This window comes from Burkholderia sp. IT-111MI5 (assembly GCF_949752865.1).
Taxonomy (GTDB): domain Bacteria; phylum Pseudomonadota; class Gammaproteobacteria; order Burkholderiales; family Burkholderiaceae; genus Burkholderia; species Burkholderia pyrrocinia_C.
Genome location: NZ_CATKIF010000012.1, coordinates 57,672 through 112,671, shown reverse-complemented (window position 1 = coordinate 112,671; position 55,000 = coordinate 57,672). Strand labels below are relative to the sequence as shown.

At 66.9% G+C, this 55,000-nt stretch carries 56 protein-coding genes and 1 pseudogene (2 of these 57 only partly in view); 30 read left to right on the top strand and 27 right to left on the bottom strand.

Translation table 11 applies throughout. The features are described 5' to 3' along the window. The 4 genes in view from pcaF to paaK are tightly spaced (at most 45 nt apart) and all read left to right on the top strand, a layout consistent with a single transcriptional unit that may run on beyond the window. A protein-coding gene (gene pcaF, locus ACM6JT_RS15130) for a 3-oxoadipyl-CoA thiolase (protein WP_217590681.1) crosses the window boundary here: on the top strand, window positions 1-434 show its 3' end. Its footprint begins 769 nt before the window's first position; 434 of the gene's 1,203 nt are visible here — the last part of the coding sequence; the start codon falls outside the window, past its left edge; it ends in the stop codon at window positions 432-434. Between the two features lie 45 nt (window positions 435-479). Next, on the top strand, window positions 480-1,271 hold the full coding sequence (gene paaG, locus ACM6JT_RS15125; RefSeq protein WP_034183735.1) for a 2-(1,2-epoxy-1,2-dihydrophenyl)acetyl-CoA isomerase PaaG: 792 nt from the start codon (window positions 480-482) through the stop codon (window positions 1,269-1,271). A 1-nt stretch (window position 1,272) separates the two neighbouring features. Beyond that, entirely contained in the window at window positions 1,273-1,725 is a 453-nt protein-coding gene (gene paaI, locus ACM6JT_RS15120; protein ID WP_414856777.1) for a hydroxyphenylacetyl-CoA thioesterase PaaI, read from the top strand. A gap of 38 nt (window positions 1,726-1,763) precedes the next feature. Beyond that, on the top strand, window positions 1,764-3,062 hold the full coding sequence (gene paaK / locus ACM6JT_RS15115; protein ID WP_034183733.1) for a phenylacetate--CoA ligase PaaK: 1,299 nt from the start codon (window positions 1,764-1,766) through the stop codon (window positions 3,060-3,062). 249 nt (window positions 3,063-3,311) lie between these two features. Here the strand turns inward: paaK and ACM6JT_RS15110 are convergent, their stop codons facing one another. Continuing rightward, window positions 3,312-4,436 carry a murein transglycosylase A gene (locus ACM6JT_RS15110; RefSeq protein WP_235212544.1) on the bottom strand — a complete coding sequence of 375 codons (1,125 nt, stop codon included), beginning with the start codon at window positions 4,434-4,436 and terminating at the stop codon, window positions 3,312-3,314. A gap of 28 nt (window positions 4,437-4,464) precedes the next feature. On the opposite strand from ACM6JT_RS15110, the gene ACM6JT_RS15105 reads away from it, so the two are divergent. Continuing rightward, complete coding sequence (locus tag ACM6JT_RS15105; protein ID WP_014898203.1) at window positions 4,465-4,608, top strand: hypothetical protein; 144 nt, start codon at window positions 4,465-4,467, stop codon at window positions 4,606-4,608. Between the two features lie 14 nt (window positions 4,609-4,622). Here ACM6JT_RS15105 and apaG read toward each other — a convergent pair whose 3' ends face one another. Continuing rightward, window positions 4,623-4,997 (bottom strand): Co2+/Mg2+ efflux protein ApaG, encoded by a 375-nt coding sequence (gene apaG / locus ACM6JT_RS15100; RefSeq protein ID WP_034183732.1) that lies wholly within the window; start codon window positions 4,995-4,997, stop codon window positions 4,623-4,625. A gap of 183 nt (window positions 4,998-5,180) precedes the next feature. Between apaG and rpe the strand changes: the two genes are divergently transcribed. From rpe to ACM6JT_RS15060, 8 genes are all read left to right on the top strand, one after another. Then, the gene (gene rpe, locus ACM6JT_RS15095; protein ID WP_011883156.1) at window positions 5,181-5,867 is read left to right on the top strand and encodes a ribulose-phosphate 3-epimerase; all 687 of its coding nucleotides are present in this window, start codon (window positions 5,181-5,183) and stop codon (window positions 5,865-5,867) included. A gap of 4 nt (window positions 5,868-5,871) precedes the next feature. Continuing rightward, a complete protein-coding gene (locus ACM6JT_RS15090; RefSeq protein ID WP_105392260.1) occupies window positions 5,872-6,636 on the top strand; it encodes a phosphoglycolate phosphatase in 765 nt (254 codons plus the stop codon). A gap of 357 nt (window positions 6,637-6,993) precedes the next feature. Then, on the top strand, window positions 6,994-8,487 hold the full coding sequence (gene trpE, locus ACM6JT_RS15085; RefSeq protein WP_034183729.1) for an anthranilate synthase component I: 1,494 nt from the start codon (window positions 6,994-6,996) through the stop codon (window positions 8,485-8,487). A gap of 13 nt (window positions 8,488-8,500) precedes the next feature. After that, window positions 8,501-9,091 (top strand): aminodeoxychorismate/anthranilate synthase component II, encoded by a 591-nt coding sequence (locus ACM6JT_RS15080; RefSeq protein WP_131946573.1) that lies wholly within the window; start codon window positions 8,501-8,503, stop codon window positions 9,089-9,091. 13 nt (window positions 9,092-9,104) lie between these two features. After that, entirely contained in the window at window positions 9,105-10,136 is a 1,032-nt protein-coding gene (gene trpD / locus ACM6JT_RS15075) for an anthranilate phosphoribosyltransferase (protein WP_414856781.1), read from the top strand. Window positions 10,137-10,165: 29 nt separating this feature from the next. Next, window positions 10,166-10,951: an indole-3-glycerol phosphate synthase TrpC gene (trpC, locus tag ACM6JT_RS15070; protein WP_034183727.1), complete on the top strand. Its 786-nt coding sequence runs from the start codon at window positions 10,166-10,168 to the stop codon at window positions 10,949-10,951. Next, a complete protein-coding gene (locus ACM6JT_RS15065) occupies window positions 10,951-11,577 on the top strand; it encodes a CYTH domain-containing protein (RefSeq protein WP_175750182.1) in 627 nt (208 codons plus the stop codon). The genes trpC and ACM6JT_RS15065 overlap by 1 nt, the downstream gene beginning before the upstream one ends. A 13-nt stretch (window positions 11,578-11,590) precedes the next feature. Then, window positions 11,591-12,496 (top strand): uracil-DNA glycosylase, encoded by a 906-nt coding sequence (locus ACM6JT_RS15060; RefSeq protein ID WP_131946576.1) that lies wholly within the window; start codon window positions 11,591-11,593, stop codon window positions 12,494-12,496. 109 nt (window positions 12,497-12,605) lie between these two features. Here the strand turns inward: ACM6JT_RS15060 and ACM6JT_RS15055 are convergent, their stop codons facing one another. The 4 genes from ACM6JT_RS15055 to ACM6JT_RS15040 form a co-directional block, all read right to left on the bottom strand. Continuing rightward, window positions 12,606-13,202, bottom strand: a complete 597-nt coding sequence (locus ACM6JT_RS15055) for an FMN-dependent NADH-azoreductase (RefSeq protein WP_414856776.1) — start codon at window positions 13,200-13,202, stop codon at window positions 12,606-12,608. Between the two features lie 147 nt (window positions 13,203-13,349). Continuing rightward, on the bottom strand, window positions 13,350-15,149 hold the full coding sequence (locus tag ACM6JT_RS15050; RefSeq protein WP_414856775.1) for a M61 family metallopeptidase: 1,800 nt from the start codon (window positions 15,147-15,149) through the stop codon (window positions 13,350-13,352). A 103-nt stretch (window positions 15,150-15,252) separates the two neighbouring features. After that, the gene (locus tag ACM6JT_RS15045) at window positions 15,253-15,981 is read right to left on the bottom strand and encodes a DsbC family protein (protein WP_034183722.1); all 729 of its coding nucleotides are present in this window, start codon (window positions 15,979-15,981) and stop codon (window positions 15,253-15,255) included. Between the two features lie 90 nt (window positions 15,982-16,071). Next, window positions 16,072-17,250, bottom strand: coding sequence for a UbiH/UbiF family hydroxylase (locus tag ACM6JT_RS15040; protein WP_414856774.1), 1,179 nt, complete (start codon window positions 17,248-17,250; stop codon window positions 16,072-16,074). A gap of 245 nt (window positions 17,251-17,495) precedes the next feature. On the opposite strand from ACM6JT_RS15040, the gene ychF reads away from it, so the two are divergent. Continuing rightward, entirely contained in the window at window positions 17,496-18,590 is a 1,095-nt protein-coding gene (gene ychF / locus ACM6JT_RS15035) for a redox-regulated ATPase YchF (RefSeq protein WP_034183720.1), read from the top strand. A gap of 73 nt (window positions 18,591-18,663) precedes the next feature. Here ychF and ACM6JT_RS15030 read toward each other — a convergent pair whose 3' ends face one another. From ACM6JT_RS15030 to ACM6JT_RS15010, 5 genes are all read right to left on the bottom strand, one after another. Beyond that, the gene (locus ACM6JT_RS15030) at window positions 18,664-19,725 is read right to left on the bottom strand and encodes a radical SAM protein (protein ID WP_414856773.1); all 1,062 of its coding nucleotides are present in this window, start codon (window positions 19,723-19,725) and stop codon (window positions 18,664-18,666) included. A gap of 39 nt (window positions 19,726-19,764) precedes the next feature. Further along, window positions 19,765-20,634, bottom strand: coding sequence for an alpha/beta fold hydrolase (locus ACM6JT_RS15025; RefSeq protein WP_414856772.1), 870 nt, complete (start codon window positions 20,632-20,634; stop codon window positions 19,765-19,767). A gap of 375 nt (window positions 20,635-21,009) precedes the next feature. After that, on the bottom strand, window positions 21,010-22,401 hold the full coding sequence (gabP, locus tag ACM6JT_RS15020) for a GABA permease (RefSeq protein ID WP_414856771.1): 1,392 nt from the start codon (window positions 22,399-22,401) through the stop codon (window positions 21,010-21,012). Window positions 22,402-22,819: 418 nt separating this feature from the next. Next, window positions 22,820-23,164, bottom strand: coding sequence for an MmcQ/YjbR family DNA-binding protein (locus tag ACM6JT_RS15015; protein ID WP_414856770.1), 345 nt, complete (start codon window positions 23,162-23,164; stop codon window positions 22,820-22,822). Between the two features lie 81 nt (window positions 23,165-23,245). After that, on the bottom strand, window positions 23,246-24,520 hold the full coding sequence (locus ACM6JT_RS15010; protein ID WP_414856769.1) for an MFS transporter: 1,275 nt from the start codon (window positions 24,518-24,520) through the stop codon (window positions 23,246-23,248). A gap of 193 nt (window positions 24,521-24,713) precedes the next feature. On the opposite strand from ACM6JT_RS15010, the gene gcvA reads away from it, so the two are divergent. The 3 genes from gcvA (at window position 24,714) to ettA (ending at window position 27,894) form a co-directional block, all read left to right on the top strand. Next, on the top strand, window positions 24,714-25,631 hold the full coding sequence (gene gcvA, locus ACM6JT_RS15005) for a transcriptional regulator GcvA (RefSeq protein ID WP_414856768.1): 918 nt from the start codon (window positions 24,714-24,716) through the stop codon (window positions 25,629-25,631). 102 nt (window positions 25,632-25,733) lie between these two features. After that, entirely contained in the window at window positions 25,734-26,042 is a 309-nt protein-coding gene (locus tag ACM6JT_RS15000) for a DUF3761 domain-containing protein (RefSeq protein ID WP_414856767.1), read from the top strand. A gap of 184 nt (window positions 26,043-26,226) precedes the next feature. Continuing rightward, window positions 26,227-27,894, top strand: coding sequence for an energy-dependent translational throttle protein EttA (gene ettA, locus ACM6JT_RS14995; protein ID WP_414856766.1), 1,668 nt, complete (start codon window positions 26,227-26,229; stop codon window positions 27,892-27,894). A gap of 136 nt (window positions 27,895-28,030) precedes the next feature. Here the strand turns inward: ettA and ACM6JT_RS14990 are convergent, their stop codons facing one another. From ACM6JT_RS14990 to ACM6JT_RS14975, 4 genes are read right to left on the bottom strand one after another with little or no spacing between them, the layout of a single operon-like run. Then, on the bottom strand, window positions 28,031-28,654 hold the full coding sequence (locus tag ACM6JT_RS14990) for an HAD family hydrolase (RefSeq protein WP_175750189.1): 624 nt from the start codon (window positions 28,652-28,654) through the stop codon (window positions 28,031-28,033). Continuing rightward, window positions 28,651-29,202 (bottom strand): cysteine hydrolase family protein, encoded by a 552-nt coding sequence (locus tag ACM6JT_RS14985; RefSeq protein ID WP_414856765.1) that lies wholly within the window; start codon window positions 29,200-29,202, stop codon window positions 28,651-28,653. Before ACM6JT_RS14985 ends, ACM6JT_RS14990 begins: the two co-directional genes overlap by 4 nt. 55 nt (window positions 29,203-29,257) lie before the next feature. Beyond that, a complete protein-coding gene (locus ACM6JT_RS14980) occupies window positions 29,258-31,072 on the bottom strand; it encodes an aminopeptidase P family protein (protein WP_175750190.1) in 1,815 nt (604 codons plus the stop codon). Window positions 31,073-31,090: 18 nt separating this feature from the next. Next, complete coding sequence (locus tag ACM6JT_RS14975) at window positions 31,091-31,345, bottom strand: hypothetical protein (protein WP_034183709.1); 255 nt, start codon at window positions 31,343-31,345, stop codon at window positions 31,091-31,093. Between the two features lie 171 nt (window positions 31,346-31,516). Here ACM6JT_RS14975 and ACM6JT_RS14970 point away from each other — a divergent pair, with 171 nt between their 5' ends. From ACM6JT_RS14970 to ACM6JT_RS14940, 7 genes are all read left to right on the top strand, one after another. Then, window positions 31,517-32,278, top strand: a complete 762-nt coding sequence (locus ACM6JT_RS14970) for a response regulator transcription factor (RefSeq protein ID WP_034183708.1) — start codon at window positions 31,517-31,519, stop codon at window positions 32,276-32,278. A 26-nt stretch (window positions 32,279-32,304) separates the two neighbouring features. After that, window positions 32,305-33,603: a glutamyl-tRNA reductase gene (gene hemA / locus ACM6JT_RS14965; RefSeq protein WP_034183707.1), complete on the top strand. Its 1,299-nt coding sequence runs from the start codon at window positions 32,305-32,307 to the stop codon at window positions 33,601-33,603. An 81-nt stretch (window positions 33,604-33,684) separates the two neighbouring features. Further along, window positions 33,685-34,767 carry a peptide chain release factor 1 gene (prfA, locus tag ACM6JT_RS14960; protein ID WP_034183706.1) on the top strand — a complete coding sequence of 361 codons (1,083 nt, stop codon included), beginning with the start codon at window positions 33,685-33,687 and terminating at the stop codon, window positions 34,765-34,767. A gap of 7 nt (window positions 34,768-34,774) precedes the next feature. After that, on the top strand, window positions 34,775-35,617 hold the full coding sequence (gene prmC, locus ACM6JT_RS14955) for a peptide chain release factor N(5)-glutamine methyltransferase (RefSeq protein ID WP_131947080.1): 843 nt from the start codon (window positions 34,775-34,777) through the stop codon (window positions 35,615-35,617). Window positions 35,618-35,684: 67 nt separating this feature from the next. Further along, complete coding sequence (gene grxD / locus ACM6JT_RS14950; protein ID WP_006753626.1) at window positions 35,685-35,996, top strand: Grx4 family monothiol glutaredoxin; 312 nt, start codon at window positions 35,685-35,687, stop codon at window positions 35,994-35,996. 26 nt (window positions 35,997-36,022) lie between these two features. After that, window positions 36,023-36,619, top strand: a complete 597-nt coding sequence (locus ACM6JT_RS14945) for a UbiX family flavin prenyltransferase (RefSeq protein WP_034183704.1) — start codon at window positions 36,023-36,025, stop codon at window positions 36,617-36,619. A 210-nt stretch (window positions 36,620-36,829) separates the two neighbouring features. Beyond that, on the top strand, window positions 36,830-37,621 hold the full coding sequence (locus tag ACM6JT_RS14940) for a DODA-type extradiol aromatic ring-opening family dioxygenase (RefSeq protein WP_414856764.1): 792 nt from the start codon (window positions 36,830-36,832) through the stop codon (window positions 37,619-37,621). A 109-nt stretch (window positions 37,622-37,730) separates the two neighbouring features. Here ACM6JT_RS14940 and ACM6JT_RS14935 read toward each other — a convergent pair whose 3' ends face one another. After that, window positions 37,731-39,329 (bottom strand): APC family permease, encoded by a 1,599-nt coding sequence (locus ACM6JT_RS14935; RefSeq protein WP_414856763.1) that lies wholly within the window; start codon window positions 39,327-39,329, stop codon window positions 37,731-37,733. A 420-nt stretch (window positions 39,330-39,749) separates the two neighbouring features. On the opposite strand from ACM6JT_RS14935, the gene ACM6JT_RS14930 reads away from it, so the two are divergent. Next, a complete protein-coding gene (locus tag ACM6JT_RS14930) occupies window positions 39,750-39,953 on the top strand; it encodes a cold-shock protein (protein ID WP_034183701.1) in 204 nt (67 codons plus the stop codon). 95 nt (window positions 39,954-40,048) lie between these two features. Here the strand turns inward: ACM6JT_RS14930 and ACM6JT_RS14925 are convergent, their stop codons facing one another. From ACM6JT_RS14925 to ACM6JT_RS14915, 3 genes are all read right to left on the bottom strand, one after another. Next, window positions 40,049-41,299 carry an Hsp70 family protein gene (locus ACM6JT_RS14925; protein WP_034183700.1) on the bottom strand — a complete coding sequence of 417 codons (1,251 nt, stop codon included), beginning with the start codon at window positions 41,297-41,299 and terminating at the stop codon, window positions 40,049-40,051. Window positions 41,300-41,485: 186 nt separating this feature from the next. Continuing rightward, entirely contained in the window at window positions 41,486-42,091 is a 606-nt protein-coding gene (locus ACM6JT_RS14920) for a nitroreductase family protein (protein WP_034183699.1), read from the bottom strand. 156 nt (window positions 42,092-42,247) lie between these two features. After that, a complete protein-coding gene (locus ACM6JT_RS14915) occupies window positions 42,248-43,531 on the bottom strand; it encodes an MFS transporter (protein WP_414856780.1) in 1,284 nt (427 codons plus the stop codon). 220 nt (window positions 43,532-43,751) lie between these two features. On the opposite strand from ACM6JT_RS14915, the gene ACM6JT_RS14910 reads away from it, so the two are divergent. After that, the gene (locus ACM6JT_RS14910; RefSeq protein WP_414856762.1) at window positions 43,752-44,372 is read left to right on the top strand and encodes a TetR/AcrR family transcriptional regulator; all 621 of its coding nucleotides are present in this window, start codon (window positions 43,752-43,754) and stop codon (window positions 44,370-44,372) included. Between the two features lie 76 nt (window positions 44,373-44,448). Further along, on the top strand, window positions 44,449-45,021 hold the full coding sequence (locus tag ACM6JT_RS14905) for a DUF1415 domain-containing protein (protein ID WP_105392241.1): 573 nt from the start codon (window positions 44,449-44,451) through the stop codon (window positions 45,019-45,021). 49 nt (window positions 45,022-45,070) lie between these two features. Here the strand turns inward: ACM6JT_RS14905 and ACM6JT_RS14900 are convergent, their stop codons facing one another. The 5 genes from ACM6JT_RS14900 to ACM6JT_RS14880 form a co-directional block, all read right to left on the bottom strand. After that, window positions 45,071-45,961 carry a class I SAM-dependent methyltransferase gene (locus tag ACM6JT_RS14900; RefSeq protein WP_034183749.1) on the bottom strand — a complete coding sequence of 297 codons (891 nt, stop codon included), beginning with the start codon at window positions 45,959-45,961 and terminating at the stop codon, window positions 45,071-45,073. Between the two features lie 89 nt (window positions 45,962-46,050). After that, window positions 46,051-47,184 carry a methyltransferase gene (locus ACM6JT_RS14895; protein ID WP_034183696.1) on the bottom strand — a complete coding sequence of 378 codons (1,134 nt, stop codon included), beginning with the start codon at window positions 47,182-47,184 and terminating at the stop codon, window positions 46,051-46,053. A 125-nt stretch (window positions 47,185-47,309) separates the two neighbouring features. After that, complete coding sequence (locus tag ACM6JT_RS14890) at window positions 47,310-47,642, bottom strand: YegP family protein (RefSeq protein ID WP_034183695.1); 333 nt, start codon at window positions 47,640-47,642, stop codon at window positions 47,310-47,312. A gap of 170 nt (window positions 47,643-47,812) precedes the next feature. Beyond that, a complete protein-coding gene (locus ACM6JT_RS14885) occupies window positions 47,813-48,307 on the bottom strand; it encodes an LEA type 2 family protein (protein ID WP_034183694.1) in 495 nt (164 codons plus the stop codon). Window positions 48,308-48,723: 416 nt separating this feature from the next. Further along, window positions 48,724-48,933, bottom strand: coding sequence for a hypothetical protein (locus ACM6JT_RS14880; RefSeq protein WP_165948084.1), 210 nt, complete (start codon window positions 48,931-48,933; stop codon window positions 48,724-48,726). A gap of 17 nt (window positions 48,934-48,950) precedes the next feature. Here ACM6JT_RS14880 and ACM6JT_RS14875 point away from each other — a divergent pair, with 17 nt between their 5' ends. Next, window positions 48,951-51,119, top strand: a complete 2,169-nt coding sequence (locus ACM6JT_RS14875; RefSeq protein ID WP_414856761.1) for a M1 family metallopeptidase — start codon at window positions 48,951-48,953, stop codon at window positions 51,117-51,119. A gap of 134 nt (window positions 51,120-51,253) precedes the next feature. On the opposite strand, the gene ACM6JT_RS14870 is transcribed toward ACM6JT_RS14875, so the two are convergent. Further along, complete coding sequence (locus ACM6JT_RS14870; RefSeq protein WP_414856760.1) at window positions 51,254-52,174, bottom strand: LysR family transcriptional regulator; 921 nt, start codon at window positions 52,172-52,174, stop codon at window positions 51,254-51,256. A gap of 162 nt (window positions 52,175-52,336) precedes the next feature. Between ACM6JT_RS14870 and ACM6JT_RS14865 the strand changes: the two genes are divergently transcribed. Both ACM6JT_RS14865 and ACM6JT_RS14860 read left to right on the top strand, forming a co-directional pair. Beyond that, window positions 52,337-53,314: a quinone oxidoreductase family protein gene (locus tag ACM6JT_RS14865; protein ID WP_414856759.1), complete on the top strand. Its 978-nt coding sequence runs from the start codon at window positions 52,337-52,339 to the stop codon at window positions 53,312-53,314. Between the two features lie 27 nt (window positions 53,315-53,341). Continuing rightward, window positions 53,342-53,488, top strand: a pseudogene (locus ACM6JT_RS14860) (DUF1427 family protein); the annotation flags it as partial. Window positions 53,489-53,512: 24 nt separating this feature from the next. On the opposite strand, the gene ACM6JT_RS14855 reads toward ACM6JT_RS14860, so the two are convergent. Both ACM6JT_RS14855 and ACM6JT_RS14850 read right to left on the bottom strand, forming a co-directional pair. After that, window positions 53,513-54,541 (bottom strand): transporter, encoded by a 1,029-nt coding sequence (locus ACM6JT_RS14855; protein ID WP_243565155.1) that lies wholly within the window; start codon window positions 54,539-54,541, stop codon window positions 53,513-53,515. 205 nt (window positions 54,542-54,746) lie between these two features. Continuing rightward, a protein-coding gene (locus tag ACM6JT_RS14850) for a hypothetical protein (protein ID WP_034183690.1) crosses the window boundary here: on the bottom strand, window positions 54,747-55,000 show its 3' portion. It continues 724 nt past the right edge of the window; 254 of the gene's 978 nt are visible here — the last part of the coding sequence; the start codon falls outside the window, past its right edge; it ends in the stop codon at window positions 54,747-54,749.

Sequence of the window (55,000 nt, the reverse complement as noted above, 5' to 3'; positions counted from 1 at the left end):
ACGGCGCGTGCGCGCTGCTGCTCGCCAATGCACAGGCAGCCGATCAGTACGGCCTGCGCCGCCGCGCGCGCGTCATCGGCATGGCGACGGCAGGCGTCGAGCCGCGCGTGATGGGCATCGGCCCCGCGCCGGCCACGCAGAAACTGCTGCGCCAGCTCGGCATGACCATCGACCAGTTCGACGTGATCGAGTTGAACGAGGCGTTTGCGTCGCAGGGTCTCGCGGTACTGCGCATGCTCGGCGTCTCCGACGACGATCCGCGCGTGAACCCGAATGGCGGCGCGATCGCACTCGGTCATCCGCTCGGCGCATCGGGGGCCCGGCTCGTGACCACGGCGCTCCATCAACTCGAGCGTACGGGCGGCCGCTTTGCGCTCTGTACGATGTGCATCGGCGTCGGCCAGGGCATCGCACTCGCGATCGAACGCGTGTAACCGATGCGCCGCGCGCCTATAACGAAGTCATGAAGGAGACACTGCATGTCCTATCAGGCGATTCAGCTGGATATCGATCAGGCCGCGCGCGTGGCCACGATCACCCTCAACCGCCCCGACAAGCTGAACAGCTTCACGCGGGCGATGCATCGCGAACTGCAGTCGGCTCTCGATGAAGTCGAAGCAGCCGGCGCACGCGCGCTGATTCTGACGGGTGCGGGGCGCGGCTTCTGCGCGGGCCAGGACCTCGCCGACCTCGACTTCACGCCGGGCGCGTCCACCGACCTCGGCACGCTGATCGACGAGCATTTCAATCCGCTGATCCGCCGCCTGCAGCGTCTGCCGCTGCCGGTGATCGCCGCCGTCAACGGCACAGCGGCCGGCGCCGGCGCGAATCTCGCACTCGCATGCGATCTCGTGTTCGCCGCCCGCTCGAGCAGTTTCATCCAGGCCTTCGTCAAGATCGGGCTCGTGCCCGATTCAGGCGGCACATGGTTCCTGCCGCAACGCGTCGGCATGGCACGTGCGCTGGGGCTCGCGCTGACCGGCGACAAGCTCGGCGCCGAACAGGCCGAACAGTGGGGCCTGATCTGGCGTGCGGTCGACGACGACGCACTCGCCGCATCAGCCCGCCAGCTCGCGACCCAGCTCGCGCAGCAGCCGACGCTCGCGATCGCATCGATCAAGCAATCGATGCGCGACAGCGTCACGAACACGCTCGACCAGCAGCTCGACCTGGAACGCGACATGCAGCGCAAGCTGGGCCAGTCGCACGACTACGCGGAAGGCGTGAAGGCATTCGTCGAGAAGCGTGCTCCACGCTTCGAGGGGCGTTGACATGACGGCCGCCACCGCCACGCTCGATCCCGATGCGCTCGCCCGCGCCACCGCGCAGGCCATGTTCGACGCCGATGCATGCAGCCGCGCGTTCGGGATGGAAATCGCGGAAGTACGCGCCGGCTACGCACGCCTGCAGATGCGCGTGCGGCCCGAATTCCTGAACGGGCATCAGACCTGCCACGGCGGGATCATCTTCACGCTCGCCGATTCGACGTTCGCGTTCGCGTGCAACTCGTACAACTTGAATACGGTCGCTGCCGGCTGCTCGATCGAATTCCTGCACCCCGTGCACGGCAACGACGTGCTGACGGCCGAGGCGATCGAACAGGCGCGCGCCGGCCGCCAAGGCATCTACGACATCCGTGTCACGAACCAGACAGGCGAAACGGTCGCGATGTTTCGCGGCAAATCCGCCCAGATCAAGGGCACGGTCATCCCGGAAGACCGCTGACGTCAACGGCTCGCACATAACAAACACTGGAGACATGCATGACTACCCCGCTACCGCTCGAGCCGATCGAGACCGCCTCACGCGACGAGCTGACCGCGCTGCAGCTCGAACGCCTCAAGTGGTCGCTCCGGCATGCGTATGACCACTCTCCCGTCTATCGTCGCAAGTTCGACGATGCGGGCGTGCATCCCGACGACCTGAAGACGCTCGCCGACCTGTCGCGCTTCCCGTTCACGACGAAAGGCGACCTGCGTGACAGTTACCCGTTCGGGATGTTCGCCGTGCCGCAGGACCAGATCTCGCGCATCCACGCGTCATCGGGCACGACCGGCAAGCCGACGGTCGTCGGCTATACGGCCGGCGACATCGACACGTGGGCGAATCTCGTCGCGCGCTCGATCCGCGCCGCCGGCGCACGTCGCGGCGACAAGGTACACGTCAGCTACGGGTACGGCTTGTTCACCGGCGGGCTCGGCGCGCACTACGGCGCCGAACGTGCGGGACTGACCGTGATCCCGTTCGGCGGCGGCCAGACCGAGAAGCAGGTACAACTGATCCAGGATTTCCGGCCCGACATCATCATGGTGACGCCGAGCTACATGTTGTCGATCGCCGACGAAATCGAGCGCCAGGGCCTCGATCCCGTGCAGAGCTCGCTGCGCATCGGCATCTTCGGCGCGGAGCCATGGACCAACGACATGCGCGTCGCGATCGAGCAGCGGATGGGCATCGACGCGGTCGACATCTACGGGCTGTCCGAAGTGATGGGCCCCGGCGTCGCGTCCGAATGCGTCGAGACCAAGGACGGCCCGACCATCTGGGAAGATCACTTCTATCCGGAAATCATCGATCCGGAAACCGGCGAAGTGCTGCCGGACGGCGAATTCGGTGAGCTCGTGTTCACGTCGCTGACGAAGGAGGCGCTGCCGATCATCCGCTACCGGACACGCGACCTCACGCGCCTGTTACCCGGCACCGCTCGCACGATGCGCCGGATGGAAAAGATCACCGGCCGCTCGGACGACATGATGATCGTGCGCGGCGTCAACGTGTTCCCGACGCAAATCGAGGAACAGCTGCTCAAGCAGCGCGCGCTCGCACCGCACTATCAGATCGTGCTGACGAAGGAAGGCCCGCTCGACGTGCTGACGCTCAACGTCGAGCCCTGTCCCGACACCGCTCCGGATACGGCGGCGATCCACGCGGCGAAACAGGCGCTCGCGCATGACATCAAGTCGCTGATCGGCGTGACGGCCGTGATCAACGTGCTGCCCGTGAACGGCATCGAGCGCTCGGTCGGCAAGGCACGCCGCGTCGTCGACAAACGCAAGGGCTGACGGCAGACGCTGCGCGTGCGTCGCGCGGAGAGGCAATCCCGTTGCGCAACAAAAAATAGCCCGATCGGCCAACGCCAATCGGGCTATTTATTGTGTTCCGCGACGTCGTTCAACGCGACAGGCGCATCACACAGACTGAAACCACACGGGTGCACCGCTCTCAAACCGACGCACTCCACGCGCACCGCCGCGCCCACGAATGCCGCACCTCATGCGCGGGCGGCCCCGAGCAGCCGGCGCCGCCTCACGTCACGAATTCGGGAACAGCAGCCACATCCGGCCGACCTGCTTCATCCGGCCGGCCTGGTCGCCTGCGTCGTCACCGAGTCCCCAGAAATAGTCGGCCCGCACGCCGCCCTTGATCGCGGAGCCCGTATCCTGCGCGAACACGAGCCGGTTCATCGGCGTATTCGTCAGCGGACGCGTGGTCTGCAGGAACACGGGCGTGCCGAGCGGGATCGACGACGGATCGACCGCGATCGAACGCTCCGCCGTCAGCGGCACGCCGAGCGCGCCGATCGGGCCGTCCGCGCCGCCGTGCGGCGCGTCTTCCTTGGTCGGCATGTCGCGGAAGAACACGAACCGCGGATTCGTGTCGAGCAACGCGTCGACGCGGTTCGGATTCGCCTTCGCCCACGCCTTGATGCCCTGCATCGTCGCCTGTGCGGGCGTCAGCTCGCCGCGATCGAGCAACCACTTGCCGATCGAGCGGTACGGCTGGTTGTTGGTGCCGCCGAAGCCGACCCGCATCACCGAACCATCGTCGAGCAGCACGCGCCCCGAGCCCTGCACCTGCAGGAAGAACGCCTCGATCGGATCGTCGACCCACACGAGTTCGTTGCCGTTCAGGATGCCCGCGCGCTCGAGCTGCGCGCGCGCAGGCAGCGCGGCGCCCGCGCGATAACCGGCCGGCCAGCGATAGAGCGCGTATTGATACGGGCCGCGGCGCACGCGCGAGCCATGCAGCAGCGGCTCGTAATAGCCGGTCACGAGCCCGTCGAGCGTGCCGTCGGTGTTCGCGAGCTGGAACGGCGTGAAATACGTTTCGAAGAAGGTGCGTGCGCTGCTGACGTCGAGTTCGTCGAGCCGGTCGGCGGCCGCACAAGCGCGCTGCCAGGCCGGCTGGCGCGCTAGCCGCGCGCAGTTCTGCCGCAGCGCAGCCGTCGCGCCGAGCAGCGAATCGTCCTGCCAGCCCGGCACCTGCTGCCATGCAACCGGCGTGAGCCGCTTCGCGGCAACCTGCCCCGGCACGATCGCCGTGCCGGTCGGCGGTTTCAGCGCAGACGTTCGCGTCGGCGCGCCGCCGCACGCTGCAAGCAGCGCCGCCGCCGCGGCCGCCGCAACCCAGCCGGCCAGCCGGGGCCCAAACCACATACAATGTCCGTTCTTGATGGAAACCGCCATGTCAGATTTTCTCGACCAATATCCGATGCTCATCTTCGCGCTCGAAGCCTTCGTAGCGCTTGCCCTGCTGATCTTCATCGTCGTGTGGACGTCGTCGGGCAGAAAGAAGCACGCCCGCAACAACGATCGCCAGCCGCGCTGACGCGCTCCGTACGCTCAATGCAGCGTGCGCGGCATATGCAGCGCAAACTCGTCGACCGGTGCCTCGAAACGCTCGCCGTCCTCCGCCACGCAGAAGTACGCGCCACGCATCGTGCCGACCGGCGTCGCGATCACGGCCCAGCTCGTGTATTCGAAATGCTCGCCCGGCTGCAGCAGCGGCTGGTGCCCGACGACGCCGAGCCCCTTCACTTCCTGCACGTGGCTCTCGCTGTCCGTGATGATCCAGTGACGCGCGATCAGCTGCGCCGCGACCTGCCCCGTGTTGCGGATCGTCAGCGTGTACGCGAATGCGTATTGACGGCGATCGGGGTCGGATTGTTCCGGCAAGTAGCTGGTTTTCACCGAAACGGTGAACTGATACTGACTCATGGTGTTTCCACTGGAGGGTGACTGTCCGTGCCGGCATGGGCGACGGGGCCGCGGACGCGCCGCTTTGGTTCGGCATTCTGCTTGATGCGGAATCGGGCCGCAACCGCACGGCCTGCCGCCGCGAGCCGGCCGCCGGGCGGTAGAATGTCGGTTTTGCGCCGCAACGTCCCCGCTCCCCCTGCCATGACCCAATTCCGCATCGCTCCCAGCATCCTGTCGGCCGATTTCGCACGGCTCGGCGAAGAAGTCCGCAACGTGGTCGCCGCCGGCGCCGACTGGATCCACTTCGACGTGATGGACAACCATTATGTGCCGAACCTGACGATCGGCCCGCTCGTGTGCGAAGCGATCCGCCCGCACGTGCAGGTGCCGATCGACGTGCACCTGATGGTACGCCCGGTCGACCGGATCGTGCCCGATTTTGCGAAGGCCGGTGCGAACCTGATCAGCTTCCACCCGGAAGGCTCCGATCACATCGACCGCACGCTGTCGCTGATCCGCGACCACGGCTGCAAGGCCGGCCTCGTATTCAACCCGGCCACGCCGCTGAACTACCTCGACCACGTGATGGACCGCCTCGACTTCGTGCTGCTGATGTCGGTCAACCCCGGCTTCGGCGGCCAGTCGTTCATTCCGGAAACGCTGAACAAGCTGCGCGAAGCACGCGCACGTATCGACGCGTACACCGAGCGCACGGGCCGCGAGATCCTGCTCGAGGTCGACGGCGGCGTGAAGACCGACAACATCGCGGAAATCGCGGCGGCCGGTGCCGACACCTTCGTCGCGGGTTCGGCGATCTTCGGCAAGCCCGACTACCGCAAGGTGATCGACGAGATGCGCGCCGCGCTCGCCACCGTCGAGCGGAGCTGACGCCGTGGCCGAATCGTCGCTCGCCGGCCGTGCGCCGGCCGGGGCCGCAACGAACGCCGCCCCGATCCGCTTCGCCGCGCCGCGCATCGACGCGGCGCTGATCGATCTCGACGGCACGATGGTCGACACGGCCGACGATTTCACGGCCGGCCTGAACGGGATGCTCGCGCGGCTCGACGCACCGGCCACGTCGCGCGACGAAGTGATCGGCTACGTCGGCAAGGGCTCCGAACACCTGATCCGGAGCGTGCTGAAGCCGCGCTTCCCGGCCGACGAGGCGCACGCGCGCTTCGACGACGCACTGGCGATCTACCAGACCGAATACGCGAAGATCAACGGCCGCCATACGCGCCTCTATCCGGACGTGGCCGCCGGTCTCGACGCGCTGCGCGCGGCCGGCATCCGGCTCGCGTGCGTGACGAACAAGCCGCACCGCTTCGCGGTCGAGCTGCTCGAACAATACGGGCTGGCCGACTGCTTCGGCATCGTGCTCGGCGGCGACAGCGTCGCACGCAAGAAGCCCGACCCGCTGCCGATGCTGACGGCCTGCGACGCACTCGGCGTCGTGCCGGACGCGGCGGTCGCGATCGGCGACTCGGAAAACGATGCGCTGGCGGGCCGTGCGGCCGGGATGGCGACGCTGACGGTGCCGTACGGCTACAACCACGGCAAAGCTATACAAACGATAAATTCGGATGGTATAGTCGATTCGTTGCTGGTCGCAGCCCGCGCGATCACCGCGCACAACGCCGGCCGGCCAACCCTCTGATTATTTCTTCCATCCGCATGTTTCTGAATAAAAAACGGAGTCTGAGCAGCATCGACCGGGGAGCCTGGCCCTGGCGTCGCTGGTCGCGCTAACCTCTTCGATGAGGTACGCTGAAGCACGTCTTCAGCGCCGTTTTTTATCTCGCTGCGCATCCGCGCGCCGATCGTCGCACCACCTCAAGTTCCACCGCGTCCGAACGCTTGCGTTCAGGATCGGCCGCAGGCTCGCGACGTTCACGCCCGGACTGCCGGCCGGCAACAGGCACTTCTCGATCGACCGCCCTTTCGCCGACGGCAACCCGCGCAGCGTCAAGTGATCCCTGGCGCACGCGCCGCTCGTCCCGAACAGGACCGGAACATGACCGAACTCGAATTCCAATCGCTCGCGAACGAAGGCTACAACCGCATCCCGCTGATCGCGGAAGCCCTCGCCGATCTCGAAACGCCGCTGTCTCTCTACCTGAAGCTGGCCCAGCCCGAACGCGCGGGCGCCAACTCGTTCCTGCTCGAATCGGTGGTCGGCGGCGAACGCTTCGGCCGCTACTCGTTCATCGGCCTGCCCGCACGCACGCTCGTGCGCACCCGCAACGGCGTGTCGGAAGTCGTGCGCGACGGCCAGGTCGTCGAAACGCATGACGGCGACCCGTTCCAGTTCATCGAGTCGTTCCAGGCGCGCTTCAAGGTGGCGCAGCGTCCGGGCCTGCCGCGCTTCTGCGGCGGTCTCGCCGGCTACTTCGGCTACGACGCGGTGCGCTACATCGAGAAGAAGCTCGCAAACACCGCGCCGCGCGACGATCTCGGCCTGCCCGACATCCAGTTGCTGCTGACCGAGGAAGTCGCGGTAATCGACAACCTCGCCGGCAAGCTTTACCTGATCATCTATGCGGACCCGGGCCAGCCGGAAGCCTACGCGAAGGCGAAACAGCGCCTGCGCGAACTGAAGCAGCGCCTGCGCACGACCGTGCAGCCGCCCGTCACGTCGGCGAGCGTGCGCACCGAGACGTTCCGCGAGTTCAAGAAGGAAGACTATCTGGCCGCGGTGCGCCAGGCGAAGGAATACATCGCGGCCGGCGAGCTGATGCAGATCCAGGTCGGCCAGCGGCTGACCAAGCCGTACCGCGACAATCCGCTGTCGCTGTATCGCGCGCTGCGTTCGCTGAATCCGTCGCCGTACATGTACTACTACAACTTCGGTGATTTCCACGTGGTAGGCGCATCGCCGGAAATCCTCGTGCGCCAGGAAAAGCGTGGCGACGACCAGATCGTCACGATTCGCCCGCTCGCCGGCACGCGACCGCGCGGCAACACGCCCGAGCGCGATGCGGAACTCGCGACCGAACTGCTCAACGATCCGAAGGAGATCGCCGAGCACGTGATGCTGATCGACCTCGCGCGCAACGACGTCGGCCGCATCGCCGAAATCGGCTCGGTGCAGGTGACCGACAAGATGGTCATCGAGAAGTACTCGCACGTGCAGCACATCGTCAGCTCGGTCGAGGGCAAGCTGAAGCCCGGCATGACGAACTACGACGTGCTGCGCGCGACGTTCCCTGCCGGCACGCTGTCCGGTGCGCCGAAGGTACGCGCGATGGAGCTGATCGACGAGCTCGAGCCGATCAAGCGCGGGCTGTACGGCGGCGCAGTCGGCTACCTGTCGTTCTCGGGCGAGATGGATCTCGCGATCGCGATCCGCACGGGCCTGATCCACAACGGCAACCTGTATGTGCAAGCGGCGGCCGGCGTCGTCGCGGATTCGGTGCCCGAATCCGAATGGCAAGAGACCGAGAACAAGGCGCGCGCGGTGCTGCGTGCGGCCGAACAGGTCCAGGACGGCCTCGATAGCGACTTCTGACCGGAGACTGACCATGCTGCTCATGATCGACAACTACGACTCGTTCACCTACAACCTGGTCCAGTACTTCGGCGAACTGGGCGAGGACGTGCACACGTACCGCAACGACGAAATCACGCTCGACGAGATCGCGCGCCTGAATCCCGACGCGATCTGCCTGTCGCCGGGCCCGAGCAACCCGCAGCACGCGGGCATCACGCTCGACGTGCTGCGCGAATTTGCGGGCAAGAAGCCGATCCTCGGCGTCTGCCTCGGCCACCAGGCGATCGGCGAGGCATTCGGCGGCCGCGTCGTGCGCGCGAAGACCATCATGCACGGCAAGGTGAGCCGGATCGAAACGGACTGCCGCGGCGTGTTCGCCGACCTGCCGAAACATTTCGACGTCACGCGCTACCACTCGCTCGCGATCGAGCGCGAATCGCTGCCCGAATGCCTCGAGGTGTCCGCATGGACCGACGACGGCGAAATCATGGGCGTGCGCCACAAGACGCTGCCGGTCGAAGGCGTGCAGTTTCACCCGGAATCGATCCTGTCCGAGCACGGCCATGCGCTGCTCGAGAATTTCCTGAAGCAGGCCCGCGCCGCGGCCGCGCAAGCCGCCTGACGGGAGCCTCATGATGACGATTACCCCGCAGGAAGCGCTGCAGCGCACGATCGAACACCGCGAGATCTTCCACGACGAGATGCTGCACCTGATGCGGCTCATCATGCGCGGCGACATGTCACCCGTGATAGCTGCCGCGATCATCACCGGGCTGCGCGTGAAGAAGGAGACGATCGGCGAGATCGCCGCCGCCGCGACCGTGATGCGCGAATTCGCGAACCACGTCGACGTGCAGGACAACTCGAACTTCGTCGACATCGTCGGCACCGGCGGCGACGGCTCGCACACGTTCAACATCTCGACCGCGTCGATGTTCGTCACGGCGGCGGCCGGCGCGAAGGTCGCGAAGCACGGCAACCGCGGCGTGTCGAGCAAGTCCGGCAGCGCCGACGTGCTCGAGGCGCTCGGCGTGAACATCGACCTGCAGTCGGACCAGGTCGCCGCGTCGATCGCCGAAACGGGCATGGGCTTCATGTTCGCGCCGAACCATCACCCGGCGATGAAGAACATCGCGGCCGTGCGCCGCGAGCTCGGCGTGCGCACGATCTTCAACATCCTCGGCCCGCTGACCAATCCGGCCGGCGCGCCGAACCAGTTGATGGGCGTGTTCCACCCCGACCTCGTCGGCATCCAGGTGCGCGTGATGCAGCGCCTCGGCGCGCAGCACGTGCTCGTCGTGTACGGCAAGGACGGGATGGACGAGGTGTCGCTCGGCGCCGCGACGCTCGTCGGCGAATTGCGCGACGGCAAGGTGCACGAATACGAGATCCATCCGGAGGACTTCGGCCTGCAGATGGTGTCGAACCGCACGCTGAAGGTGGAAAATGCCGAAGAATCGCGCACGATGCTGCTCGGCGCACTGGACAACCAGCCGGGCGTCGCCCGCGAGATCGTCACGCTGAACTCGGGCACCGCGCTCTATGCGGCGAACGTCGCCGAATCGATCGCGGACGGCATCCAGCTCGCCCGCGAAGCGATCGCGAGCGGCAAGGCGCGCGCGAAAGTCGACGAACTCGTGCGCTTCACGCAGCAGTTCAAGCGCTGACTCCCCTTACGACTCAAGCAGGAACCCACATGAGCGACATTCTCGACCGAATCATCGCCGTCAAGCGCGAAGAAGTCGCGGCGGCCATGCGCAGCACGCCGCTCGAGGCACTGAAGCTGGACGCATCCGCGCGCGACCTGCGCGACTTCGTCGGTGCGCTGCGTGCGAAGCACGCGGCCGGCGATGCCGCCGTGATCGCCGAAATCAAGAAGGCAAGCCCGTCGAAGGGCGTGCTGCGCGAGCATTTCGTGCCGGCCGACATCGCGCGCTCGTATGCGGCGCATGGCGCCGCGTGCCTGTCGGTGCTGACCGACGAGCAGTTCTTCCAGGGCAGCGTCCGCTACCTCGAAGAGGCGCGCGCGGCCTGCGCGCTGCCCGTGCTGCGCAAGGACTTCATCGTCGACGCGTACCAGATCCTCGAGGCGCGCGCGATGGGTGCCGACGCGATCCTGCTGATCGCCGCCGCGCTCGACACGCCGCTGATGCAGGATCTCGAAGCGTATGCGCACTCGCTCGGCCTCGCGGTGCTGGTCGAAGTGCACGACCGCAACGAGATGGAGCAGGCGCTGACGCTCAAGACGCCGCTGCTCGGCATCAACAACCGCAACCTGCGCACGTTCGAGACGTCGATCCAGACCACGCTCGACATGCTCGACATGATTCCGCCGGACCGCATCGTCGTGACCGAATCGGGCATCCTGTCGCGCATCGACGTCGACACGATGCGCGCGGCGAACGTGAACACGTTCCTCGTCGGCGAAGCGTTCATGCGCGCCGACCAGCCGGGCGAGGAACTCGCGCGGATGTTCTTCTGATGGCGATCGAAAAGGAAATCAAGCTCGCGCTGCCGGCCGGCCAGGCCGATGCCGCGCGGCGCTTCTTCGAGACGCTGACCGGCGAACCCGGTCAAGACATCACGCTCGCGAATGTCTATTACGACACGCCCGATCTCGCGCTGGCCCGCTCGAAGAGCGCGGTGCGCGTGCGCCGCACGCCGCACGGCTGGTTGCAGACGTTCAAGACGGTCGGCAGCGCGGAAGGCGGCCTGCATCGCCGCCACGAATGGGAACTGCCGGTGGCCGGCGACGCGCTCGAGATCGATGCGCTCGTCGCGGCCTGCGACGTGCCGGAAGCCGCCGCAGCGCTGAGCGACGCGGCCGGCGCGCTGTCCGCGCTGTTCCGCACGGATTTTTCGCGTACGCTGTGGCGCATCGCAATCGGCGGCGCAACCGTCGAAGCCGCGGTGGACCTCGGCGAAATCGTCGTCCAGGCGGAACACGAAACGCGCCGCGAACCGATCAGCGAAATCGAACTCGAACTGATCGACGGCCCGGAAGCGGCGCTCGCGACGCTCGCCGCCGAACTGCAGCAGGCGCTGCCGGGCCTCGCTCCCGAAAACATCAGCAAGGCGCAGCGCGGCTACCGGCTGCGCGCGCAATAAACACGCATCACGCATGGCAACCCGCAAGACTTCCCGCGCGCCGCAACAGGCGTCGCTGTTCGATGATCCCGTGCCGGAAACGGCACCGGCCGATATTCCGTCCCCGGTTTCCGCGTCGCCCGCGGCCGGGCGCAAGCCCGCAAGGAAAGCCGCCGCGCCGGCCCCGGCCACCACGGTGCCCAAGCCCGTTGCCGCCGACGTCCCGCACCTCGCCGCGCAATTCGACGCGCTGCCGGCCGTCTGGCGCGACGTGCTGAAACCGTTTACCGACAGCGACGCGTACGCGCCGCTGTGCCGCTTCGTCGACGACGAGCGTGCGGCCGGCAAGACGGTCTACCCGACCGACGTGTTCCGCGCGCTGCGCCTCACGAGCCCGGACGACGTGAAGGTCGTGATCCTCGGCCAGGACCCGTACCACGGCGACGATCGCGGCACGCCGCAGGCGCACGGCCTCGCGTTCTCGGTGCCGCCAGCCGTCCGCACGCCGCCGTCGCTGCGCAACATCTTCAAGGAAATCGCCGCGAACTTCGGTCACGACACGCCGCGCCACGGCTGCCTCGACACGTGGGCGCGCCAGGGCGTGCTGCTGCTCAACACCGTGCTGACGGTCGAGCGCGGCGCGGCCGCGAGCCACGCGAAGCGCGGCTGGGAGCAATGCACGGACACGCTGATCCGCGAACTCGCCGGCCGCCATCGCGGGCTCGTCTTCATGCTGTGGGGCGCGCACGCGCAGGCGAAGCGCGCACTGTTCGACACGAGTGCGCATTGCGTGCTCGAGGCGCCGCATCCGTCGCCGCTGTCCGCGCACCGCGGCTTCCTCGGCTGCCGCCATTTCACGCTCGCGAACGACTATCTGGTCGAAGCAGGCCGCGAACCGATCGACTGGCGCCTGCCGGAAGCGGCCGAGACGCTCGCGTAACGGTCGAGCCGGTTCTGTCGCCGGCCAAAATGCAAAAACGCCGCGCCCCTTCAGGGACGCGGCGTTTTTTTTCTGGCGATGCAGCGGGTGCGTCGCACCCGCATCGACCTTACGTGGCAGCGATCGCTTCGCGTGCGCTGGCGAGTGCGGCGCTTTGCGCATCCGGGCCGAGGTTCAGGCCTTCCGCGAAGATGAAGCTCACGTCGGTCATGCCGACGAAGCCGAGGAACGTGCGCAGGTACGGCGTCTGGCTGTCGTTCGGCGTACCGGCGTACTTGCCGCCGCGGGCCGTCACCACGTGGACCTTCTTGCCCTTGATCAGGCCTTCCGGACCGTTCTCGGTGTAGCGGAACGTGACGCCTGCGCGTGCGATCCAGTCGAAGTACGTCTTCAGTTGCGACGAGATGCCGAAGTTGTACATCGGCGCGCCGATCACGATGATGTCGGCGGCTTGCAGCTCGGCGATCAGTGCATCGCTCTTCGCGACGATCGCATTCTGCTCCACGCTGCGCTGGTCGGCCGGCGTGAAGAACGCGCCGAGCACCGATTCGTCGAGGTGCGGCAGCGCGTCGGCCAGCAGGTCGCGAACCACGACCTTCGAGCCGGGGTTCGATTGTTGCAGCTTTGCCGTCAGTTCGTTGGCCAGCAGCGTGGATTGCGCGCCTTGCGAACGCGCAGCGGAATTGATTTGCAGAATGGTCGTCATGTCATGCTCCGGTTGGGTTGCGCTTCGGTAGCGCGAGTGACGCCATTGTGCGTGGCCGCATTTGCCGGAAAAAGCGGGTTCAGGGCGACGGATTGTTGCAGCAGCAGAACAATCCTCGATCGCGCCCCGATTGCCGCTGCCGTGCACTCAGCCCTTCAGCCAGGCCTCCCGGGCCTTCGATGCCGCGGCCGGCTTCGCGGCCGACGTCAGCCGGTAGCGCGTGATCTCCGGACCGTCGAGCTTCAGTTTCGCGGTACGCAGTTCGTCGCGGCGGAACGCGTGAACCTCGACCTTGTCGCCCGGCCGGTAGCGCGCGAGCAGCGCATCGAGGTTGGTGCCCGTGACGCGCAGCCCGTCGACCGCAATCAGCGTGTCGCCGGCCGACAGCCCCGCGCGATGCGCGGCGCCGCCTTCATAGACAGCCGCGAACGTGCAGTCCGCGCCGCCGCGCAAGCGCGCACCGATCGTCGGCTTCGCGGCCGCGCCATTCGCGATATCCGGCGCGAGCGTCACGCCGAACGGCGCGAGCAGCTCGCCGAGCGGCAGGTCGCGCGTGCCGTGCACGGCGTCGGCGAACAGGCGGCCGAGCGCGACGCCCGTCGCTTCTTCGATCAGCGTCTCGACTTCGTCTTCCGCGACGCCCGCCTGCTTGCCGCGATAGAAATCGCGCCCGTAGCGTTGCCACAGCAGGCGCATCACGTCGTCGAGCGACTTCCGGTTGCGCGTCTGCGCGCGGATCGCGAGATCGAACGCGAGCGCGACGAGCGAACCCTTCGTGTAGTAGCTGACGATCGCGTTGGTCGCGTTCTCGTCCTGGCGGTAGTACTTGATCCACGCGTCGAACGAGCTTTCCGCGACGCTCTGCTTGAGTCGCCCAGTGCCGCGCAGCACACCGCCGATCGTGCGGCCGAGCGCCGCGAAATATTCGTCCTGCGACATCAGCCCGCTGCGCACCAGCATCAGGTCGTCGTAATACGACGTGAAGCCTTCGAACAGCCACAGCAGCGACGTGTAGTTCTCGCGCGTCAGGTCGTACGGCACGAACGCCGCCGGCTTGATGCGCTTCACGTTCCACGTATGGAAGTACTCGTGGCTGCAAAGGCCGAGATAGGTGCGATAGCCTTCGGTCGTCTCGGGCCGCCCCTTCACCGGCAGGTCGGTGCGGTTGCAGATCAGTGCGGTCGATGCGCGATGCTCGAGGCCGCCGTAGCCGTCGCTGACCGCGAGCGTCATGAACACGTAGCGGTCCATCGGCGCCTTCTTCGATTTCGGCTCGAACAGCGCGATCTGCGCTTCGCACACGCGCTTCAGGTCGGTACGCAGCCGCTCCAGATCGAGCTGCGTCACGCGCCCCGCGACCACGATGTCGTGCGGCACGCCGTGCGCGTCGAACGTCGCGAGCGCGAATTCGCCGATCGTCACCGGATGGTCGGAAAGTTCGTCGTAGTTCGCTGCGCGATACGCACCGAAGCCGTAGCGCTTCGTGCCGCGCGCCTCGGGCAGCGCGGTGCCGACGCGCCACGCGCGGAATGCCGCGCCGGACGGCTTCGCGATGTCGACTTCGCACGGCGCGTCCTCGCGGCCGGCGACGCTCAGGAACACGGCCGTCGCATTGAAGAAGCCGCCCGATTCGTCGAGATACGCAGAGCGCACCGACAGGTCCCATGCATACACATCGTAGCGCAGCGTCAGCGCGCCGGTCACGGGCGCGGCCTGCCACGTATGCTTGTCGGTCTTCGCGATCCGCACCTTGCGGCCTGCGTCGTTGAACGCGCCGAGCGTCACGATGTTGCGCGCGAACTCGCGCACGAGGTAGCTGCCCGGAATCCACACCGGCAGCGAGAAGCGCTGGCCTTCGGGGTCGGGGTCGGCGACCGTCACCGACACTTCGAACAGGTGCGCGGCAAGATCTTTCGGGACAATCGAATAACGGATCGGCTGGGTCATCGTGGCAATCGGTCGAATACGGCGGCGAAAACGAAGAGAGGCGCCGGCAGATCATGCGGGCGCCCCTCGCTGGCCGGGCCACGTGGCCCGGCGTGTCGGTCGGTTACTTGCTCGAGGCGAGCGCCTGGTTGAGCTGGTCGGCCGATACCGCGCCCGGCAGGCGGCGGCCGTCCGGCAGGAAGATCGTCGGCGTGCCGGTGACGTTCATCCCGCGGCCGAGCGCGAGGTTCTTGTCGAGCGCGCTGGTATCGCAGGTACCGGCGCCGGACGGCGCACGGTGATCGAGCATCCAGCCCTGCCAGGTTTTCGCGCGGTCGGTCGCGCACCAGATCGCCTTCGACTTCGCGGTCGAATCCGGCGACAGCACCGGGTACAGGAACGTGTAGACGGTGACGTTGTCGACCGACTGCAGCGTCGTCTCGAGCTTCTTGCAGTACGGGCAGTTCGGATCGGAGAACACCGCGATCTTGCGTGCGCCGTTGCCCTTGACGACCTTGATCGCATTCGCGAACGGCAGGCTCGCGAAGTCGATCTTGTTGATTTCGGACAGGCGTGCGTCGGTCAGGTTCTTGTGCGTCTTGGTGTCGACGAGGTCGCCGAGCAGCACGTAGTCGCCCGCCGCGTCGCTATAGATGATCTGCGAGCCGAGGTTCACTTCGTAAAGGCCTGCGACCGGCGATTTCGACACGCTCTTGATCGGCGCGTCGTTGCCGAGTCGGGCCTGCAGCGTGGCTTTCAGCTTGTCGGTGGTCTGGTCGGCCTGCGCGGTGCAGCCCAGCGTCGCCATCGTGACGGCCAGCGCCAGCGACGCGATCCGGATCGTTTTTTTCATCGAAATCTTCCTTCAGCTCAATCGGTATGCACGGCACAGTGTACGCCGTAACGGAACCGAGTCCGACCGGCGAATCGGCCGAAGGTTCGATCAGCCGAGCGCGGCCGACACGAGCCAGCGCTTCACGAGCGGCTGCGCGCCGACGAACGCCATGCCCGCGTTGCGCACGGCCTTCGCGAGCGGGCCCGGCACCGCGAACAGCCGCTGCAGGCCGTCGGTCGCGACCATCAGCGCGCGGATGTCCTCGCGGCGCGAACGCTCGTAGCGGCGCAGCAGCACCGTATCGCCCAGATTGCGGAAGCTTTCCTTGCCGGCGATCGCGTCGGCGAGCGCCGCGACGTCGCGCAGCCCGAGGTTCATCCCCTGCCCCGCGAGCGGGTGGATCAGGTGCGCGGCATCGCCGACGAGCGCGACGCGCGGCGCGATCAGCTTGTCGACCGTCTGCAGCGCCAGCGGGAAGCCGGCGGCCGGCGTCACGCATTCGAGTGTGCCGACCTGGCCATGCGACACGCGCTCGACCTCGGCCGCGAGCTGCGCCGGATCGAGTGCGAGCAGTTCGTCCGCATGCGCGGTGTGCGCGGACCATACCAGCGACACGTGGCCGTCCGGCAACGGCAGCAGCGCGACGATCTCGCCTTCGTGGAACCACTGGTAAGCCGTCTCGCGGTGCGGAAGCGACGCCTTGAAGTTCGCAACGACGCCCGTCTGCCGGTAGTCGCGCCGTTCTACTTTGGCCCCCATTTGGGACCGTACCCACGAATGCGCGCCGTCCGCGCCGACGACGAGGTCGGCTTCGAGCACCTGCCCCGACGACAGCGTGAGCACGGCCGCATCGTCGCGCACGTCGAAGCCCTGCGCGCGTGCATCGAACCACGTGAGGTTCGGCTGGAACCGCAGCGCGGCATCGAGCGACGTCTCGACCAGCGACGATTCGGCGATCCACGCGAGCTGCGGCTCGGAGGCCTGGTACGCGGAGAAATGCAGTTCGGCGTGCGCATCGCCGTACACACGCATGTCGTAAACAGGCGCGAGCCGGCCGTGGTCGAGCGCCTGCCAGACCCGCAGCCGCTCGAGCAAGGCTTGCGAACTGGACGACAGCGCGTAGACGCGCGTGTCGAACGCGAGATCGGCGGGGCGCGGCGTGGCCGGCTGGGCAAGCAAGGCTGTCTTGTAGCCGGACTGGGTCAGCGCGAGCGCGGCCGTCTTGCCGACGAGCCCGCCGCCGACCACGGCGACGTCGAAGGAGTGGTGGGCAGTCATGGCGGGCATTATAGCCGTGGGGCCAAACCCTTACGCGGCCGGACTTTGCGGGAAATCAGCAGAATCGCAGGTGGACGCGGCGGCGCGGCGGCCCGCCGCATCGGCCGATCGGCGCAAGCCCGGAAACCGGGGCGTCGGCACGGTACAATAGCGCCTTTGACCGTCGGCTCGACGCGCCCCAAGCGCCGGCCGCCCTTTTTCCCGCGCCGCCGTGCCCTGTCCGGCCGCGCCGCTTTACCCGTTCGAAGGATTCCATGAGCCTCAAATGCGGCATCGTCGGCTTGCCCAACGTCGGCAAGTCCACCCTGTTCAATGCGCTGACCAAGGCCGGCATCGCCGCCGAGAACTACCCGTTCTGCACGATCGAGCCGAACGTCGGCATCGTCGAAGTGCCCGATACGCGCCTGAAGGCGCTCGCGGAGATCATCAACCCCGAGCGTGTCGTGCCGGCCGTCGTCGAATTCGTCGACATCGCCGGCCTCGTCGCGGGCGCGAGCAAGGGTGAAGGCCTCGGCAACCAGTTCCTCGCGAACATCCGCGAAACCGATGCGATCACGCACGTCGTGCGCTGCTTCGAGGACGAGAACGTCATTCACGTCGCCGGCAAGGTCAGCCCGATCGACGACATCGAGGTGATCAACACCGAACTCGCGCTCGCCGACCTCGGCACCGTCGAGAAGGCGCTCACGCGCTATTCGAAGGCCGCGAAGTCGGGCAACGACAAGGAAGCGGCCAAGCTCGTCGCAGTGCTCGACAAGGTGCGCGCGCAGCTCGACCAGGGCAAGGCCGTGCGCGGCCTCGCGCTGTCGGACGACGAAGAGGCGCTGCTCAAGCCGTTCTGCCTGATCACCGCGAAGCCGGCGATGTATGTGGCCAACGTGAAGGACGACGGTTTCGAGAACAATCCGCACCTCGATGCGGTGCGCAAGTACGCGGAGAGCGAGAATGCGCCGGTGGTCGCCGTGTGCGCGGCGATCGAGGCGGAAATCGCCGATCTCGACGACGCGGACAAGGAAGCATTCCTCGCCGACATGGGCATGGAAGAGCCGGGCCTCGACCGCGTGATCCGCGCGGGCTTCAAGCTGCTCGGCCTGCAGACTTACTTCACCGCGGGCGTGAAGGAAGTGCGCGCGTGGACGATCCATACCGGCGACACGGCGCCGCAGGCGGCCGGCGTGATCCACACCGACTTCGAGCGCGGCTTCATCCGCGCGCAGACGATCGCGTTCGACGATTTCATCACGTACAAGGGTGAACAGGGCGCGAAGGAAGCCGGCAAGATGCGCGCGGAAGGGAAGGAATATGTCGTGCACGATGGCGACGTGATGAACTTCCTGTTCAACGTCTGAGCGTTAAATCGAGGTCTCAATGAAAAGCCCGCTGCAGCGGGCTTTTTCTTTTCCGGACGAGCCGCCCATCGCGTCATTGCATCGTACGACTCGACACATGCTCGAGACGATTACGCGGATGGTATCTCGACCAGACGAACTGACTGAAATAGCTCTCCGCCACTTCCGTCCACGTTCTAAGCCCATCGTCTTCCTGCATAACGTGCTTGGCATTGACCAGCAACCATGACATCACGGCCTGGCTGTCTCGACACTTCGCACATTCTCCCGACATGCAGCAGCGCGCCAGCGTATGCATGTCTGCACGATACGCGTTGAATTTCGGCAACGCGGGCCACCCCGACGCGAAACGTGTGGCGTTCTGCGGATGAGCTTCGCTGACGCTCGGGCAACTGGTATGGTCGAACGTTCCCCAAGTGGTCTCCCCGCGCATGAGTGCAGCCAGATAGTAGGGATGGCTCGCCACTGTTTCCGGATATTTCGCCTTCAATTCGAGCAACACATCCAGGAGCCGCTCCTCACCATGTCGGCGAAGCGGCCCGGCAACATCGTATGGACTGTAGTAATTGAACAGCAGGCGATTTCCGTTATCTCGGATCTTGCGCACCGTTTCTTCGATATAAGCAATTCCGTCGATCGACACGGCGTAGACGAAACCTGCCCGCTCGTCGTTGCGATAATTCAGCAACGCCTTGTCGAACAAGCCGGTGAAACGCTTCCCATTCGGACCAATCGCTCGCAGTTCGTCATCGAGCGGCCCGCCACCGAATACAGAGATCGCGATGGTGATATCTTCGAAGCCCTCGAAAGGGATTCGCCGAAGGCCGTTTGTCGAAACGGACACCTTCGGCATGTGCTTCCGGAATATTCTTATCCGGTCGAGATACAACGCGGGCTCGCCGCCTATCAGCAATGGCGCGTTGATCCCGCGCTCTGCCTCATCCTTCACGCGCGCCTCGATATGCGACGTATCGTTTAACTCATCCGATGCGACGTCGAATTCGTTTTCGAAGAACCAGCACCCCTTGCATCGCAAGTTGCATTGATTCGTGAGATGGTAAAGCGATGCGCGTGTCTCCTTCGCTTCGTTTCTGACTGCTTTGAAACGCGCCTTCATGCCGGTTGAATCGTCCATCCTGGTCTCCTGATACGAGGACGCAAGCGCGCCTGAGCGTCAACTCCGCAATCCTCTGGTGAGTTCCGGCCACAGCGACGAATGCTGGCGACGGAACATGCCGACGTGACCGATTGCTCGGCCATCGCAGTTTTCCGGGCTGACGAAATGGAGGGTGCTTCTGGCTTGCGGCAACCATCGGAGCCAGTCTTCGATATTGGCCGGCGTTGCGAGCGGGTCGTCGACCGCGGCGACTACCGTGACGGGCGCGGAGAATTCGTTGTAGTAGTGGCGCGCAATGCCGACCCCGAACTCGTTCGCCATATACCCGGGGCGGCGACACCATCGAGCCCACTGAAGCCCGACGCGTGCAGGCAAATCGTCGCCCCAACCGAGCACCCTGGCAGGCACATAGCCGAGCAGATGCGCGGTAACCGGGACGTAGAGATTCGCCAGCAACAACGCGGCAATTCGCTTCGGCCACCGGATGTTGCCGACGTATCCGGACGACGCGGAAATTGCACATAGCGAACGGATCGACGCGTGATTCGGCATCAGTCCGACCAGTTGCGCTCCGGCGCTATGGCCGATTAGATGCGCATTGCTCGCACCGGTTTCCCCAAGGAGCCACGCGAGCGCAGCGGGCATGTCAAGTTGGCCCCAGTCCTGCTTCCGCGCGCGCGACTGGCGTACATGGCGCACACCGAGCGATGCGCCAATTCCGCGGTAATCGAATACGAACGTCGGATATCCTGCATCGCGCAGCCAATCAGCGAACGGAAAGTAAAAGGACTGCCGAAGCCCCGTTGCGGGACAGATGAGCACCGGGAAACAGGTTGCGCAGGCAGTAGGGAAATAAGTGCCGTGCAACGGGAATCCGTCGCCAGCTCGAAATGCAATGCGCACGCGGGACATCGGCTGCCCGTTCATCGTTCAGGTCCCGGCGCAATGACCCAGCAAAGACGCGATCCGTAATCGAGAATGAACGAACCATCTCGCTTCCAGATTCGGCTGGGTAACAAAGGATTCCAAATCGATTCGCCCATCGATTCACCCCTGTTATCGAAGTGATCAATGTATTAAGTTGTTGCCGCCGGCGAAATCAGACAAGTTCGATTTTTTGACCACAAATTTCAATGCCGTAAGTTGTTGCCGAACAACCCGTGTCGATATCGGGAACGGCATCCGCTTGCCCCGAAAAGCAAATGGCCCGACCGGCTTTCGCCGACCAGGCCATTTTTCATGGCGGGAATTTCCCCGCCAGCCGACGGCGAACACTCAGTCCGCCGCCGCTTCGTCACTCCATCACGTCGCCGACACCCGCCGCCCCGCGCTCGCCTGCGCATCGCGGCCGCGCTTGTTCAGCCACGACGCCAACAGCACGATCAACGCCAGCACGGCCGTCGCACCGACTTCCATCCGGTGCGCCTCGCTGACGAACATCACGGTCAGCGTGCCGCAGATGAACAGGATCACGGCCCACGTGAGCCACGGGAACATCCACATCCGCAGCGTCAGGTCGGCGTCGCTCGATTCGAGCGTCTTGCGCATCCGCAGCTGCGAGATCGCGATCACGAGATACACGAGCAGCGCGATCGCGCCCGACGTCGCGAGCAGGAAGCCGAACACCTGCTCCGGCATCAGGTAGTTCGCGATCACGGTCACGAAGCCGAATGCCGTCGACGCGAGCACGGCCGCACGCGGCGTGCCGGTCGAATCGGTGCGGTGCAGGAACGCAGGCGCGTCCTTGCGCTTCGACAGCGAGAACAGCATCCGCGACGCCGTGTACAGCGCCGAATTCAGGCAGCTCGCGACCGATACGAGCACGATCACGTCGATGATCGCCTTCGCGTTCGGGATGCCGATCAGCTCCATCGCGCGCTGATACGAGCCGTGCTTCGGCAGCAGCGGGTCGTTCCACGGCACGATGGCCGCGACGACGAGAATCGAGCCGAGATAGAACAGCGTGATGCGCCAGATCACCGAGTTCGTCGCACGCACGATCTGGCGCTGCGGGTTGTCCGATTCGGCGGCCGCGATCGTCACGATCTCGGTGCCGAGGAACGAGAACATCGTCGTCAGCATCGCCGCCAGCACCGCACCGGCGCCGTTCGGCATGAAGCCCTGATGCGCGAACAGGTTCGACACGCCCGATACGGCCGGCGCCGGTATGATCCCGACGATCGCCGCGCCGCCGATGCACAGGAACACGACGATCGCGACGACCTTGATCAGCGCGAACCAGAATTCGAATTCGCCGTAGTTCTTGACGGAAAAGAGGTTGGTGACGGTGAGCAGCAGCGTGATGCCGAGCGCGAAGATCCAGGTCGCGATGCCCGGGAACCATGCATTGAGGATGGTTGCCGCAGCCGTTGCCTCGATCGGGATCACGAGCACCCAGAACCACCAGTACAGCCAGCCGATCGAGAAGCCGGCCCAGTGGCCGATCGCGCGATCGGCATAGGTCGAGAACGACCCGCTGTCCGGATGCGCGACGGCCATCTCGCCGAGCATGCGCATCACCAGGACGACCAGCACGCCCGCGATCGCATACGCGAGTATCGACGCCGGACCGGCTTCCGCTATCGCGTGGCCGGAGCCGACGAACAAACCCGCGCCGATGACGCCGGCAATCGACATCATCGTCACGTGACGCTGCTTCAGGCCCGTGCCGAGGCCTGTGTTGCTTCCACTCATCTGTCTCTCTCCAAAAAACGGTTCCGGTACGACCGGGTGTCGCGTGAAGGCGGCGCGGGGAGTTGTCGTTCTTGAGCCGGGCCAGGCACGGCGCCTGCATTGCATGCAGGCCCGAGGCCGGATCGGGGACCGTTCCGGTGGGACGCGCCGCGCAGTCTGCGAAGCTGCGTGGGCGATGCGGCGCACGAGGCGCCGGCGCATCGCGTGCGCCCGTTCCGTCGGCTTTCGTCAGCCGCCTTCGAAGCGAAGGAGTGTAAGCATCAAACGGTTCTTCACTAAGAACCAATTGAAGAATTTCGATGGGACCACTTGTTGCATCGATGCGAACCGATGCAACGCCTGGTCGGGTCGGCGCCGGCTCGCGCGCCGTCAGGGCGCTTCCGTCAAAAGCAATCCGGCAGCGTCGCGCGCCGGACGCTCAGTTCCCGCCGCGCGCGGCTTCGTCCCGCCATTTGGCAGGCACGATGGCGTGCCATTCTCGCAGAAGCAGGTTTTTCACGGCGTCGGGATGCGCGGCCGACAGGCGCACCAGCACGATCGGCCAGCCCGCGTAGTGATCGGTCACGTAATACACGTCGGGTTCCGATTCGATCAGCCACGCGCGTTCGTCGGGGCCGACGCCCTTGACGACGAGCGTGTCGCCGTCATCGCGCAGCCGCGCGAGCAGCTTGCCCTTCACCTTGAGTGCGGGCGTGCCGTACGACGTGCCTTCCTCGACGCCGCGCCACGCCAGCGCGATCTGCCGGACTTCGTCGAATGTCACGATGCCTCCTCGACCGTTGGTCGACGGTTGACGGTCCGGCCACCCTATCGGAAATCGCGCGGCGCGCCCAGCGATGTGCGCCTATCCGCCGGTCGCTCGCGCGGCCACCGGCGCGCGTCCGGTGGTCGCGACGATGGCGAACGCGATCGCATTCGCGACGGCGCTCGCGAGGATCGGCACGAGATAGCCGCCCCCCGCGTCATAGATGAAGCCGGCAGCGGCCGGCCCGATCAGCGTGCCGAACGCGACGCTCGTGTACAGGATGCCGATGATCGCGCTCACGTTGCGGCCGCCGAAATAGTCCATCACGACCGCCGGCAGCACCGCGACCCAGCCGCCATAGAACACGCCGAACACGAGTGCGAACGCGGCAAGCGTCGCAACGGTGCCGGCGCCCGCCCACGCGACGAGCGCAACGGTCATGCCCGCGAACATCGCGAGCAGCGATGCGCGGCGGCCGAAGCGGTCGGCGAGGCCGCCGAGGAAAAAGCGGCCGGCCGTACTGCCGACGCCGATCGCGCCGAGCAGCAGCACGGCCGTCGATGGCGCGACGCCATGATCGAGCGCGTACGGCACGAGGTGGACGAACGGGACGAATACGCCGAACGAGCATACGAGACAGGCGGCGTAGAGACTCGCGAACGGCCGCGACGTGACGGCCTCGCGCACCGTCGCGCCAGCGTGCACCGTCGTGGCGGCCGCGCCGGCTCCGGAAGCACCGGTATTCCGGCCGCCGTCGCTGGCCGCATCGCCATCCGGCAGCAACCCGCGCCCGCGCGGATCGTTCTCGATCAGCAGCGACATGCCTGCCCCCAGGACCACCGCGATCGCTGCCAGCGTGAAATACGCGCCGCGCCAGCCGACATGTGCGATCAACGCGGACGCGAGCGGCGGCATCGCGAGCGTGCCGACGCCGATCCCCGCGACCGCGAGCCCCGACGCGAAGCCGCGCCGGCGGACGAACCAGCGCTGCACCGCGCCGACAGCCGGCACGTACGCGCAGCCGACGCCGAGACCGACACCGAGCCCGTACGCGACATAGACCTGCAGCAGCGTGTGCGCGGCGCCGGCGACCGCGAGCCCGGCACCCGTCAGCAGCATGCCGGCGACGGCGAGCCGCCGCGAGCCGAAGCGATCGGCAAGCGGCCCGCTGACGATGCCGAAGCCGAAATACAGGAAGCCGGCGAGCGAGAACACGAGCGAGATCTGCCCGCGCGATGCGGCGAAATCGCGCTGCAGCGACTCGACGAACGCGCTGAACGTATACGCACTGCCGAACCCGACGAACGTGACGGCGAACGCGGCCGCGACCACGTACCAGCCGTAGAAAAGGCGCGACGCGCCCGGACGGTTCATGACGATGCTCCTCTCAGGTCCCTCCGGACGCCGCGCGGCGTCCGGATTGCCTCATGGATATAGTTGAACTATGTTGATCACATCGGCCGCCGCGAGGCAGCCCTGAAGAATGCGATCCGATGCGACAACGGTACTCGCGCGTACGCGTCGTCTCAAACGATATTTCGTCGGCCTTTCGCTTTAGAAAAACTGAATGAATCGTTCCCGTCTGCCACCACTCAACGCGCTGCGTGCATTCGAAGCGGCCGCCCGCCACCTGTCGGTGAAGTCGGCGGCCGAAGAACTGTCGGTCACGCCCGGCGCGGTGAGCCAGATGATCCGCACGCTCGAGACGCATCTCGGCGTGCAGCTGTTCGAGCGCGTCAACCGCGGCATCCTGCTGACGGCCGCCGGCCGCGACTACCTGCCGCCGGTGCGCAATGCGTTCCGGCAGATCGCCGATGCGTCGCAGCGCGTGTCGGGCGCCGCCGACAGCGGCGTGCTGACGGTGAGCGTCACGCCGTTCTTCGCGTCCGCGTGGCTCGTACCGCGCCTCGCGGAATTCCGACACGCGTGCCCGGGCGTCGACCTGCAGATCGTCACGAGCCATGCACTCGCGGATTTCGCGCGCGACGGCGTCGACGTCGCGATCCGTCACGGCCTCGGGCGCTACATCGGGCTATGCAGCGAACGCCTGCTGACGGTGGAAATCGTTGCGCTCGCGTCGCCCGAACTCGTCGCGCGGCTCGGCATGCCGGCAACGCCGGCCGATCTCGTCGGCTGGCCGCACCTGCACGACGCCGAACGCAAGGGCTGGCACATCTGGTTCGGCGCACTGCGTATCGACGATTTCGGCCCGCCCCGAGGCCCCGCGTTCGACGACTCCGGCCTGTTGCTGCAGGCGATCGTCGCCGGCCAGGGCGCCGGGCTGCTGCCGGCCGCGATGGTGCGCGGCGAGCTCGAAAGCGGCCGGCTCGTGCAGCTCGCCGACGTCGCGTGGCTCGACGATTTCGCGTACTACCTCGTCTATCCGCCGCATCACGCGGAACGGCCGAAGATCGCCGCGTTCCGCCGTTGGATTCTCGACGCCGCACAGGCCGACGGCGCGGCATCGATGTCCGGCGCGGCTTGACGTCGCTCCACCGCGAGGCGCCGGCGCCGATCCATGGCCGATCGGCTAACATGCGGCGCGGGCCATCGGCCCGACATCGATAACAACAGACCGAGAGAGACCATGCCTGCCCTGCTCCGCCGCGCGACGCACGTTGCGACGCTGTCGATCGCGCTCTTCGTCGCGTGCGCCGCCCAGCCTCCTTCCGCGCAGGCGTACCGCGCACCGCCCGGCCACGGCAACGAAGCCGATCTCGACCGTCACGACACGTATCGCAACCGCGACGGCGAAACCGTGCATGCGCCCGCCCATTCGAAATCGGGCCGCGTGCCCGACGGCGCAAGCGCGCGCTGCCGCGACGGCACGTACAGCTTCAGCCGCCACCGGCGCGGCACGTGCTCGGGGCACGGCGGCGTCGCCGCGTGGCTGTGAACGCCGCGCGCCCGAATGCCTGCGTCGTGCCAGCGACACCCGGCGGCGAAGTACAATAGCCGCTCGCGCCGCCGCCACTCGGCGACGCCGCCGCGCCTTGCGCGGCACGCTCCGTACCGAATCACCCGACGCCGCCCTGCCAGCGCGCTGCGCGGCCGTCTCAACTTCTGACTTTCACACCCAAATGGCCCAATACGTTTTCACGATGAACCGGGTCGGCAAGATCGTGCCGCCCAAGCGCCAGATCCTGAAGGACATCTCGCTGTCGTTCTTTCCGGGCGCGAAGATCGGCGTGCTCGGCCTGAACGGCTCGGGCAAGTCGACGCTGATCCGCATCATGGCGGGCGTCGACAAGGACATCGAAGGCGAAGCGACGCCGATGCCGAACCTGAACATCGGCTACCTGCCGCAGGAACCGCAGCTCGACCCGACGAAGACGGTGCGCGAAGCCGTCGAGGAAGGCCTCGGCGACCTGTTCCAGGCCAACAAGAAGCTTGAAGAAATCTACGCGGCGTATGCCGAGCCGGACGCCGACTTCGACGCGCTCGCGGCCGAACAGGCGAAGTACGAGGCGATCCTCGCGTCGAGCGACGGCGGCAGCCCCGAGCAGCAGCTCGAAGTGGCCGCCGACGCGCTGCGCCTGCCGGCGTGGGACGCGAAGATCGAGCACCTGTCGGGCGGCGAAAAGCGCCGCGTCGCACTGTGCAAGCTGCTGCTCGAAAAGCCCGACATGCTGCTGCTCGACGAACCGACCAACCACCTCGACGCCGAATCGGTCGACTGGCTCGAACAGTTCCTGGTGCGCTTCCCGGGCACCGTCGTCGCCGTCACGCACGATCGCTACTTCCTCGACAACGCGGCCGAGTGGATTCTCGAACTCGACCGCGGCCACGGCATTCCGTGGAAGGGCAACTACAGCAGCTGGCTCGACCAGAAGGAAGAGCGCCTGAAGCAGGAAGAAGCGTCGGAGTCGGCGCGCCAGAAGGCGATCAAGAAGGAACTGGAGTGGGTGCGCCAGAACCCGAAGGGCCGCCAGGCGAAGTCGAAGGCGCGTATCGCGCGCTTCGAGGAGCTGAACAGCCAGGAATACCAGAAGCGCAACGAGACGCAGGAAATCTTCATTCCGGTCGGCGACCGCCTCGGCAATGAAGTGATCGAGTTCAAGAACGTCAGCAAGGCGTTCGGCGACCGCCTGCTGATCGACAACCTGAACCTGAAGATCCCGGCCGGCGCGATCGTCGGCATCATCGGCCCGAACGGCGCCGGCAAGTCGACGCTGTTCCGGATGCTGACGGGCAAGGAGCAGCCGGATTCGGGCGAGGTCGTGATGGGCCCGACGGTGAAGCTCGCGCACGTCGACCAGAGCCGCGATGCGCTCGACGGCTCGAAGACGGTGTTCGAGGAAATCTCGGGCGGCGCCGACGTGCTGACGGTGGGCAAGTACGAGACGCCGTCGCGCGCGTACATCGGCCGCTTCAACTTCAAGGGCGGCGATCAGCAGAAGATCGTCGGCAACCTGTCCGGCGGCGAACGCGGCCGCCTGCACCTCGCGAAGACGCTGATCTCGGGCGGCAACGTGCTGCTGCTCGACGAACCGTCGAACGACCTCGACGTCGAAACGCTGCGCGCGCTGGAAGACGCGCTGCTCGAATTCGCGGGCTCGGTGATGGTGATCTCGCACGATCGCTGGTTCCTCGATCGGATCGCGACGCACATCCTCGCGTTCGAAGGCGATTCGCAGGTCACGTTCTTCGACGGCAACTACCAGGAGTACGAAGCCGACAAGCGCGCGCGCCTCGGCGAGGAAGCCGCGAAGCCGCACCGACTGCGCTACAAGCCGATCACCCGCTGAGCGGCGCGGCCCGGGCGCCCGGCACTGCGGCAACGCGGGGCCGGATGCCGAAGGTGGCCGCTTCCTTCCGGATCGGCAAAACGACAAAGCGGGCCCATGGCCCGCTTTTTTCATCTGACGATCGCTCGCCCGCCGCCTACGCGAGCGCGCCCAGTTCGCGCAGCCGCGCCTCAGTCTGCGCCGCGCTCGTGTGATGAATGCCGTGCCAGCCGAGCGCCGTTGCGGCCGCGGCGTTCTTCGCGTTGTCGTCGATGAACACGAGCTCGCGCGGCGCGATGCCCGGCAGGTGCGGATCGATTCTCGCGTGCATCTCGCGGTAGATCGCCGGATCGGGTTTCACGAGCTTCACGCGGCCCGACACGACGATGTCCCTGAACCGCCGCAGGACCGGGAAGTTGTCCCACGCATACGGAAACGTCTGCGCGGACCAGTTCGTCAGCCCGAACAGCGGCATCCCCTGCGCGTCGAGCCGGTCGACGAGCGCGGCGCCTTCGTCGAGCACGCCGCCGATCATCTCGTGCCAGCGTGCGTAGAACGCGCGGATCAGCACCTCGTGCTCCGGAAACTTCGCGACGAGCTCGGCCGTACCTTCCTCGATCGTCTGCCCGCCGTCCTGGCGAATCACCCAGTCCATCGCGCAGACATGCGTGAGGAACCAGCGACGCTCGGCCTCGTCGGGAATCAGTTGCCGGTAAAGGTAGTCGGGGCTCCAGTCGATCAGCACGCCGCCGAAATCGAACACCACCGCCTTGATCGTCATGCGAACTCCGCGGCGAGCACGTCGGCGAGCGGACGCGGCGTGACCGCGTTGCCCGACAGCGAATTGTTTGCCCAGACGAAGTGATGATGCGCGACGATCTGCGCGGCCGACAGGTGCGCACGCTCGTTCGTCGTATGCAGGTCGGACACGACGGTCGTCCGGTAGCCGAGCAGTGCCGCACGGCGCGCGGCCGAATCGACGCAGAACTCGGTCGCATAGCCGCAGATCAGCACCGAACGGATGCCGCGGCGGTCGAGCTGCGCCGCGAGCGGCGTGTCGTGGAACGAGTCGCTCACCTGCTTGCGCACGCGCCAGTCGTCGCTCCCGACGACCAGCCCCGCATGCAGCTCCCAGCCCGGCGTGCCGGGCACGATGTCGTCGTCTGCGTCGCCGTCGTGCTGCACGAAGCACACGGGCGCGTTCGCCGCGCGTGCCGCCGCCGTCAACCGGTTGATGCCCGACACCACGTCGTCGAGCCGGTACGCGGGCTGCGCCCGCTCCACCAGTCCGCGCTGCATGTCGACCACGATCACTGCGGTGTCCGCCATATTTTGCCCTCGCTGTTGTGGTTCGGCCGTCGTCCGGCCGTTATCGCACGTCGCGTCAGATCGGCTGCGTGCGCGCGTCGAGCCATGCCTTCGCGTCGCCGCTCAGGTGCCGGCCGACGCGCTCGCGCACCGTCGCGTGATACGTGTTCAGCCACGCGCGCTCTTCGTCGTGCAGCATCTCGATCAGCACGCAGCGCGTGTCGATCGGGCACAGCGTCAGCGTCTCGAACGCGAGGAAATCGCCGAACTCGGTCTTCCCGGCCGCGCGGTTCACGACCAGGTTCTCGATCCGGATGCCCCACTGGCCGGGGCGGTACACGCCCGGCTCGATCGACGTGATCATCCCCTCTTCCATCGCCGTGTACGGCTCGGCCGGCGCGTAGTGCGAGATGACCTGCGGGCCCTCGTGCACGTTCAGGAAATAGCCGACGCCATGCCCCGTGCCGTGGCCGTAGTCGAGCCCGGCCGCCCACATCGGCGCGCGCGCGATCGCGTCGAGCATCGGCGAGCGGATGCCGCGCGGGAAGCGTGCGCGCGACAGCGCCATCATCGATTTCAGCACGATCGTGAAATCGCGCCGCTGCAGGTCGCTGACGGTGCCGACCGGCACGACGCGCGTGATGTCGGTCGTGCCCGTCACGTACTGGCCGCCCGAATCGATCAGCAACAGGCCGTCGCCGGCGATCGTCGCGTGCGACTCGGGCGTGGCGTGGTAATGCGGCATCGCGCCGTTCGCGTTGAAGCCGGCGATCGTCGCGAAGCTCGGCGACACATAGCCGGGGCGCCGTGCGCGCGCGGCCGTGAGCTTCTCCTCGATCGTCAGTTCGGTGATCGTCTCGCGGTTCACGGCCTGCTCGAACCAGGCAAAGAATTCCGCGAGCGCGGCGCCGTCGTGCTCCATCGTCACGCGCACGTGCTCGATCTCGGCGGACGTCTTGCGCGACTTCGCGAACGTCGACGGATTCACGGCCTCGACGAGCTTCACGCCGGCCGGCACGGCCTCGAGCGTGCCGAACGTCACGCGGCGCGGGTCAACCAGCAGCGTCGCGCCGTCGGGCAGCGCCGCGAGCGATGCGCGTGCGGCATCGTATGCACGGACGTCGACGCCGTCCTGCGCGAGCGACGCGGCCAGCGCCGGCGACACCTTGCCGTCGGCGACGAACAGCGTCGCGCGATCGGCACCGATCATTGCGTGCGCAACGAATACGGGATTGAAGTTGACGTCGGCGCCGCGCAGGTTGAACAACCAGGCCAGATCGTCGAGCGTCGACACGAAATGCCACTGCGCGCCCTGCGCGTGCATCGCGCGGCGCACTTCGGCCAGCTTGCTCGCGCGCGTCGTGTCGGCCTGCGGCGCCGCGTGCTCGAACACCGCGTCGCCGGGCAGCCCCGGCCGCTCGGGCCAGATCGCGTCGAGCAGGTCGAGATCGGTGCGCAGCGCGATGCCGCGCGCGCTCAGCGCGGCCGTCAGCCCGCGCGCGGCCGCGACGCCGAGCACGGCGCCGTCGACGCCGACCGTCGCGCCCGCTGCCACGTTCTGCGCGAGCCAGTCGACGTGCGGCGCGCTCTGCTGCCCGCCCGTCATCTTCATCAACTGCACGCCCGTGCCGGCCAGTTCGGCATCGGCCTGCACCCAGTAGCGGCTGTCGACCCACAGCCCCGCGAAATCCGCGGTCACGACCAGCGTGCCGACCGAGCCCGTGAAGCCGGACAGCCAGCGACGGGCCTGCCAGCGCTCGGGCAGGTATTCGGACAGATGGGGATCGGCGGACGGCACGAGATAGGCGGCCAGGTCCTCGCGGGCCATGGCGCCGCGCAGCAGCGCAAGGCGGGCCGGCACCGACGAGACTTCGGGAAGACGGGCATTCATGATTTCACCTGAGAGCATTCAGCGACGGGCCGACAGCGCGACCGTCACGGCTACGGCAAGGAACGCGACGCCGGTGCAGACCGGCCATTCGAGCGTCTCGCCATCGTAAAACAGTCCCGAGAGATTGCCGGCCATGCGGGCGGCAGCCGCACCCACGATGCCGACGAGTACCGCGATCCACCACGCCGGCCGGCCCGTGCGCCGCATCGGGTGCAGCCATCGGCCGAACAGCCCGACGGCCGCTCCCAGGACAAGGATTCCAAACCAGTTCATTCGACGCCTTCTATAAATTCAGATTCGTCCCATAGGCGTGAACGTTGCCAGCGGCTAGCATCGATTCATCCATCGAACCCGAGACCAGCCGGGCGCCGCGAACGTTCGAGTGTAGGGGCCGACTCGACGTTATGGCAAGCGCGCACCGGCTGCCGTATTGAAGAAACTCTCATGCGAATCGCTCTGATCGATCCGGAGGCGCGTCATGCCGCGCTCCTGAACCGCCTGCTCTTTGCAGGCGGTCATGTGTGCCACGCGTTTTCGTCCAGCACGGCGTTCTTCGAATGGCTCGCCACCGACACCTGCGACATGCTGATCACCGGCAACTGGGCCGGCGACCAGCCCGCCGAGGAAGTCATACCGCGCGCGCAGGCGATCCTGCCCGGGCTGCCGGCCATCGCCGTGATGCAGTTGCCGCGCGAAAGCGAAATCGTATCGTGCCTGCACGCGGGCGCCGACGATTGCCTCGTGCGCCCCGTCAGCGGGCCCGAACTGCTCGCGCGCGTCAACGCGCTGAGCCGGCGCGCCGGCGTGCGCCGGCCGCCGACCCGCTCGCGCGAAATGTATGGCGAATACGCATTCGACGCCACGCATTGCCTTGTGCGCTTCGGCAACGCAATCGTTTCACTCACGCCCAAGGAGTTCCGCTTCGCGCAGTTGCTGTTCGCGAACCTGTCGCGGCCCGTGTCGCGCGCCCATATCCTCGAAACGGTGTGGGCCCGCCGCCGCGACATGAAGTCGCGCACGCTCGATACGCATGCGTCCCGGCTGCGCAGCAAGTTGCAGCTGCTTCCGGAGCATGGCTACCGCCTGTTGCCGCTCTACGGCTATGGCTACCAGCTCGAACGCGTGCCGATCGAGCCCCCAAATTCCCGGCCGTGCCACACCGATGCCCGGTATGCGGCGAGTGAGGAAATCGCTGAAACGCTATAATATGGGGCTAAACGATAGCCCTGGATATGCAACTCCTCACGATCGGAATCAATCACCACACTGCGCCTGTCGCCCTGCGCGAACGCGTGGCGTTTCCGCTCGAGCAGATCAAGCCGGCTCTCGTCACGTTCAAGAACGTGTTTCTCGGGCCCCAGGCGCCCAACACGCCCGAAGCGGCGATCCTCTCCACCTGCAACCGCACCGAACTGTATTGCGCGACCGACGATCGCGCAGCACGTGAAGGCGCGCTCCGCTGGCTGTCGGAGTATCACCGGATTCCCGTCGACGAGCTCGCCCCGCATGTTTACGCGCTGCCGCAGTCGGAAGCGGTCCGCCATGCATTCCGCGTCGCATCCGGCCTCGATTCGATGGTGCTTGGCGAAACGCAGATTCTGGGCCAGATGAAGGACGCCGTGCGCACCGCGACGGAAGCCGGCGCGCTCGGCACCTATCTGAACCAGCTGTTCCAGCGCACATTCGCGGTGGCGAAGGAAGTGCGCGGCACGACCGAGATCGGCACGCAGTCGGTGTCGATGGCCGCCGCCGCGGTTCGCCTCGCACAGCGGATCTTCGAAAAGGTGTCGGATCAGCGCGTGCTGTTCATCGGCGCCGGCGAGATGATCGAGCTGTGCGCGACGCACTTCGCCGCGCAAGGCCCGCGCGAACTCGTCGTCGCGAACCGCACGGCCGAACGCGGCCAGCGGCTCGCCGAACGCTTCAACGGCCGCGCGATGCCGCTGTCGGATCTGCCGGCCCGCATGCAGGAATTCGACATCATCGTGTCGTGCACGGCGTCGACGCTGCCGATCATCGGCCTCGGCGCGGTCGAGCGTGCGGTGAAAGCACGCCGCCACCGGCCGATCTTCATGGTCGACCTCGCGGTGCCGCGCGACATCGAGCCCGAGGTCGGCAAGCTGAAGGACGTGTTCCTCTACACCGTCGACGATCTCGGCGCGATCGTGCGCGAAGGCAACGCATCGCGCCAGGCGGCGGTCGCGCAGGCTGAATCGATCATCGAGACGCGTGTGCAGAACTTCATGCAATGGCTCGACACGCGCAGCGTCGTGCCGGTGATTCGTCACATGCATACGCAGGCCGACGCGCTGCGCCGTGCCGAAGTCGACAAGGCACAGAAGCTGCTCGCACGCGGCGACGATCCGGCCGCCGTGCTCGAAGCGCTGTCGCAGGCGCTGACCAACAAGCTGATCCACGGCCCGACGAGCGCGCTCAACCGCGTGAACGGCGCCGATCGCGATTCGCTGATCGACCTGATGCGTGGCTTCTACCAGCACGCGCCGCGGTCGAACGACCAGTCCGGCCACTAGCGCCGGCCGGTTGCCCTGCCGCCGGCCGCGAGCCGGCCTATCCTTTCCGAATACCCTTGCCCGGGAGCGCCGCTCCACACCATGAAGACGAGCATGCAACGCAAGCTCGACCAGCTGTCCACACGGCTGGCCGAACTGAACGACCTGCTGAGCCGCGAAAACGTCACGGCCGATCTCGACCAGTACCGCAAGCTGACGCGCGAACATGCGGAACTCGGCCCGGTCGTCGAGCAGTACGCGCTGTGGCGCCAGTCGCGCAGCGACGAAACGGCCGCGCAGGAACTGCTCGCCGATCCGTCGATGCGCGATTTCGCCGAGGACGAGATCCGCAGCGCGCGAGAAAGCATGGCCCGCCTCGAGGTCGAGCTGCAGAAAATGCTGTTGCCGAAGGATCCGAACGACGATCGCAACATCTTCCTCGAAATCCGCGCGGGCACGGGCGGCGACGAATCGGCGCTGTTCGCTGGCGACCTGCTGCGCATGTACCTGCGCTTCGCGGAACGCCATCGCTGGCAGGTCGAGATGATGTCGGAGAGCGCGTCGGATCTCGGCGGCTACAAGGAAGTGATCGTGCGGATCGCGGGCCAAGGCGCGTATTCGCGCCTGAAGTTCGAATCGGGCGGCCATCGCGTGCAGCGCGTGCCGGCGACCGAGACGCAGGGGCGCATCCATACGTCCGCGTGCACGGTCGCGGTGATGCCGGAAGCCGACGAGATCGGCGAGGTCGAGATCAATCCGGCCGACCTGCGGATCGATACGTTCCGTGCGTCCGGCGCGGGCGGCCAGCACATCAACAAGACCGATTCGGCGGTGCGCGTCACGCACATCCCGACCGGAATCGTCGTCGAGTGCCAGGACGACCGTTCGCAGCATAAGAACAAGGATCGCGCGCTGAAGGTGCTCGCCGCGCGCATCAAGGACAAGCAGTATCACGAGCAGCACGCGAAGGAAGCGGCGACGCGCAAGAGCCTGATCGGCTCCGGCGACCGCTCGGAGCGGATCCGCACGTACAACTTCCCGCAAGGCCGGATGACCGACCACCGGATCAACCTGACGCTGTACCGGCTCGAGGCGATCATGGACGGCGATCTCGACGAACTGATCGGCGTGCTCGTCAGCGAGCACCAGGCCGAACTGCTCGCGTCGCTCGGCGACGCCGACTGAGGCCGCGATGCCCGATACCACCGCCGACGAACTGCTGCGCGCGTCGCCGCTCGACGCGGTCGATGCGCGCGTGCTGCTCGCGCACGCGCTCGGCTGGACCCGCACGCAACTGATCACGCGTGGCGACGCGCCGCTCGACGCTGCCGCGGTCGAACGCTATCGCGCGCTCGAAGCGCGCCGCGTGGCCGGCGAGCCGGTCGCGCAGCTCGTCGGGATGCGCGAATTCTTCGGCCGGCCGTTCGACGTGACGCCCGACGTGCTGATCCCGCGCCCCGAAACCGAACTGCTCGTCGAAGCCGCGCTCGATGCGATCGACGGGCTGCCGCATCCGGCCGTGCTCGATCTCGGCACCGGCAGCGGCGCGATCGCCGTGTCGATCGCCGCCGAGCGTCCCGATGCACGCGTGTGGGCGCTCGACCGTTCGCCGGCCGCGCTCGCAGTCGCGCAATGCAACGCCGGCAAGCTGCTCGACGCGCACCGCCCCGGCGGCCCGCTGCACTGGCTGCAGAGCGACTGGTACGCGGCGCTCGATCCGGCGCTCGCGTTCGACACGATCGTCAGCAACCCGCCGTACATCGCGCAGCACGATCCGCACCTCGCGCAGGGCGATCTGCGTTTCGAGCCGCGCGGCGCGCTTACCGACGACGCCGACGGCCTCAGCGCGATCCGCACGATCGTCGCGGGCGCCGGCGCCTACCTGAAACCGGGCGGCACGCTGTGGATCGAGCACGGCTACGACCAGGCCGAAGCCGTCCGCGCGGTGCTGTCGTCGCACGGCTTCGTCGCAGTCGAATCGCTCGCCGATCTGGCTGCGATCGAACGCACGACCGGCGGCCGCCTGCCGGGCTGATGCCCGGCCCGCCCGGTTGAAATCCGCTATCATTTCGATCTAACGCCCCGCAAACGCAAGGTCAGTCATGGACACCCAACAACGTATCAAGCAAATCGTCGACGAAAACCAGGTCGTGCTCTTCATGAAGGGCAACGCGCAATTCCCGATGTGCGGCTTCTCGGGCCGCGCGGTGCAGGTGCTGAAGGCCTGCGGCGTCGACCAGTTCAAGACGGTCAACGTGCTCGAGGACGACGAAATCCGCCAGGGCATCAAGGAATTCTCGAACTGGCCGACCATCCCGCAGCTCTACGTGAAGGGCGAATTCGTCGGCGGCTCGGACATCATGATGGAGATGTACCAGTCGGGCGAGCTGCAGCAACTGTTCGCAGCCGCTTAACACGCCCGACCTGCCCCTCCCTTTCGATGGCATCTCCCAGCGCGCCGCCACGCCGGCTGATCGTCGCGATCACCGGCGCCACCGGCGCGATCTACGGCGTGCGGCTGCTCGACCTGCTGCGCGCCGCCGGCGGCGTCGAAACGCATCTGCTGATTTCGAACGCCGGCTGGCTCAACATCCAGCATGAACTGAAGCTGCCGAAGGCCGATGTCGAAAGCCGTGCGGACGTCGTGCATTCGGTGCGCGACGTCGGCGCGACGATCGCGTCGGGCTCGTTCGCGACCGACGGGATGGTGATCGCGCCATGCTCGATGAAGACGCTCGCGAGCGTTGCGCACGGGCTGTCCGACAACCTGATCACGCGCGCGGCCGACGTCACGCTGAAGGAACGCCGCCGTCTCGTGCTGATGGTGCGCGAAACGCCGTTCAACCTCGCGCATCTGCGCAACATGACCGCCGTCACCGAAATGGGCGGCATCGTGTTTCCGCCGTTGCCCGCGTTCTATGCGATGCCGAAGACGATCGAGGAACTCGTCGACCAGACCGTCACCCGCGTGCTCGACCTGTTCGCGCTCAGCGCACCGCTGACGACACCGTGGGCCGGCATCCGGCACGCGCAGTAAGCCGATCGCCACACCCGCTTCTTCGCGCATCTTCACCGATTCAATCGGCAATTCATTCGATTTCACGCGTACTGACGTCTACCCACACCAGGACGCATTGCATCGCGACGATTATCAACAAACAAGAATCAATCAAATTCTCTGGCGCGGATTTATCAATGTCAGGTGCACGCCTATAGTCACAGGCAAACCCTTTTGCAGGCCATCGCCATGAACCGCTTGCCTTCGCTGTACCTGTCCCACGGCGCGCCGACGCTGCCGATCGACCCGACGCTGCCGTCCGGTGCGTTCACGCACCTCGGCGCCGAATTGCCGCGCCCGCGCGCGGTGCTGATGCTGTCCGCGCACTGGGGCACGCAACAGCCGGTCGCGAGCGTCGCCGCACACCCGGAAACGATCCACGACTTCTACGGTTTTCCGCGCGCGCTGTACGAGATCCGCTATCCGGCGCCGGGCGCCCCTGACGTCGCCGAGCGAGCGGCCGCGCTGCTGAACGCAGCCGGCATCGCGACCGCGACGACCGAGCACGGGCTCGACCACGGCGCGTGGGTGCCGATGCTGCTGATGTTCCCGGAGGCCGACGTGCCGGTCGCGCAGTTGTCGATCCAGCCGCGCGCGGACGCGGCCCACCACTTCGCGCTCGGCCGCGCGCTGCGGCCGCTGCGCGACGAAGGCGTGATGGTGATCGGCTCGGGCCAGATCACGCACAACCTGCGCGCAGCCGATTTCGGCGCGGCGCCCGAGGATGCGGACCCGCGCGTGGCGGAATTCACCGGCTGGTTCGAGGAGAAGCTCGCCGCGCGCGACGTCGACGCGCTGCTCGACTACCGCCGGCAGGCACCGCATGCGGCGCTGATGCATCCGACCGACGAACATCTGCTGCCGGTGTTCACGGCGCTCGGCGCGGCGGACGACGACTACCAGCTCGGCATCCAGTCGCTCGGCACCTACCAGCGCGTGCTCGCGATGACGAACTACGTGTTCGCGAGCGCGGCCACCTGAATTCCGCGAGACAACCGGCGACAACAAACAAAAAACCCGCCCGGGCATTGCCCGGGCGGTTTTTTTTCACTGCTTCCCGCCGCCGCCGAATCCGGCGGCAGGTCACGCGTCAGACACCGACCCCTTCGAGGATCTCGTCGTGCGTCTCGCGCTCGTCGAGATACTGGGTCCGGTAGCCGGTACTCACGCCCCAGAAGTAGAACACGAGCGAAATCGCAGCGACGATCAGCATGTCCCAGCCGTACGGCAGATAGCCGTGACCGCCGAACTCCTTGCTGCCGATCAGCGACAGCACGGCCATCGTCGGCAGGTACGCGACCAGCCACCATGCGGCCTTCAGGTCGGCACCCCAGCCGGTCCAGCCCGACTTCGCCTGGAAGTAGAAATACACCGGCAGTGCGACGATCATCAGCAGGATGATTTCGCCCGTCAGCGGCCACTTCGCCCAGTACAGGATCAGCGACGCGCAGACGAACGCGAACGGTGCGATCAGCTTCATCAGCGGAATCGACAGCGGGCGCTCGATGTCGGTCGCCGCGCGGCGCAGCGCCATCAGGCTGATCGGGCCGGTCAGGTACGAGATCACCGTCGCAACCGAGATCACTGCCGCGAGCGAGCTCCAGCCGCGGAAGAAGAACAGGAAGATGAACGAGACCAGCAGGTTGAACCACATCGCCTGGCGCGGCACACCGTAGAGCGGGTGCACGTTGCCGAACATCTTCGGCATCGTGTTGTTGCGCTCCATCGCGTAGATCATCCGGGTGGTCGTCGCCATGTAGGTCGTGCCGGTGCCGCTCGGGCTGATGAACGCGTCGACGTACAGCAGGATCGCGAGCCAGTTCAGGTTCAGCGCGATCGCGAGTTCCGCGAACGGCGACGAGAAGTTGAAGTGCGACCAGCCCTGTGCGACGTCGGCCGGATTCACCGAGCCGATGTAGGCCACCTGCAGCAGCACGTAGATCACGAGCGCGATCAGGATCGACGAGATCACCGCGAACGGCACGCTGCGCGACGGATTGCGCGCTTCGCCCGCGAGGTTCACGGGGCTCTGGAAGCCGTTGAACGCGAACACGATGCCGCTCGTCGCGACCGCGGTCAGCACCGCCGACCAGCCGTACGGCGCAAAGCTTGCATTGGATGCAGTGCCGAGGTTCGCCGAATGGAAGCTCGTCAGCATAAGGCCGAGGATCGTGAGGCCGGGGATCAGGAACTTGAAGATCGTGATTGCGGTGTTCGCACGCGCGAAGGCCTTCACACCCCAGTAGTTCAGCATGAAGTAGATGACGACCAGCACGGCCGACAGCAGCAGCCCGGGTGTCGTCAACTCGCCGTTCACGAACAGGCTGTGCGCCCACGGATACGGCCACGTGCTCATGTACTGGATCGACGCTTCGGCCTCGATCGGGATCACGGAGACGATCGCGATCCAGTTGGCCCATGCGCTGATGAAGCCCACCAGCGAACCGTGCGAATAGCGCGCATAGCGCACCATGCCGCCCGACTCGGGGAACATCGCGCCCAGTTCGGCGTAAGTCAGTGCAATCGCGAGAATCACGACCGCGCCGATGATCCATGCGCAGATCGCCGCCGGACCGGCAATCTTCGCGGCCTTCCAGGCGCCGAACAGCCAGCCCGAGCCGATAATCGAACCCAGCCCCGTCAGCATCAATGCAAACGGGCCGATGTTCCGTTGAATAGAACTCTTCACATCCTCTCCTGTGTCTCAAAAAGCATGGTCGGCCCGCAGTCCGGGATCGGCTCGGACTGCACCGCGCACGCATTCTTGGGGGGACGAGTCATCCGATCGGGGCAACCCGTCCGCGCGGCGCGTAGTTTAACGGTTGCACCTCGAACGTGGCGCCAAAATCGTTCGGCCCCTACAAAAAATTCGCATCGCCTGCAAGCTTTGTAAACCTGATATACGCAATAACCCTGAGAGCATGGAAATACGGTTGACCACACGATCGATTAGCCGTATAAAGGACTTCGCAGGATTTCAAGCGGCGAGTGAATTGGTTCTTTCGTAGTTCGCCCATCAACGGTACTCCGGTTGGTCCTATTACCCCTTCCTTGATTTTCCGCACCCCATGGGCTTCGGCCCCGTTTTATCTTTTTAGGAACAAGTAACATGGCAACCGGTACCGTCAAGTGGTTCAATGACGCAAAGGGCTTCGGCTTCATCACCCCGGAAGGCGGCGGCGACGATCTGTTCGCGCACTTCTCGGAAATCCGCACCGAAGGCTTCAAGACGCTGCAAGAAAACCAGAAGGTCGAGTTCGAAGTGAAGACGGGCCCGAAGGGTCTGCAAGCTGCGAACATCAAGCCGCTGTAAGTTCTGCGCGAGATTTGATGTAAAAAAGCCCCGCTTCGGCGGGGCTTTTTGTTTTTGTGCGCCAATCCGGCACGGCGGAATGCGGCTGCCTGCATTCAGCCGAACAGCCGCTGCGCGTGAATGCCGAGCCCCGTCGCGACACTCGCGAGGCGGTCGCCGAATACCGGCTGCGCATCCGGGAATGCGCCCGCGAGCGCACCCGACAGGAACGCGAGCCCCGTCGAGCCGCCGGTGAAATACAGTGCGCCGACGTCGCGCGGCGCAACGCCCGCGAGCCGCACCGTCTCGCGCGCGGCGTCGACGATGCGCGCGGTGTCGTCACGGCTCGCATCGACGAGACGATCGGAATCGAACGCGATCAGCAGGTCTTCTTCCACGTCGTTCAGGTCGATCATCGTCTCCCCGCCCGCCGCGACGCCGATCTTCGCCTCTTCCGCGCGCGCCATCAGCGCATGCCCGAGCCGCTGCTCGACCACGCTCGTGAGCCGGTCGTATTGCCGCGCATCCTGGTACAGGTGCTTCATCAGCTTCAGCTCGCCGAGCCGCTTCGGCGTGTAGACCGTATTGATCAGGTGCCAGGTCGCGAGATCGAAGTAGATCTTGTTCGGCAGTTCGCGCCCTTCCGGGTCGAGCGAACGGTAGCCGAACGCAGGCAGGATCGCCGCCAGCTCGACACGCCGGTCATAGTCGGTGCCCGCGACGTGCACGCCGTGGTGAGCCAGCACGTCGTCCTTGCGCTCGAGCCGCACCATCCGCTCGGGCCCGACGCGCACCAGCGAGAAGTCGGACGTGCCGCCGCCGATGTCGGCGACGAGCACGAGGCGTTCGGCCTGCTGGCGCGATTCGTAGTCGAACGCGGCGGCAATCGGTTCATACTGGAAGTGAACGTCCGCGAAGCCGACCGACCGCGCGGCCGCCTCGAGCTGATCCTGCGCGAGACGGTCGGCGCGCGGATCGTCGTCGACGAAGAACACGGGCCGGCCGAGCACCGCGCGGCCGATCGGCGCGCCCGCGCGCGCTTCGGCCTTGCGCTTCAGGTGCGTCAGGAAGCGCGCGATGATTTCGGTGTACGCGATCGCGCTGCCGTCGCCGAGATCGGTCGTCGTTTCCGCGAGCGGCGAGCCGAGGATGCTCTTCATCGAACGCATCAGTCGGCCGTCGAAACCGTCGATATAGGACGCCAGCGCCGCGCGGCCGTACTCGACCGTCTCCTCGTCGTTGTTGAAGAAGATCGCGGTGGGCAGCGTCAGGTGGTCGCCCTCGACGGGCGCGAGGCGCATGCCGTCGCCGTCGGGCAGCGCCACGGCGGAATTGGACGTGCCGAAATCGATCGCGCAGTAAGTCATGGGAAGTTGCCGCAGCAGGGCCGGCGCGAAAACGGAAAGGACGGGCTTTTTAACATGAAGCCCGCGGGATCACAACCGGGCCCGCCACCGGTGCCGCGGAACGGGCTTCGGTGACGACGGCGCGCGGCCTGGCGCGCCGGAGATGCGCGCGGACGGGATGCACGATGCAGCCGCCCGCCTGGCAGGTCAGGCTGCCGCGTCGAAGCTCTTCTTCCACGCGCTCGCATACACGACTTCGCCGATCGCATGGCGCGTGCGCGGCGCCTTCTCGCGATCGCGCAGCACGGGATCGAGCTTGTCGACGTTGCCGTAGTGGCCGAGCGAGATGATCGATACGATCGCGACGTCGGCCGGAATCGCGAATGCGTCGCGGAACGCCTTCGCGTCGAAACCGCTCATCTGGTGCGCGGCGAGGCCGAGCGCGTGCGCCTGCAGCACCAGCGACATCGCCGCGGCGCCTGCATCGTACAGCGCGGTCGGCGCCGGTTCGCCCTTAGGCGAAAGCGTATGCGCGGTCACCGCGATCAGCACGGGCGCCGGCGCATTCCAGCCCTGGTTGAACGGCACCAGCGTCGCGAACGCGCGCTTGAATGCGTCTTCGTCCTGGGTGCGCTCGAATACGATGAAGCGCCACGGCTGCGCGTTGTATGCGGACGGCGCCCAGCGCGCGGCTTCGAGCACCGCGTGCAGATCGCCGGCGCTGACGGGTTCATCCGAATAGGCGCGCGGGCTCCACCGGCCCGCGATCAGATCGTGAATCGAAACAGTGGTGGGAGCAGGTTTGACGGACATGCGGTTCCTCGCTGACATCGATGAAGGGGCGCGAACGCCTGGCGAACCGCAAGCATACCCGCTTGAGCGTTTGCGCGCCCGATCCTCCCGCGCTATGCAAATCACCGTACCTGCAATGGCCGGCCGCATGCGGTGCGGCCGGCCGGGCCACCGTGCTCAGGCTGCCTGCGCTGCCGCACGCGACGGGCCTCGGTTGATTCGCAGCACGATCAGCGCACCGACGATGCACAACCCGCCCGAGATCATCGACGCGATCGTGTAGGTGCCGAGGCTCGCGCGCAGCAGCCCCGCGCCGAGCGCCGCGAATGCCGCGCCGAGCTGGTGGCCGGCGACGATCCAGCCGAACACGACCGGCGCCGCGGCCTTGCCGAACACGTCGGTCGCGAGCCGCACGGTCGGCGGCACGGTCGCGATCCAGTCGAGCCCGTAGAACATCGCGAACAGCGGCAGCCCGAAGAAATCGATGCCGAACGCATGCGGCAGGTAGATCAGCGACAGCCCGCGCAGCCCGTAGTACCAGAACAGCAGCACGCGGTTGTCGTAGCGATCGGACAGCCATCCCGACAGCGTCGTGCCGAACAGGTCGAACACGCCCATCGCCGCGAGCAGCGACGCGCCCTGCACTTCGGTCATCCCGTAGTCGCTGCACATCGCGATCAGGTGCGTGCCGACATAGCCGTTGGTGCTCGCGCCGCAGATGAAGAAGCTGAAGAACAGCAGCCAGAAGTCGCGCGAACGGCTCGCCATCAGCAGCGTGCGGAACGCGACCGCGAGCGGGTTCTCCTTCGTCGCGTCGGGCGCGGGCGGCGCATCGGCCGGCTCGCCGTACGGGCGCAACTGCACGTCGGCCGGCCGTTCGGGCAGCAGGAACGCGACGAGCGGAATCACGATTGCGGCCGCTACCGCGACGACCAGCACGACCGGCCGCCAGCCATGGCGCTGCGCGATCGCCGCGAGCATCGGCAGGAACACGAGCTGGCCGGTGGCCGTGCTCGCGGTCAGGATGCCCATGATCAGGCCGCGCCGCGCATGGAACCAGCGCGTGACGAAGGTCGCGGACAGCGTCAGCGCGACGACGCCCGTCGAGCAGCCGACCATCAGGCCCCAGATCACCACCATCTGCCAGCTCTGCGTCATCATCGACGACAGCGCGACGCCCGCGCTCATCGTCACGAGCGCGGTGAGGATCGTCGGGCGCAGCCCGAAGCGCTGCATCGCGGCGGCCGCGAACGGCCCCGTCAGCCCGTACAGCGCGATGTTCACCGAGATCGCCAGCGAAATCGCCGCGCGGCTCCAGCCGAGTTCGCGTTCGAGCGGCACCATCAGCACGCTCGGCGTCGCGCGGGTGCCGGCTGCCGCCAGCAGGATCAGGAATACCACCGCCGCCGCGAGCCATCCATAGTGGAAGCGCCCGCCGATTCGTGTCACCGCCCAGTTCATCGTCATCTTCTCCAGTTGGCGGCTCCGGCGCCATCGCACCTGCTCCGCCCCACCCAGCCAGGCCACCTCCGCCGCACACTGCATCGGCTGACCCGGGCCGACGCTTGGCATTTGTCTGTCGATCCGACCAGCATTGTTACCGACCGGTCACAACTGTGTTGCGATCGTAGTTACCAGTCGGTAACATGTCAAGCAATTCATCACGTAGTCGAGGGTCATCATGTCCTGCATCGAAGCCGCCAAACCGCTGGCGCGCCGCACGCGCCGGCCGATCGACGGGGCCACTGCGCACGAGCACCTGCTGCGCGCCGCCGAGGAGCTGTTTTACCGGGAAGGCGTTCGCACGGTCGGCGTCGAGGCGGTCGTCGAGCGCGCGGGCGTCAACAAGATGAGCCTGTACCGCCAGTTCTCGTCGAAGGACGAGCTGATCCTCGCGTACCTGGAGCGGATGGACGCGTGCTTCTTCGAGCGTCTCGACACGAGCGTCGCCAAGCATCCGGGCCAGCCGAAGGCGCAATTGATCCAGTATTTCGTCGATCTTGCCGAGCGCGCGACGCAGAAGGACTATCGCGGCTGTCCGTTCGTCAACGTCGCCGCGGAATTCCCGGATGCGTCGCACCCGGCGCGCGAGCGCGTCGCGCAGAACAAGGAACAGTTGATGAAGCGGCTCGTCGCGCTGTGCGAAGACGCCGGCGCACGGCAGCCGCAGGCGCTCGCCGATGCGCTCGCGCTGGTGGTCGAAGGCATCTATGCGGCGAGCCAGACCTACCGGCACGGCGAAACGCCGATCGGTATCGCGCCCGCGCTCGTCACGCAGTTGATCGAGGCCGCATGCGCGTGACGGGCAGCGCACGCCCGAACCCGGCGTGCCCGCTACAATGCGGCCCTCTCCGCTCCACCGCCCGACTGGTTTCACGATGACCGACACCCGCCCCGAATCGCACGACGACATCCTCGCTGCCACGCGGCACTGGCTCGCGCGTGCGGTGATCGGGCTCAATCTGTGCCCGTTCGCGAAAAGCGTCTATGTGAAGGAACAGGTGCGCTACGCGATCAGCGAAGCGACGACGCTGGAAGACGCGCTCGCCGAGCTCGAAACCGAGCTGCGCGCGCTCGACGCGGCGGACCCGCAGCAGGTCGACACGACGCTCGTGATCTTCCCGCATGCGTTCGCCGATTTCGTCGACTACAACGATGCGCTGTTCTTCGCCGATCGGCTCGTGCAGCAACTGCGGCTCGACGGCGTGCTGCAGATCGCGAGCTTCCATCCGCAATACCGGTTCGAAGGCAGCGCCCCCGACGACATCGAGAACTACACGAACCGCGCGCCGTATCCGATCCTGCACCTGCTGCGCGAGGACAGCATCGCGCGCGCGGTCGACGCGTTCCCGGACGCGTCCGCGATCTACGAAAAGAATCAGGAAACGCTGCGCCGCCTCGGCCACGACGGCTGGCGCGAATGGATGCGCCGGCCGGGCGACGACGTCTGATGCGCCGCGCGCTCGCGCCGGCCGCTACGCGGTTCGGCCCGCCCGCGCGTCAGCCTTCGGCCGGCTCGACGGCCTCGCCGCCCGCTGCCGCGGCCTCCGGCACGAAGAAGCGCTCGTTCAGTTCGGCGAGCCCGAACATCCCGAGGATCTCGTTCAGCCGCTCGCCGGGCCGCCGGCGCGGCAGGTTCTTGTACTGCGCGATGATCAGCTCGTTCTTCATCGAATGCTCCCAGCCGACCAGCTCGGTCACGCTGACCTGGTAGCCATGCGCTTCGAGCTGCAGGCAGCGCAGCACGTTGGTGATCTGGCTGCCGAATTCGCGCGTATGCAGCGGATGCCGCCACACCTCGGTCAGCGCGTTCGCGAGCGACTTGCCCTTGTTCCGGCGCAGCACGCCCGCGACTTCCGCCTGGCAGCACGGCACCAGCACGATGTGCTGCGCGCGCTTCGCGAGCGCGAAGCGGATCGCGTCGTCGGTTGCCGTGTCGCACGCGTGCAGCGCGGTGACGACGTCGACCGTTTCGGGCAGCTGCGGCGACGTGATCGAATCGGCGACCGACAGGTTCAGGAACGACATGCCGCCGAACCCGAGCCGCGCGGCGAGCTCGGCCGAGCGCGTGACGAGCTCCTCGCGCGTCTCGATCCCGTACACGTGCGATGCGAACGCCGGCGTGCCGTGCCCCGGCTGCTGCTTGAAGAACAGGTCGTACAGGATGAAGCCGAGATACGACTTGCCGGCGCCGTGATCGACGAGCGTCACGCTGCCCTTGTCGGCCTGCACGCCGGCCAGCAGCGGCTCGATGAACTGGAACAGGTGATAGACCTGCTTCAGCTTGCGGCGGCTGTCCTGGTTCAGCTTCCCGTCGCGGGTGAGGATGTGCAGTTCCTTCAGCAGCTCGACGGATTGCTCCGGGCGGATTTCGTGGGTCTTGTTCGACATCGTGATGCGGCGCCGGGCCACGGTCGGTCGACCACGGCCCGGCGGCGGGAATTCGTGAGGGAGAGTGACAGTTTACCGAAAATGCGCGGTCAGGCTCGGGCGCCGAGCCGCCACAGCGACGTGACCTCGGCGCGGCGTGCCGCATGCAGCGGATCGTCGGCGTCGGTCGACTTCGGGTGCGCGGGGCGGATGTCGTCGCGGCCGAGCACGACCAGGCCCGCCTCGTCGATCCATTGCAGCAGCGTGTCGCGCGGGCGCAGGCCGAGGTGCTCGGCGAAATCGGACAGGATCAGCCAGCCCTCGCCGCCCGGCTCGAGATGCGCGGCGAGCCCGGCGAGGAAACCGCGCAGCATGCGGCTGTCGGGATCGTAGACCGCGTATTCGATCGGCGCGCTCGGCCGGGCCGGCACCCACGGCGGGTTGCAGACCACGAGCGGCGCACGGCCGGCCGGAAACAGGTCGGCCTCGACGACGTCGACGCGATCCGCATGACCGAGCCGCGCGACGTTCTCGCGCGCACAGGCGAGCGCACGCGGATCCTGGTCGGTCGCGACGACGCGCTCGACGCCTCGCGACGCGAGCACGGCCGCGAGCACGCCGGTGCCCGTGCCGACGTCGAACGCGAGCGACGTCGCCGGCAGCGGCGCGCGCGCGACGAGTTCGACATATTCGCCGCGCACCGGCGAGAACACGCCGTAGTGCGGATGGATCGGCGCGCCGCCGAGCGCCGGGATCGGCACGCCCTTCTTGCGCCATTCATGCGCGCCGACGAGGCCGAGCAGTTCGCGCAGCGACACGACCGACGGCGCGCCGCCCGGCCCGTACGCCTCCTCGCACGCGGCGCGCACGTCGGGCGCGCGGCGCAGCGGGATCGTGTAATCGGCGTCGAGCGGGATCAATAGCATCCCGAGCGTGCGGGCGCGCTGCGACTGCGCGAGACGATGCAGGTTGAATGCGTCGGCGCCGGCCGCGGCCTTCGCCTTCTTCGGCTTGCGCTCGACGCGGCGCGCCATCGCCTGCACGAGCTGGCGCGCATTCTGGAAGTCGCCCTGCCAGACGAGCGCGGTGCCCTCGCACGCAAGGCGGTAGGCCGCGTCGGCAGTGAGGCGGTCGTCGGCGGGCACCGCGCGCTTCGGCGGCTGCACACCGGCTTCGGAGCGCCAGCGCACGGCATGATCGACGCCGTCGGCGTCGGTCCAGTGGAAAACGGGGAAATCGGTCACGCGAACTCGGTTACGGTTGGCTTCAACGGGCGGCGGCATCGCACCGCGCGGCTCACACCATACCGCGCTTTGCCCGCGCGGCAAAGCGCGGGCGGCGGCACGCACCGCCGCCCGGGACGCGCGCGTCAGGTCTCGTCGTCGAGCGCCGCGTCGGGTGCGTTCTGCTTCACCGACGCGATGCCGTTCTCGCGGCCCGCTTCGGCCTTGTACAGCTCGCTCGTGCCGATGATCTCGTGATTGCCGGCCTTCAGGTTGAACATGAACTGGCCGTTGCTCGCGGTCTTGCGCTCGTAGCGCGCGTCGTCCGGCGCGTTCTTGCGCACCGACGCGACGCCGTTCTCCGCAGACGCCTTGGTCTTGTAGAGCTCGCTGCGCAGGATGATCTCGCCGTTGCCGGCCTTCAGGTGGAACAGGAACTGACCGTCGCTCGCTTTCTTGATGACGAATTTCGCTGCCATTGGGATCCCCTCGGGTGAAAGTTCGTCCGGCCCTCCGGACCCGGCCAGTTTAAGCGCGATCCCGCCGGGAAAACGCAAGGCCGGTGCAATTCAATCGTCAGGAATCGTCAGGGCCGGCGCGCACGCGCCGCTTCGTCCGGCATGGCGCCGGCATCCGCGCGGCGCCCGGGCTATCCGCCCCATCCCGGCATCGCGGGCAGGCGCAGCGTGCCCGCGTCGTTGAAGTGCACGGTGCCGAGCACGCCGCCGGCGAGCCGGCCGCGCAGCGCATACGGCAGCTCGCCGTTCGCAGCCGCGCCGGGCAGGTTCCACGCCTGCCGCGCGGCGGCGAATGCCGACACGGAAACCGGCACGTCGAGCACGGCCTCGCCGAAACGCGGCACGGTGCCCGAGCGATCGCTGACGCCGCTCGCGAACGGCGTGCCGTTCAGGTCGAGCGCGACCGAGATGCCGTCGTACTCGATCGGCGCATCGTTCGGGTTCTGCACGCGCAGCTTCAGGCTGAAACGCATCTCGAGCCCCTGCCCGACGAGCGGGTCGAGCCCGGCGACCGACACGCGCACGGGGTCGCGCGTCAGCCCCGCACAACCGCCGAGCAGGAACACGGCGGCGAACAGCAGCAGCACGGCGCGCAGCGGCGCGATACGGAACAGGGCTCGTGGCATCGGAAGGTCTCCTCGCGGCAATCGGTGAACGGGTCGTCGATGCATTGTACCGAGCGTGCCGCGGCACGCCGGATTTCGTAGTTTTCGCAACCTCGCCAGATCGTTAATAGATTAAAACTACGAAGCCATCGGCTAAACGGAAAGCGTATTAATGACTTCCAGCATTCAATGAAGCGGGAAAAATTCAATAGATGCATCTTCTAAATTTTTCGTTTCCTTTACCTAAAACCATCAAGTATATTTACGCATCCTTCGAGCTGGCCGACAAACCTTGAAGCCGCATGACGGCGAATTTACGGAACGGCGACCCGCCTTCCTTCCGTCCTGCGGACTGGCCCGGCCAGCCCCGTAGGTCGTCGGTTCAAAGGGATTGCGCGCCCGTGCCGGGCGTGCGGCCCCGTGTCGTGCGCGCGAAATCAATTCAGTACAACACGCGCTCGTCCATTTTGAACCGGCAAGTTAACCGACATCCGGAAATCCAGAGGGGGCAGTAAACCATGATTACCTTCACGTAGTCGGCCGCCGTCTTTTTCGAATAATCCGTCATTGGCATTTTCATCGCTGTTGATTAACGGCGAGGGGATTGCTTTTGCCGGCGTTTTCGCAGCACTGAACGATTCTTTCAACAATCGAGGTTTCAGTCATGTCGATCAACATTCGCAAGATGCGTTATCTGCCGCTCGTCGCCGCACTCGCGCTCGCCGGGTGCGGCGGCGACGACGGCGGCGCGGGCTCGGCTTCCGCGCTCAGCTCCGCCGGCGCGCCGCACTCGGGCTCGTCGCCCGCCGTCACCGCGCCGCCGAGCGCATCCAACGTCGACAAGAGCGTGTCGCCTGTCGAGCTGCCGGACACCGTCGTACCCGTGAACTACCGGCTGTGGTTCCGCCCGAACGAAGCGCTGAACGCGTTCGACGGCCGCGCCGACGTCGAGATCAAGGTGCTGAAGCCGGTCAACAACATCGTGATCGCCGGCCACCGGATCAAGTTCACGAACGGCCGCATCACGCTGCAGCCGGGCAACATCCAGTTGATCGCGACGCCGCAGGACAAGGGCGACTTCTACCAGCTGCGCCCCGTGAGCGGCACGATCTCGCCGGGCAACTATTCGCTGCACATGGAGTGGTCGGGCATCATCAACTTCAAGTCGTATGACGATCCCGTCACGAAGACGGGCGGCAGCTGCGGCGACGATCCGTATCCGGGCTGCTCGGCCGCGGAAGGCATCTTCCGCGTCGACCTGAAGAGCACCGACGGGACGACGAGCGGCGCGATCCTCACCCAGGGCGAAACCAACCTGGCGCGCCAGTGGTTCCCCGGCTGGGACGAGCCGGCGTTCCGCCCGACCTATGAAGTGACGGCCGAAGTGCCGCAGAGCTGGCGCGTCGTGTCGAACGCGGCCGAGAAGCCGTCCACCAGCATCGGCGGCGGCTACAAGCTCGTGCAGTTCGAGAAGACCCCGCCGATGCCGTCGTACCTGCTGTTCTTCGGCGGCGGCCTGTTCGACACCTACGAGGACGACTTCACGAGCCCGCTGCCGGGCGGCAAGGGCGGCCTGCACCTGCGCGTGTTCACGCCGCCGGGCATGAGGGACTGGGCGAAGCCGGCGATGGACCGCACCAAGCAGGCGCTCGACTACTACTACCGCTACACGGGCATCGCGCTGCCGCTGACGAAGTTCGACACGGTCGCCGCGAACGACGCGTTCAAGGAGCAGAAGGACCTGAACTTCGGCGGGATGGAGAACTGGGGGTCGATCCTCGAGTTCGCCGACGACATCCTGCCGCAGCCGGGCCAGCCGATGTCGCGCTACGGCAACGAGGTGCTGACGCACGAAGTCGCGCACCAGTGGTTCGGCGACCTCGTCACGACCGACTGGTGGGACAACGTGTGGCTCAACGAATCGTTCGCGACGTTCTTCGAGACGAAGACGACGATCCAGTTCTTCCCCGACGAGTTCAGCTGGCTCGACCAGGTGAAGAACAAGTACCGCGTGATCAATCGTGACATCGGCCCGAACGCGTTCCCGGTCGCACCGAACTTCAACGGCTGGGCGTCGAACGATTTCGTGCTGAGCGCCAGCGCGTTCACGTACGACAAGGGCGGCCACGTGCTGAAGACGCTCGAGAACTATCTCGGCGAACAGACGCTGCGCAAGGGTCTGCAGCAGTACCTGGTCGACTACTCGTTCGGCAACGGCACGCCGAAGCGCCTGTGGGACGCGCTGTCGAAGGCGAGCGGCCAGTCGGTCGGCGCGATCGGCGACAGCTACGTGCGCCAGACCGGCGTGCCGCTGATCTCGCTCGACACGCAGTGCGACCTGACGAAGAACCAGACGATCGTCACGCTGAAGCAGCAGCCGTTCCCGAACAAGAACGCGTATCCGGGCCTGCAATGGACGGTGCCGATCACGCTCGCGTACGGCCAGGGTCTCGCGCAACGCACGACGCTCGCGCTGAAGGACACGCAGACGCAAACGCGGATCGACGGTTGCACGGGCGTGGTCGCGGACCCGAGCGGGCTCGACTACTACGTCGTGAACTACAGCGACGCGGCCTGGAGCGGGTTGCTCACGCAGGTCAACGGCTCGTCCGATCCGGTGCTGCTGTCGAACCTGAAGAGCGAGGCCGCGCTGCTGGTCGCGAACAACCTCGCGCCGGCTTCGCGCTCGACGTCGATCGGTTCGGTCGCTTCGCCGGCCGCGATGAAGCTGCGCCAGACGCCGACCTTCGGCGGCATCGCGCCGGCGACGAAGGAACGCCCGGCCCTGCAATACCAGGGCATCTTCAAGCCGCGCAAGGTAGTGACGCAGTAACGGTGCGCGTCCGGCCGGTGCCGCGCAGCCTGCGGCGCCGGCCGGCGTACCTCCTCCCGACCTTTGACGGGCCTCGCGAGCGAGGCCCTTTTTTCTGTCGGCGCGGCGCTATCGCCCGACGCGCCTTCTTGCGCTCACGCCCACGCGGCATCCCACGCCGGCTGCGCGAACCACGTTGCCAGGAACGCGACGAGCCGCGACGCACGTGCGCTGCCGCGCGCCTGCTGGCGCAACACGTGGATCGTCGCGTGCTCGGGCGCCGCCGCATACTGCGGCAGCACCGCGCGCAACCGTCCGTCGCGCAATGCATCCCCGGCGAGCCAGGTCGGCAGGTGCGCGAGACCGAGCCCGTCGATCGCGGCTTCGAGCAACGCCTCCGAATGATTACTGCGGAACCGCGGCTGCGCCGGCACGTGGCGGCGGTCGCCGAAGCGCCAGGCGCCCGGCGGCGGCGCGCCATGCCACGCGAGACAGTCGTGTCCGGCGAGCGCGTCGGACGATTCGGGCTCGCCGCGCCGCGCGAGGTAGGCCGCGCTCGCGCACAGCACGCGCCGCTGCGGCGCCAGTACGGTCGCGACGAAGCGCGTGTCCTCGAGCGGGCCGATGCGCACCGCGAGATCGACGTCGGAACCGAGCCGCGCTCCTTGCAGGTCGACCATGCTGTCGGTCAGCACCAGGTCGACCTGCAGCGCCGGATGACGCTGCATGAACGCGGCCAGCGCGGCCATCAGGTGCAGGCGGCCGAACGGCGCCGGACAGTCGACGCGCAGCAGCCCGCTCGGCTCGTCGTGCTGGCTGTGCAGGTCTTCCTGCAGGCCGCGCAGCTCGGCCAGCATCCGCAGCGCGCGCCCGTACAGCAACTGCCCGGCCTCGGTCGGCCGCAGTGCATGGGTGGTGCGATGCAGGAGACGGATGCCGAGCTGCGCCTCGAGCCGGTCGATGCGCCGCGTGACCGACGACGCGGCGACGCCCAGCCGGCGCGCGGCCGCCGAGAAGCTCTGCTGGTCGACCACGTCGACGAACAGCGCCAGATGCGGGGAAAGGAAGTCGTCCATTCAGGGGGCCTCGGGTTTTGCTATGCGCAAATCGCAAAACAATCATCCACCTTTGCATATTTCCGTGTCAAACCGCCCCAACTAGACTGCATTCATCCTTTCCACCCGTTGCACGCGCCGGCCCGCCGGGCAGCGCGGCAGCCATCCGCCACGGAGATCATCATGCGCAGCATCCGCTTCGACGCCCCCGCCGCCGACATCGAGTCGCTCGACGCGCGCGTCAGGGAAATCGACCAACCCGTGCCGGCCGACGGCCAGATGCTGATCGAGGTGCGCGCGGCCGGCGTCAACCCGAGCGACGTGAAGGCCGCGCTCGGCCGCATGCCGCACGCGGTGTGGCCGCGCACGCCCGGGCGCGACTGGGCCGGCATCGTGCGCAGCGGCCCGGCCGAGTGGATCGGCGCGCCCGTGTGGGGATCGGGCGGCGATCTCGGCGTGGGGCGCGACGGCTCGCACGCGGAATGGCTCGTGCTCGACGCGGCACTGGTGCGCCGCAAGCCGGCCGTGCTGACGCTCGACGAAGCGGCCGGCGTCGGTGTGCCGTTCGTCACCGCATACGAGGGTTTGCGCCGGGTCGGCATGCCGACGGCCGACGACGTCGTGCTGGTGTTCGGTGCAAACGGCAAGGTCGGCCAGGCCGCGATCCAGCTGGCGACCGCGCGCGGCGCGACCGTGATCGGCGTCGAGCGCGGCCCCGGCGGCTATCGCGGCCACGCATCGGGCGACGTGCACATGATCGACGCGTCGCGCTGGCCCGTCGCCGACGCCGTGCACGCGGCGACCGGCGGCCGCGGCGCGGACATCGTCTACAACACGGTCGGCAGCCCGTATTTCGAAGCAGCGAACGCATCGATGGCGATCGGTGCGCGGCAGATCTTCATCTCGACGATCGACCGCAGCGTGCCGTTCGACATCTTCGCGTTCTATCGCGGCCAGCATACGTACGTGGGTATCGATTCGCTGCAGCTCGGCGGCGCCGCGGTCGCGCAGATCCTCGACACGCTCGCACCCGGCTTCGGCAACGGCACGCTGCGCCCGTTCCCGATCGGCGACGACTACGTGTACCCGCTCGAACGCGCACACGACGCGTATCGCGCGGTGCTGGCCGGTGCGCGCGAGCGCGTCATCCTCAAGCTCTGACGCCGGACCGCACGGGAGACCGCCATGATGGATTACCTGACTTCGCTCGCGGTGGGCCTCGGCGTCGGCGTGCTGTATGCGCTGCTGCACGTGCGCTCGCCGGCCCCGCCGCTCGTCGCGCTCGTCGGCCTGCTCGGGATGGTGATCGGCGAACGCGCGATCGCGCTGCTGCGCTGACGCGCCGAAACGGCGCCGGCGCTAACGATCGTCGCGACGTCGGAACGCCCACCATGCGGCGAGCGCGGTGAAGCCCGCGACGAGCAGCACCATCAGCCAGAAGCCGTGCTTGTTCTCCGAGAACGGCACGCCGCCGACGTTCATCCCGAAGAAGCCGGCGACGATGTTGATCGGCAGCGCGATCACGGTCACGAGCGTCAGCGTGAACAGCGTCCGGTTGTTCTGCTCGTCGAGACGCGACCCGATCTCTTCCTGCAACAGCTTGATCCGCTCGTTGAGCCCCGACAGATCGCCGAGCACCAGCGAGAACTCTTCGGTCGATTCGCGCAGCTCCTGCGTGTCTTCCACGTGCAGCCACGCGGGCGGCTTCGCGAGCAGCCGGAAGATCGACCCGGGCTCGGGCGCGAGCATGCGCTGCAGGCGCGTCAGCGTGCGGCGCATCGCGCCGAGCTCGATGCGGCTCGACGTGAGCCGCTGCGACAAAAAGCGATCCTCGATGCGATCGACGTCGATGCTCGTGCGCCGCATGATCTGGATCAGCAGGTCGGCCTGGTCGCGCAGCAGGTGCACGAGCAGTTCCGCTGGCGACCGGAACTGCTCGCCGTCGCGCACGCATGCGCGCAGCGTGTCGACCGAGCGCAGCGGCTTGAGCCGCGCGGTGACCATGATGCGCTGCTCGACGTGGACGAACAGCGTCGCGATCTCCGACGGCGTCAGCTCGAGGTTGAACATCACGTCGTTGACGATCGCGCGCAACGCGCCGTCTTCCTGCTCGATGCGCGTCGAGCGCGAACCTTCGTGGAGGAATGCGAAGAAGCTGTCCGGCAGCCCGAGATGCGTGCGCATCCAGCGCTCGCTCGCGCCGTGCGCGAGATTGAAGTGCAGCCAGACGAAATCGTCCGACGCGACCGCGTCGCGCTCGCGGCACGTGTGCAGCCACGCGGCGGCCGCATCGGCGTCGAGCATTGCGCCGGATCCGCCCGGAACGAAGCGGAAGCCGCACACCATGCCGGACGTATCGGCGCCGTAAGTCTGTACGATCAGGTCCATCGTGTCGAAAGTCGTGCGATGCGCGGCGCGCCGCACATCGCGGGTCGCGGGCCCGCGCCGGGAAAAGAAAGGAGACGTATGCCCGACGGGCGTGACGCACTCGTGACAGTGTCACGCCGCATGATACCGGCAGCTTCCATGCCCAAAAGCAACGCGCCGCCCAACGGGCGGCGCAGATACGGCATCGCGGCATGCGCAGGACGCGTTACTGCCGCGTCTCCGACTGCGCGGCGTTCGGGCACGCCGGGTCCTTGCCCCAGTGGCCGTCGCAGACGCGCCAGCGGCACAACTGATCCTCGAAGAAGCCGCGCTCCGAACACTCCTTCACGCGCGCCCCAAGCGAACCGGTCGCCGCCGCCGTCTTGGTCGGCACGGCCTGCGCCTTCTGCGCGGCGAGTTTCTTGTCGGCCGGCTTCGTGCGCGCGACGAGCGCAGCGAGCAGATCGGCATCCGGATCGT

Excerpts from the sequence above, each read along its gene's own strand:
- paaK (WP_034183733.1), top strand. The coding sequence starts at position 1,764 with ATGACTACCCCGCTACCGCTCGAGCCGATCGAGACCGCCTCACGCGAC.
- hemA (WP_034183707.1), top strand. The coding sequence starts at position 32,305 with ATGCAACTCCTCACGATCGGAATCAATCACCACACTGCGCCTGTCGCC.
- ychF (WP_034183720.1), top strand. The coding sequence starts at position 17,496 with ATGAGCCTCAAATGCGGCATCGTCGGCTTGCCCAACGTCGGCAAGTCC.
- ACM6JT_RS15050 (WP_414856775.1), bottom strand. The coding sequence starts at position 15,149 with ATGACCCAGCCGATCCGTTATTCGATTGTCCCGAAAGATCTTGCCGCG.
- ACM6JT_RS14900 (WP_034183749.1), bottom strand. The coding sequence starts at position 45,961 with ATGTCGAACAAGACCCACGAAATCCGCCCGGAGCAATCCGTCGAGCTG.
- ACM6JT_RS14905 (WP_105392241.1), top strand. The coding sequence starts at position 44,449 with ATGACCGACACCCGCCCCGAATCGCACGACGACATCCTCGCTGCCACG.
- ACM6JT_RS15025 (WP_414856772.1), bottom strand. The coding sequence starts at position 20,634 with ATGAACGGGCAGCCGATGTCCCGCGTGCGCATTGCATTTCGAGCTGGC.
- ACM6JT_RS15040 (WP_414856774.1), bottom strand. The coding sequence starts at position 17,250 with ATGCCCGCCATGACTGCCCACCACTCCTTCGACGTCGCCGTGGTCGGC.
- ACM6JT_RS14870 (WP_414856760.1), bottom strand. The coding sequence starts at position 52,174 with ATGGACGACTTCCTTTCCCCGCATCTGGCGCTGTTCGTCGACGTGGTC.
- ACM6JT_RS15000 (WP_414856767.1), top strand. The coding sequence starts at position 25,734 with ATGCCTGCCCTGCTCCGCCGCGCGACGCACGTTGCGACGCTGTCGATC.
- ACM6JT_RS14875 (WP_414856761.1), top strand. The coding sequence starts at position 48,951 with ATGTCGATCAACATTCGCAAGATGCGTTATCTGCCGCTCGTCGCCGCA.
- ettA (WP_414856766.1), top strand. The coding sequence starts at position 26,227 with ATGGCCCAATACGTTTTCACGATGAACCGGGTCGGCAAGATCGTGCCG.
- ACM6JT_RS14980 (WP_175750190.1), bottom strand. The coding sequence starts at position 31,072 with ATGAATGCCCGTCTTCCCGAAGTCTCGTCGGTGCCGGCCCGCCTTGCG.
- ACM6JT_RS14925 (WP_034183700.1), bottom strand. The coding sequence starts at position 41,299 with ATGACTTACTGCGCGATCGATTTCGGCACGTCCAATTCCGCCGTGGCG.
- ACM6JT_RS15105 (WP_014898203.1), top strand. The coding sequence starts at position 4,465 with ATGTCAGATTTTCTCGACCAATATCCGATGCTCATCTTCGCGCTCGAA.
- ACM6JT_RS14930 (WP_034183701.1), top strand. The coding sequence starts at position 39,750 with ATGGCAACCGGTACCGTCAAGTGGTTCAATGACGCAAAGGGCTTCGGC.
- ACM6JT_RS14855 (WP_243565155.1), bottom strand. The coding sequence starts at position 54,541 with ATGGACCTGATCGTACAGACTTACGGCGCCGATACGTCCGGCATGGTG.
- gcvA (WP_414856768.1), top strand. The coding sequence starts at position 24,714 with ATGAATCGTTCCCGTCTGCCACCACTCAACGCGCTGCGTGCATTCGAA.
- ACM6JT_RS14910 (WP_414856762.1), top strand. The coding sequence starts at position 43,752 with ATGTCCTGCATCGAAGCCGCCAAACCGCTGGCGCGCCGCACGCGCCGG.
- trpC (WP_034183727.1), top strand. The coding sequence starts at position 10,166 with ATGAGCGACATTCTCGACCGAATCATCGCCGTCAAGCGCGAAGAAGTC.
- rpe (WP_011883156.1), top strand. The coding sequence starts at position 5,181 with ATGACCCAATTCCGCATCGCTCCCAGCATCCTGTCGGCCGATTTCGCA.
- ACM6JT_RS14940 (WP_414856764.1), top strand. The coding sequence starts at position 36,830 with ATGAACCGCTTGCCTTCGCTGTACCTGTCCCACGGCGCGCCGACGCTG.
- ACM6JT_RS14985 (WP_414856765.1), bottom strand. The coding sequence starts at position 29,202 with ATGGCGGACACCGCAGTGATCGTGGTCGACATGCAGCGCGGACTGGTG.
- paaG (WP_034183735.1), top strand. The coding sequence starts at position 480 with ATGTCCTATCAGGCGATTCAGCTGGATATCGATCAGGCCGCGCGCGTG.
- apaG (WP_034183732.1), bottom strand. The coding sequence starts at position 4,997 with ATGAGTCAGTATCAGTTCACCGTTTCGGTGAAAACCAGCTACTTGCCG.
- grxD (WP_006753626.1), top strand. The coding sequence starts at position 35,685 with ATGGACACCCAACAACGTATCAAGCAAATCGTCGACGAAAACCAGGTC.
- ACM6JT_RS14975 (WP_034183709.1), bottom strand. The coding sequence starts at position 31,345 with ATGAACTGGTTTGGAATCCTTGTCCTGGGAGCGGCCGTCGGGCTGTTC.
- ACM6JT_RS14990 (WP_175750189.1), bottom strand. The coding sequence starts at position 28,654 with ATGACGATCAAGGCGGTGGTGTTCGATTTCGGCGGCGTGCTGATCGAC.
- ACM6JT_RS15080 (WP_131946573.1), top strand. The coding sequence starts at position 8,501 with ATGCTGCTCATGATCGACAACTACGACTCGTTCACCTACAACCTGGTC.
- ACM6JT_RS14970 (WP_034183708.1), top strand. The coding sequence starts at position 31,517 with ATGCGAATCGCTCTGATCGATCCGGAGGCGCGTCATGCCGCGCTCCTG.
- ACM6JT_RS14885 (WP_034183694.1), bottom strand. The coding sequence starts at position 48,307 with ATGCCACGAGCCCTGTTCCGTATCGCGCCGCTGCGCGCCGTGCTGCTG.
- trpD (WP_414856781.1), top strand. The coding sequence starts at position 9,105 with ATGACGATTACCCCGCAGGAAGCGCTGCAGCGCACGATCGAACACCGC.
- ACM6JT_RS15110 (WP_235212544.1), bottom strand. The coding sequence starts at position 4,436 with ATGTGGTTTGGGCCCCGGCTGGCCGGCTGGGTTGCGGCGGCCGCGGCG.
- prmC (WP_131947080.1), top strand. The coding sequence starts at position 34,775 with ATGCCCGATACCACCGCCGACGAACTGCTGCGCGCGTCGCCGCTCGAC.
- ACM6JT_RS15030 (WP_414856773.1), bottom strand. The coding sequence starts at position 19,725 with ATGGACGATTCAACCGGCATGAAGGCGCGTTTCAAAGCAGTCAGAAAC.
- prfA (WP_034183706.1), top strand. The coding sequence starts at position 33,685 with ATGAAGACGAGCATGCAACGCAAGCTCGACCAGCTGTCCACACGGCTG.
- ACM6JT_RS14915 (WP_414856780.1), bottom strand. The coding sequence starts at position 43,531 with ATGAACTGGGCGGTGACACGAATCGGCGGGCGCTTCCACTATGGATGG.
- ACM6JT_RS14920 (WP_034183699.1), bottom strand. The coding sequence starts at position 42,091 with ATGTCCGTCAAACCTGCTCCCACCACTGTTTCGATTCACGATCTGATC.
- ACM6JT_RS15010 (WP_414856769.1), bottom strand. The coding sequence starts at position 24,520 with ATGAACCGTCCGGGCGCGTCGCGCCTTTTCTACGGCTGGTACGTGGTC.
- paaI (WP_414856777.1), top strand. The coding sequence starts at position 1,273 with ATGACGGCCGCCACCGCCACGCTCGATCCCGATGCGCTCGCCCGCGCC.
- ACM6JT_RS14865 (WP_414856759.1), top strand. The coding sequence starts at position 52,337 with ATGCGCAGCATCCGCTTCGACGCCCCCGCCGCCGACATCGAGTCGCTC.
- gabP (WP_414856771.1), bottom strand. The coding sequence starts at position 22,401 with ATGAGTGGAAGCAACACAGGCCTCGGCACGGGCCTGAAGCAGCGTCAC.
- ACM6JT_RS15055 (WP_414856776.1), bottom strand. The coding sequence starts at position 13,202 with ATGACGACCATTCTGCAAATCAATTCCGCTGCGCGTTCGCAAGGCGCG.
- ACM6JT_RS14945 (WP_034183704.1), top strand. The coding sequence starts at position 36,023 with ATGGCATCTCCCAGCGCGCCGCCACGCCGGCTGATCGTCGCGATCACC.
- ACM6JT_RS15060 (WP_131946576.1), top strand. The coding sequence starts at position 11,591 with ATGGCAACCCGCAAGACTTCCCGCGCGCCGCAACAGGCGTCGCTGTTC.
- ACM6JT_RS14890 (WP_034183695.1), bottom strand. The coding sequence starts at position 47,642 with ATGGCAGCGAAATTCGTCATCAAGAAAGCGAGCGACGGTCAGTTCCTG.
- ACM6JT_RS15045 (WP_034183722.1), bottom strand. The coding sequence starts at position 15,981 with ATGAAAAAAACGATCCGGATCGCGTCGCTGGCGCTGGCCGTCACGATG.
- trpE (WP_034183729.1), top strand. The coding sequence starts at position 6,994 with ATGACCGAACTCGAATTCCAATCGCTCGCGAACGAAGGCTACAACCGC.
- ACM6JT_RS15065 (WP_175750182.1), top strand. The coding sequence starts at position 10,951 with ATGGCGATCGAAAAGGAAATCAAGCTCGCGCTGCCGGCCGGCCAGGCC.